This window comes from Pedobacter sp. FW305-3-2-15-E-R2A2 (assembly GCF_038446955.1).
GTDB lineage: Bacteria > Bacteroidota > Bacteroidia > Sphingobacteriales > Sphingobacteriaceae > Pedobacter.
Genome location: NZ_CP151803.1, coordinates 4382260 through 4439930, shown reverse-complemented (window position 1 = coordinate 4439930; position 57671 = coordinate 4382260). Strand labels below are relative to the sequence as shown.

Genomic DNA, 57671 nt, shown 5'->3' with positions numbered 1-57671 from the left:
TTTTTATCTGCGGAGAGTTGTCATGCTAAGCTTTAATTCTACATCTTTGAGATGAATATTTTTAAATTTATCCCTATCATTTTAAATTTCACCACAGATACCCTATTATAAATGGTCTCACTCTTCAGAAAACTGTTTTCCATATTTAAGAATATGCATTTTCAATCTCTATTGGGAAATGCAGTTATGGCAGGCTTTGGTATGATTACGCTTGCTATTTTGTATCGCGGACTTTCGGCTACAGATATTGGTACTTACATTTTCTTTTTGACAGCCATAGGCTTAATTGATACACTTAGAGTAGGCTTTTTAACCACTACTTTTGTGAAATTTTACACAGGTACAGAAAAAGAAAGAGGAGAGGCGGTTGCAGGTGCCTCCTGGGTGATCGCTCTCTTAATTACGGTGTTTCTATTTTTGTTAAATATTCCTGCCTATTTCATCGCGAGTCATGTGAGTAATGAAGGATTGGTTCTGTTTTTAAAATACTTCTCTATCATTTCTGTGATGACCTTGCCCACTTTTATGGCGAATTGTGTGGTTCAGGCCGACAAAAGGTTTGATCGTTTGTTGTGGCTAAGGGTGATGACCCAGGGTTCTTTCACATTAATCGTTTTTATTTTGGCCTTAATGGGGAAACTGTCAATTGATACCGTTGTTGGCGGTTATTGTCTTTCCTATTTTGTGTCGGGGATTTTGGTTTTTATACTGAAATGGACGATGATCCGATCGATCAAAAATGCAGAAAAGCCAACGGTTTTAGAGCTGTTTCATTTTGGTAAATATAGCATGGGAACCAATATTGGCGCCAACCTGTTTGGTGTGACGAACACTTTTGTGATCAATTTCCTGATCGGACCTGCTGCATTGGCGATGTATAATCTTGGCGGCAAACTCACTCAGCTGATTGAAATTCCGCTTTCCAGTTTCGGCGCAACTGGAATGCCGATTCTTTCCTCGTATTATAACCGGGGGGAAAAAGAGGAAATGATGTACACCCTTAAAAAATTCATTGGAATGATAACCATCGCCCTGGTTCCTGTGGTCATTATGGCAGTTGTCTTTGCTGAACCTATTATTCGTCTTATTGCCGGAAAGGGCTATATCGATAACGAGACACCAAACCTTTTCAGGATGTTCATGATCATTGCACTTCTTTATCCTGCAGACCGCTTTTTTGCACTGGCTTTGGATGTCATTCATCAGCCTAAAGTGAATTTTTATAAAATTCTGGTGATGCTGGCCGTGAATATCTCCACTGTCTTCCTGGGGATTTCTCTCTACCATTCTGTTTATACCATTGCTATTGCCTCTATATTCCCAACGCTGATCGCGATTTTAATGACGTACTATCCCTTATATAAATACTCGAAATTTAGCTTTTGGAGCATGTTTATCATTGGCTATAAAGAAATAATTGTATTTTTAAAGCAGATGAGCAAAGCGCTATTAAGTAAGGGATGATAAAAAATGAGGTAACCTGGAAAGTTTATATGTAAAACAAATACAAAATAATGAGTAATAAGATCTCTGTAATATTAGCTTGCGATAATCATTATGCAACATTGCTTTCCGCATTGCCGAAGTCTGTGAAAATGAACCGTCATACAGACATCTTAGAGAAGATTAAAATGTTCTTTAAATAGGACCCGGGTGGGGGGACCGACCGGCATAAAGATTAATTATAATTGAAGTTCAGTGAACCGAAGAACATATTTAAAAAGCGCCTTAATTTTGGGGAGTCTGGGCATGGCCTCACTTTCTGTTTTTAAATGGATAGACATTACCAAACCAGTTGATCCTGCGCTTTTATGGAGCAAAAAGGATATTATAGGAGAACTTGCAGAGCTCATTATTCCCGAGACAGATACTCCGGGGGCAAAGTCTGCAGGTGTACCGGATTATATTATAAATGTGCTGCTGAACTGTATGGACATTAAGAAGCAAAATAAGTTCTGCACTGGGGTTAAAGATTTGGAAGCATATTCCATCAATAATTATGGGAAGAAATTCCTGGATTGCAGTGCAACAGAGCGATTAGAAGTCTTTGATTATTTTGCACAGCATGCTGGGTTTTCCTATCGGATTTTAAATAGAATTAACAATAAGTTTTTTGGCGAGCCTTTCTACTTAACGCTTAGAGATTTAACCATTGAAGGATATTGTATGTCGGAAAAGGGGGCAACCCAAGGGCTGGCCTATGATTACATTCCCGTTAATTACAATGCCTGCATTCCTTTACAACCAAATCAAAAATCCTGGGCGACCAAGTAACTATGTATATAAGCGGGAATATAAAAGAGCTAAACACCTACGACGCGATCGTCATAGGCTCAGGTATCAGCGGTGGCTGGGCAGCGATGGAACTTTGCAAGAAAGGACTTAAAACCCTGCTCCTTGAACGTGGGAGGGATGTGGAACACATTAAAGATTATCCAACGGCGAACCTCAATCCATGGGATTTCAAATACGGTCTTAACAATACCCTGAAAGACAGAGAAATTGATCCGGTACAAAGTAATTCTTATGATCCTTCTACCAAGCATTTTTATGTAAGCGATGCCGATCATCCTTATATTCAGGAGCAACCTTTTAACTGGTTGAGAGGTTATCAGGTAGGTGGACGCTCCCTGGTTTGGGGCCGACAATGTTACCGCATGAGCGACCTTGATTTTTCTGCCAATCTCAAAGAAGATATTGCCGTGGACTGGCCGATCAGGTATCAGGATATTGCACCATGGTATAGCTATGTAGAATCTTATATTGGAGTTAGTGGCCAGAAGGAAAATCTGACGCAGTTACCAGATGGGGAATTTTTGCCCCCTATGGAGTTAAATTGTATCGAGAAACATCTGGCGGACTCTTTGAAAAAAAATGAGTATAACAGACTACTGACGATTGGCAGAGTCGCCAATCTAACCAGGGGCTGGGATCATCGCGGACCTTGCCAAAACAGGAATCTATGTCACAGGGGCTGTCCATTTGGTGGATATTTCAGTAGCAATAGCTCGACCATACCGGCAGCGGTAGCAACTGGAAACCTGACCTTAAGACCTTTTTCTATTGTTACCGAAGTCTTGTTTGATCCGGAAAATCAAAAAGCGAAAGGGGTGAGGGTCATTGATGCATTGAGCAATGAGGTCTATGAATTTTATTCGAAAGTCCTGTTTATAAACGCCTCAACGATTGCTACTGCAGGGCTCTTGTTAAATTCTGTGTCTCCTCGTTTTCCAAACGGCTTTGGGAATGACAGCAACCAGGTTGGACACAATCTGATGGATCATCATTCTTCTGCAGGTGCCTATGGTCTTCATGACCAGTTTAAAGAGCTATATTATAAAGGACGAAGACCTTGCGGTTTTCTAATTCCCAGGTATAGAAACCTGAAGGATGGAGAGGAACTTGATTTTAAACGGGGATATAATATTCAAGGACATGGTGAGCGGCAGGAGTGGCTAGACAGGTCTCATAATCTGAATGGATTTGGAAAGGACTTTAAAGCTCAGCTGACTAGTCCCGGCGACTGGACCATATGGATGGCCGGCTGGGGAGAATGCCTGCCTTATTATGAGAATAGAGTTGCACTGGATGATTTGAAAAAAGATAAATGGGGGCAGCCACTCCTCAAAATTGATTTCTCTTTTAAAGAGAATGAAAACAAGATGATGGTCGATATCCAAAATACTTCTGCTGAAATGTTAGAAAATGCAGGTTTTAAAGGGGTTGAAGTCTTTAATTACAAAAAGCCGGGTGGAACAACAGTTCATGAAATGGGAACTGCCCGTATGGGGCACGATCCGAAAACCTCTGTTTTAAATAAGTTTAATCAGGTGCATGCGGCAAGAAATGTTTTCATTACCGATGGAAGTTGTATGACTTCCTCTAGTTGCCAAAATCCCTCATTAACTTACATGGCACTCACGGCCAGAGCCTGTGATTTTGCGTCCCGTCAGTTGAGAAATGGTGGCTTGTAATTTTGGCTTATAATTTGACTACGTATTTAGGAAATCCATTTAGATAAATGATCAAATCGCCTGCCTCCAATATGTTAAAAAAGAACTTAGTACTGCTTTCCTATGGAAGAATATCAGAGTATCAAAGAGCAATATTTTCAATTTTAAGTTTTTACTCCTGGTCTGATAAAGCGGATCTAAAAATGATCAGGACCATAGTTTATACAGATGATCCGTCATTTTTTAAGCAGTATCTGAGTCATTTAGAGATCGAGTACGTGATGCTGACCGAAGAATTACTGTTGGAAATGTTAGGAGATTCGGATTATATTCACCGTCGGAAAGTAGGTGTTATAGACCTGACTTTTAAAAAATACCCTGTTGAACAGTTGTTGTTTATTGATTCCGATACTTTTTTTATTGGGAATCCCACAAAGATGCTGAATGGATTTTCGGAAGGAATAAGCTTTATGCACAAAAGGGAGTATAACTTTGAAGAAGGATTGCAGCATTTTAGCGCTTTCAATCAGGGAAAGTATCCCAAAGCATTTATTAATTATATCTCAGGTCGGGATTTTGTGATCAACAGCAGAACTGAGCGTTTTAGTAAATATGATTATAGCTGGAATTCAGGAGTTTTAGGATTGAATGCTGCATTCTCTGCCTGTATTCCTGATGTATTTAAGCTTACGGATGAGTTTTATGCGAATTCTCATTGGTTTATTAGTGAGCAACTGGCATTTGCATTAATTTTACAGAAAACGACGACAATTATCCCAACTGAAGAAATTGTACTGCATTATTGGGGTAAAAGGCAAAAGACTTTAATGGATGCATTTATCGTTGATTTGTTCTCTAATCAAATCAGTGAATTAATGGAAAAAAGCTATTTTAGAGCTTTAACTTATAAAGCGAAGAAGAAAGTAGAAGATGACCTGATTCTGGAACAGGCAGTGCTGGCTTTAGCTCAGAAATACTGGATGTATGGTTTGAGGAAAAGTTTGCAGGTCATTTTACGCAATCCTGTGCGCTTAGCTTCTTATAAAGAGCTGTTGTTTGCAGTAAAGACTAAGTCTTGATGCTGATTTAAATTTTTTGAAATTTAAGGATAAAAAAATGTTGTTATAAAAGGTTTGTTTCTAAATAAAACAGGATGTTATTCAATTTAAAAGTTACTTTAATTAGATTTTCATGCGTATAGCTAATATTATAATCGCGCATAAGAATCCTGCACAGCTGGAACGCCTGATCAGGAAAATGCAACATGAGATGTTTGATTTCTATATCCACATTGATAAAAAAATCGATATTGAAAATTTTTTATATTTAAAGCAAATTAAGGGGGTTCATTTTATACACCATAGGGTTGTTTGTAATTGGGGTGGACATAGCACCTTAGAAGCCATGCTGAATTCTTTAAAAGAGGTATTGTCAAATGATCAGCGTTATTCTTTTTATAACTTGTTAAGTGCTCAGGACTATCCTCTGAAAAAGAATGAAGAACTTTATGACTTTCTTGTAAATAACAGCAAGAAGTCATTTGTGTTTTACGAAACAGAGGAGCAGTCTGACTGGTGGAGTAATGCCATTCAACGGTATCAAAAGTATCACCTCACTGACTTCAACTTTTTTGGAAGATATTTGATGGAAAGAGTGATGAATAAGGTGCTTCCCCTTCGGAAGTTTCCATTGTCTCTGAAGCTGTATGGGGGGAGCAAAGCCAGCTGGTGGACGCTTAACCATGAATGTGCTACCTATCTCTCGGAATTTTTTAACCAGAAGAACGGGTTGAACAAATTCCTGAAATTTTGCTGGGGAACAGACGAATTTGTCATCCCGACTATTCTGCTGAATTCACCGTTGAAAGATCAGATTGTAAACGATAATCTGAGATATATCCATTTTCCGGAAGGAAAGGCTAATCCTAAAATACTGGAACTGGAAGATCTGACTTCGATGCTCAACTCAAATATGTTTTTTGCCAGGAAATTTGATGCGCCTGTCAGTGATGGTCTTCTGGATCAAATCGATCAGCATACCCGTTGATCAATTGGTTTTATTTAACTCAAATAAGTAAACACTCACATCAGCGCTCACAAATTTTCTGATTGGCCTGCCCATTTTCCTGAATTCTTCCAAAAGATGATCCGTAGGGGTCTTCCTGTCTTTATAATACCAGAAAGGTTCATCTATGCGATCGCCAATGTCAGTTAAGAACCTCGTGTTATAAATTAACCATACTCTTTTACCGGTAGAAAATTTACTAAAGTCCCTCTTTAATCGCCGGTAATAGTCAACATAGTTTTGTGCAGATTTACGTTGATCTTGTCCTTCAATGGCGGTGTATTTTAAGGGGTACATCAATTTATATAATTTGTAGCCAGGTAAATTATTCCAGTACACATATACTGCGTCGTCTGCACGGTAATTGCGGTTTACAAATAGTAATGCTTCCCTTTGAAAAGATTTTTTATGGACATAAAACTGTTCAGGCCTGATCATGGAAGCTGCAGATTGTATGATCGCCGGCGTCATCACCAGTAAAAAAAACGGAACCGTCAATTTTCCGAACCGGAATTTTGTAGCGATGTGACTAAAACCATTGGCAATCATCAGCATAAATACAGGAGAAATAAATACCCAGAACCGCTCTGTTAACGGATATAATTCCAATCCTGAAGCGATGAACGTCAATAGGACCGGAACAAAAATAACCAGTGCATTGGTTTTACTTCCTCTAATAAAAGCGTAGGCTCCTGCCAATAATAAAGTAATAGGTATAAATGGCAATTTGACTAAGATGCCGAAAACAGAGGAAATGCTGTTGAAATTCCATAACAAGCCCAATGGATAATCCATCATCCGGTAGATGTTGATGAAAAACCATTTTATGTCTGCAAATGAGCTGGGAGGAAAGGGCATAAAATTATGATATGATCTAAACCAGTAGGCGATCCATTCAGACTCAGCATGTTTATGAGTAAACAGTAAATAATTTACGGCAAAGCTAATGAGCCAGATTGTGAATGGAATGGTACTGATCGAAAACTGTTTTATGTTTTTGGTAGCCAGATAAAAAGAGCTTAGCCCTATTGCTATACCGGCCAGAATAAATATTGCCGAGTAAGAAAACCAGAGGATCAATGCGCCGGAGATACTCCAGATAAACATATTTTTGACATCCTTTGTCCGACTGTATTTTATAAAGAGATAAAGAGAAAGAATGGTTGCGAGCAATTCTGTTGAATATTGTTTGATCTCTACACTGTGGTAAATCAGGGCGGGGGAGAGGCACAATATTCCAGTGGCTAGTACAGCTCCTGGTTGTGACAGGAAATACCTGGATACAGGAACAAATAAAAACATCGAGGCAATTCCTGAAACCAAAGGTATTATTCTCAGACATAATTCCATATTTCCAAATGTCTCTACCATAAACCTGACCAGCCATAAAAAGCCCAGAGGTGCTTTTTGCTGATAATAGAGTGGTTTCATTGCGAGGTCAAGGTAATTTGTTTTCAATAAACTGCTGGAAAGATATACTTCATCCATCCATAAAGAGCGATTATAAAAAAAATGATAAAACCTGATCAAAATCCCGGCGACCATACAAATTTTTAGTATAAAAATCCATTTTTTCTTTTCGTCACTGAAGTAGGTGCGGAGTTGCATGTTCATTTGTAGCAGATAACGTTTGCAATATCGATTTTTTTAATAATTTTACTAAAAAATAAAGTGATTGTGGAGAAAATACCTTGGAAAACCTTGGAAATCATCATTTTTGACCTTGATGGAACCCTTTATGATCAGTTGAAGTTAAGAAAGAAAATGTTTTTAGCGCTTATCGGTTATTACCTGCTCAGGCCCTGGAGGTATAAGGATATTCTCATTCTATATCATTTTAGGAAGGAACGCGAAAAACATGCCGGTTCTCAACAGAAGAACATTCAGGAAGCGCAATATCAATGGTGTTTAAATAAGGTAGACTCCTCTTTAGCTGAAGTTAAGCGGGTCATAAACAAATGGATTTTTGATTTTCCAAACCGCTACCTGCGGAAGTGCAGCTACCCTGGTATCCACTCTTTTTTTGAAGAATTGGAAAAGCAGGGGATTTCGACAGCAGTTTATTCAGATTATGAAGCGAAAAATAAGTTGGAGAAAATGGATATTCGAGTGGATTTAGTGGCCAGTTCTACCCAGACTGAAATAAATGCTTTAAAACCTCTTCCAAATGGATTGACCTATATCTTATCAAAAATGGGAATAAAAAACAAGGAGAATTGTTTATTTATTGGAGACCGGGAGGAACTGGATGGTGAATGTTCCAGGGTTGCGGGAATTCCCTTTTTATTAATAGATAAAAAGACCGGTCCCTATTTTTATCGCCAGCTTTTAGAAAAACTTAAAAAATCAGGAATATAAATTTTTAACTTATGACCAATGATCAAGTCCGGGAAAGGGCTACTTTGAGAGATTATATTGCCATTGCCAGACCAGACAACTGGGTGAAAAATCTTTTTATGGCGCCGGGAATGTTTTTTGCCTTATCGATCTTTCATACGCCTTTTAGTACTGACCTTGTTTTTCGCATTATTATTGGCATTGCGAGCATTTGCCTGGTGGCTTCGGCAAATTACGTGATTAATGAATACCTGGATGCTGGCTTTGATAAATACCATCCCTTGAAAAAGAGAAGGTCCTCAGTAGTTAAATCCATTGATCCTGTTATTGTTTATTCAGAGTACGTTATTCTTGCGCTTTTAGGACTTGGACTGGCTTATTGCATCTCGCTCAAATTTCTTTGTACTGCTGCTTTACTATTGATTATGGGGCTGATCTACAATGTCAAGCCTTTCAGAAGTAAAGACCGGGTGTTTCTGGATGTCTTAAGTGAATCGGTTAATAACCCTTTAAGGTTTGCCGCAGGCTGGTTTATTTTTAGCCCCGCATTAGGTACCCCGGATAGCAAATGGGACCTTGAATGGATTAATACGCTTCCGCCGGTGAGCATCATTATTGCGTATTGGATGGGAGGCGCGTTTTTGATGGCGACCAAACGCTTCGCTGAGTACAGACTGATCGCAAATCCGGAAATTGCGGGTCAATACCGGATGTCTTTCCGGTTTTATACAGAAAACAGTTTACTGGTGTCTATGTTTTTTTATGCTATTACCTGTGCCTTTTTTATGGGAATCTTTCTGATTAAAGACAGAATTGAGCTCTTGCTAAGTTTTCCTTTTTTTGCTTTATTGTTCTCCTGGTATCTTCGTATAGGTTTGTTGAACGATTCACCTGTTCAGGGCTCCGAAAAACTGTATACCAGAAAATGGTTTATGCTCTATCTGGTCTTGTTTACCATCATGCTTTGCGTATTGATGTTTGTTGATGTTCCATGGTTGTATTGGTTCCTGAAGAATGCGAATAATTATTAATTGTACTAAAATAAATGAAGCATACGAGTTATGATTTAATCGTAGTAGGGACAGGTTTTGCCTCCAGTTTCTTTCTAAAAAAATACCTTTCAAAAGCAAAAGGAGATCAGAAGGTGCTGGTGTTAGAACGTGGGTACTTCTATCCTCATGCTGAGCGCCTTAAAGTGAAGAAGGGGGAGTTCTCCCCCTATCAGAAATTTGAAGAGCCCTGGGAGCAGGCAATTAAGAATGTAAACCCGGAAAAGAGGTGGCCTTTTACTACTGGTTATGGTGGTTGTTCCAATTGTTGGTGGGGTTGTACACCCAGATTTATGCCCTCTGACTTTAAAATGAAAAGTCTTTTTGGCGTTGGGGAGGACTGGCCGGTTGATTACGATGACCTGGATCCCTATTACTATGAAGCAGAGGATTTGATGTCGGTATCGGGACCTGAAGGAACGCCATTTCCAAGAACAGGCAAATATCCTTTGCCAGCACATTCCTTTAGTTTGGTAGACAAAATATTGCATAAGACCTATGGGAATAAATACATCAGTCAGCCTACCGCAAGAGCGAGCCGTGCAACAACAGGGAGGAACGGATGTATGGCGTCCAGCACCTGCGATACCTGTCCGGTAAATGCCAAATTTACGATAGAGAATGCCAATTTAAACGTATATAACGACCCAAGGGTAACTGTTGTCTATGGAGCTCAGGTGTATAGCCTTGAACTACAGGGTGATATTGCCAGGAAAGCCTATTATATCAGAGATGGTAAGGAAGAGGAAGCTTCAGCTGAAATTATTGTGTTGGGCGCTAATCCTTTTTTTAACACCAATATTCTGTTGAATGCGGGCGACAAGAACCCTTTAACAGGCCGTGGATTTGGAGAACAATTGGGAATGCAGGTCCTGATTTATCTGGACAACATGAAGAATGTTGGTGGAAGTACCTGGGTAAATGCAAATGGATATATGCTTTATGATGGTGATCATAGAAAGGATTTTGCCGCCTGTTTAATGGAGGTTAGTAATGCGCCTTACTACATCAGACTGGAGCGGGGTAAATGGCTGAACATCGCTAGTTTTCGTTTGTTATTTGAAGACCTGCCATTAGACACGAATTACATTACCAACTCTGCTGATAAACTGGTGCCGGAAGTTCATTTTACGGAGAGGTCGTCATACACATTGAAAGCAATTGAGAATATGAAGAAAAAACTGCCGGAAATTTTATCCTGTCTGCCGGTTGAAAAGCTGAAATATTTATCGCCTTTTCCTAATGAAGGACACATTATCGGTGGAACGAGGATGAGCAATGACCCTAAACTTGGGGTGGTCGACAAGCACCTGATTCATCATCAGTATCGGAACCTGTTTGTTTTAGGGGCGGGCGCATTTACTACATTTAGTGCTTCCAATCCGACCTTAACGTTATCCGCATTGTCATTATTTGCAGCAGATAAAACATTTTAATTTATGAAACGCAGGAAATTTTTATTGTTAACAGGACTTGCAGCGGGGAGTGTAGTGGTTCCGGCATCTTTATACCTCCTTTCTCCGGATGTAAAGCAGTATGCCCAATTGCTCATTGAACGGGAGTTGAATTATTTGAAACTGGAACCAGGAAGTGTATCCCGATATGTAGACGATTACTTTAATGCAACGGAAAATAACCTGGTGTCAAGGCTTAAATGGAAAACGATGTATTATTTGAATTTCAATTGGGAAAAATCAGATCAGATTCTTGAACTGATAAAATATTATCTTTTGTCCAGTGATTTTTTTATAAATAAAACAGATGAGCGCAAGACGGTTCATTATCTGGGTTTGTATAGCCCTTATAAAAGTCCTGTACCTAATCCCTTTTCTTTTGCGCTTTACCCTGCGGATCAGGTTGGCGAGCCTTAATACTGTTATTTACCTACGAGAAAGAAAAGGTTTTAAATCCTTAAGCGCCGTTAGCGTTTTTTGCGGAAACAGGATGAAATGAACGGTCAATACGATCCAGGCATAGGGCTGCGTGATTGCTGCGGTAATCAACAGAGAAAGTGGAAGAAATACCTGATAAAAATCTGCCATGAGTATATGGTAAGGTTTTCCTTCCGGAGCAATAATCAGGACCGGGGCATAAAAAAGGCGTTTAGATCGGCTAAAGGCAACCAGCAGATAGAGCAATAAAAACGCTACAGCGAGTACTTGCTGAATCGAAAACAACATGATGACAATTGCCAGCATCTCTATTATAAATATCAGGACCTCTTTTTTCCTAAAATCCTTAGGCTCGACTTTTACCGCATAAGTATTCATCTTTGCCTGGATATCATTTTTCCTGTCATAGAACTGATGCCATAAAATTCCTCTCATCCCATAACATAATGCCCATATCCCTGTACTTATGAACCAAAGCCAGTCCATGGTTTGTTTTGTGACGAAGCTGATGCTGCTAATCATCAGCAGACTGGTGAAAACATGTGACCCGCAGGCATCTGCGAAGACTCCCCATATTCCCCTGTTTTTTAGCCTTACAGGTGGAATAGAATAAAGACTGAAACTAATCCAGGGGATAAGATACAGGACAATAGACAACCGGTCGGGATAGAGATGGTAAGCACAAAGTCCGCCGGCAAGCAGGGGGATGGCTGGAAATATCCACCTGATTGCTGGATTTACACCAGCCATTCTGTTTTTTTTATTGCTTGCAGCATCAACTTTTATATCGGTAATGTCGTTGATGATACTCACATAGATTGCACCAATAATTAAAGAGAACAGTAGAAATAAAAGGTGGGGGATAACAGCGGTTAAGGAGCCATCCGCTTTAAGAGCTGTGGCATAACCAATAGCCAGTAAAGGAGGTAATTTATACTCCCACCATTCTGCAGATCTTATAATTCTTAAAAAATTCAACGGGTTAATTTTTAATGATTTAGTTTGATTTTCTATTGAATATTTTTTTCATTTTGCCTTCCAGTCCTTTCATAAAGATATTGGGAATTGTTCTAAGGGTAAAGGAAACATCAATCTTAAAAGACCGTTTTAGCAAATGGTAAGAATGTGGGATATTGAATTCACGCAGCAGGTTGTGTTTCGATAGTTCTACCAGACTAGCCATATACCTTCGCTGCAATATTTTCAGTTCATCTTTGGTCAGGAGGTGTTTGAACTTATCCATTTTGATTTTTAAATCAGCGATGTATAGGAATTCCAGAATTTCACTCCATTTTCTACCATCATAGATATTGATTTCGTCTATTCGTTTCCTCCAGAGCCTGTCGAGCGTATAGGCTGCATGGCATTTTTTTGATAGGATCATTTCAAGATACATACACCAGTCGTCACCTATATTAATTTGTTCATCCCATCCCGAAACAATAGATGATTTACGAATCACAACTGCGGAGGAAGGAGATGGACAAGACTTAATGAAAAGATCTCTCAACTCTTTGTCGTCCAGATTTGCCCAATGATTTTTAATGTTTTTATGATGTGGCTTTAAGAAAGGATCATTGGACAGAAAATCCCAGCTTTCGCCCACTTTTACGTCCTGGTCCCAATTTGCAAAGACAAAATCCAGTCCTTCTGTTTCTAGTTTTTCAACGCATCGTATTAAAAAATCCGGATACCAGATGTCATCTGAATCCAGTGAGGCGACAACTTCACCTTTGGCCCGTTGTAACCCTGAGTTTCTCGCAGCTGCCTGTCCACCATTTTTTTGCCAGTGATATTCTATTTCAGGGTATTTTTTGACAAGATCCCGGGTGTGGTCCGTTGATCCGTCATCAATCACAATTATCTGGATATTTTTATAGCTTTGGTTTAATGCACTTTGAATGGCGTCAGTCAATTTATCGGCTCTGTTGTAAGTAGGGATAATAATCGAAACTAATGGGTTATAACTCATCTAATATGTTGTTTAGGTGATTCGCGAAATCCGTTTCCGGAGATAAAGGGAAGTGATTAGTTATATATAAAGAAGCTGTTGTTCCAATGTTTTGCCATTGCTTGCGCATTTCCCAGGCACGTTCCATCGCAGATTCAAAATCTTTTTCTGTTGCTTCGGAAATGAATCCGTTTAGCCCATCGGTAACGAAGTCCGCGTTGCCACCTGCATTGCTTACAATCACTGTCCGGCCAACTGACATGGCTTCAATCATAGATAAAGGAAGTCCTTCGCTTCTTGAGGGCAGCAATAACGCGTGGTAATTTTTCCATACATTTTCAATGTCTTCATGAAAGCCAATAAATTCGACGTTGTCCAGCTTAAACAGCGCCGCCATTTCCTTTATTCCTTGTTCATCAAGACCTGTTCCTATGAAAGAGACAGTCATGGGGCGTGCTCTCCATTTTTCCTTATTTAAGATCCGCAGTAAGATATCCTGACCTTTATCGATCACAAATAAACGGGCAACACAGGCCAGTTTATAACCCTGTTCTGTATCGGGAAAAGGAAGTGCATTCACTTTTGTTTTGATGGGATTGTACACGACCATGCTGTTGTTTAACCTTAGTCCAAATTGTTCCTCAGTCAGTTGCAGGTTGTGTTGAGACACAAAGAAACACATCTTAGCATGCTTTAATGTTTCTTTCATATAGTCTCTATCGGTAGGATAGGGCCAGTAAAAGTCAACTGCTTTCTGGGCAATGATGACATATGGGATATTTAGTAGTTTGCATTGCCAGGCGTAAATCAATCCGTCAAAGTTGATTCCCTGAGCGACGATCACCAAGTCAGGATTCGTCGCTTTTATCTCCTCATAAAATTTGGCTATTCCGTAATTTTCACTGTAATCTTTTGTGCCGATTCTTTTTATCATTTGCCTGACCTTTCGACTCAGGCGCTGACGGAAAGATAATTCTGGTTCCAGTTCGATCAATTGAACATGCCGATTGGTCAGTTTGATAAACTCAGGGTGCGAACGGTTGATGCTATTTTTATACAGCGTAATTTCCGTTCCTTCTTTCAACATTGGGATACTTTTTGCCCATAATTCTTCACTGCCGCCCCAATCGTCTATACAACAAGTAATGATTGCAATCTTTTTATAATCTTCGTTCTTCAACTTTTTTAATGATGTTGATCTTTAATATTAAGCACAATTTCAATTTCACAAGGGCAAATACTTTCCAAAATTTCTACAATAGTGTTATTGATATCAGGTCGATAGCCCGGAGAAAACGAAATAATTTCAGTTCTCTGGCAGAAGCCATAAATATCTCATTCTCCTTATCATTTGGCTGACTGAACACATTTAGATGCTTAAACAACCAAATAGTCATTTGAAATATGGAGAAGAAAAAACACTGTTTAGATTTGTTAATGTATGACTAACCCTTTGAATCTAACAAATCTAAAGAAAAAGAACTTAATTGTTTCAAAGTTTGAATATTAACTTGACGCGTAAACTATTTTTCTCTAAAATGAAGCTGAAATACGTATCCCTGTTATTTATAGCGATCTTAAACACAATCCTACCGGCCGGCTAAATTATTGGCCTGGTTTTAGATATTGATGCTATATTAGTAACAAATATAAACTGGTATGAAAAGAACCCATATACTCTTCAGTAGTATAGTATTAATAGCCCTTACCTCTCTGGTTGGTTGTACACAGGATAAGAAAGAATATACCGAGGTTAAAGCCTTGAGAGATAAGAAGGTAAAAATCAAGGACATGTTCGGGATTAATGGTTTTGAGTGGGATTTTTATGATGCGCATTATAATTTTGATACCACCAAATTTAACCGGATTAGAAATTTTAGCGGATTTAGACATTTTCTTGACTGGGAGCGTATAGAGCCTGAAAAAGGAGTGTTCAGGTTCAACCATAAACCTGAAGGAGGATGGAGTTATGATGAGATTTATCAGAACTGTTTCCGCGATAGCATGACGGTTCTTGTGGATTTACAGGTGACGCCAAGCTGGATTGTAAATACCTATCCTGCAAGTAAGAGACAAAGAGACTTGATTCCTATAGCCCATGGCGCCAAAAGAGACCGTCCTGCTTCTTATATAGAGATTGCAAAGGCCGGATTCCAACTTGCTGCGAGGTATGGCAGAAACAGAAAAATCAGCAAAAATTTGATACTAGTTCCTAAAGAGACGAATCCGGTGATTGGACTTGGTTATGTAAAATACATTGAAAGTAGCAACGAGCCGGATAAATGGTGGAGGGGGAAAGATGCGGAACAAAGCCCTGAAGAATATGCCGCCCAGTTATCTGCATTTTATGATGGACATAAAGGTTCACTTGGAAAAGGGGTCGGCGTAAAAACTGCTGATCCAACGATGGTTGTGGTGATGGGAGGAATTGCCAAGCCTAACGTAGAGTTCGTCAAAAGAATGGTAGAATGGTGCAAGATAAATAGAGGTGTTAAAAAGGATGGTAAGGTGGATTTGTGCTTTGATGTGATCAATTACCATATGTATTCAAATGATTATACGGGATGGTTTGCTAAATTCAGAAGTAAAAAGAGGGGTGTTGCACCGGAAACAAATGACATGACCGAGATTGCAAATAGCTTTACCTCCTATAGTGCTGAATTGGGAAATATCCCGGTTTGGTCAACAGAAACAGGGTATGACCTTGGCGAGCGCAGCGCTCAAAGAGCAATTCCTATTGGTTCAAAGTCGAATGAAATTACTCAGGCAGACTGGTTATTGAGGTTAGGATTGTTATATGCGAGACTTGGCATTGATAAAGTGTTTTATTACCAGTTGTATGATAATAATGATCCTGGAACAGATGCAGGAGATGCTTTTGGATTTTCAGGATTGGTAGATCGGGTTAAGCGAAGACCTGCTTCAGATTACATTCGTCAGGTGACGAAGCTGATGGGAGATTATAGTTATTTTAATACGATTAATCAGGATCCTGTAGTAGACATCTATCAGAACGGCAATAAAAGGATGTATATCCTGTTGGTGCCGGATGAGGTGGATAGAAAAGAAAAGTATACGCTTGATTTACAAAATGCGAAGTTCGCATTGATTTATACACTGACACCGGGATCTGATACCATGTCTGTTAAAGAGGTAAAAACTGCTAACGGAGTAATTGAAATGGAAGTGACTGAAACGCCTGTGTTTGTAGAGGCTAAACCTTAATTAAATCATCCTTGGATAAAGGAGAATAATTCCCTGATCTTTATTCCGGATTTAAATCTGAGAATGAGGATCAGGGATTTTTTTTGTGATAAAGAGAGAGTGCTTCCAGACAGAAGCCGGTTGTCATTTCCTCCGAACCATAACACAATTGTTTTTTTGGTCCTCCATAATAAACAGCCCATCTGATCCATCCGCCGGATGACTGTTGCTGGCTGATCAGGTATTGAACAGCTGCCTCCAGAACAGGGGAATAATAACCACAGTTACTCAGGGTAATAATACCCAAAGCAGTGTCCAGCACCCCATCTCCAAATGCGCCATTATTTTGTGCTGTTTTGAGTACCCTTTCTATCATTTTCTCTTTAGCGGGCTCCAGCTGCTGGATGCCGGCTTTGTAATTTCTGGAAATGAAGTAATAAATGATAAATGGGTTGCGATACCAAAGGTCACAATCTCCTTCTTTTTCTCTGTCAATAATATCCAGTAGATAGGGGACTATCGGGGCTGTTTTTTCATTCCAGCCGAGGTAGAACAATACATTTGCATTCACTGCTGCATCAATATCATAACGGCCTGCTTCTGTGTTTCTCCAGAAAAGTAAATAGCTGATCGGGCGCTTTAATGCCCTTAGGTTCAGCAGCCAGAAGTCTTTGATGGGAACAAGGCTCGGCCTGAACGTAAACCAGGTATAAAACAGACCTGATTTGTTTCTGTTGGCCAATAGCATTTTCTCATTTGGTTGAAATCCTTTATTTAGCTCCTGAAGTACTTTTGAGGCACATGCAGTATTGTCTACATCTGGGGGACAAATCGGGAAAAGTGGATTTAATATCGTGAAATTGTTCCATACCCCGGCCCTCATAGACTGATACTGCAGGAAAGCTCCTGCCATTTCCAAAATCTGATTTACTTCAGGGAGGTGTCTTAAATGCATAATAGACTGGGAAATGAGGGAAGTAGGAAAAACATTACTGTGGGTAATGCACATTTTCATTTCGTCTTCATTACCGATATAGCAGCAAAACTCCCCGTTTGGGTATTGGTGATCATAAAGATATTTTACACCCTTCAGAATGCTTTGTTCAGTACCGGATTGCTCTTTCATCAAGGGTGATTTTTTTATACTTTATGTTGTGAAGCATTTTTATTGAACAGCTTATGATAATGTCCAGCCAGGGCAACAAGTTCTTCATGTGTTCCTGACTCTACGATTCTTCCGTCGGAAAGCATATAAATATAATCCGCATGTTTAACTGCAGATTGCCGGTGGCTAATGATTAAAGCCGCACGGTTGCCTATTCTTTCGCGGAAAGAGTCGAATAATATTTTCTCTGCATTGGCGTCCAGTGCACTCGTGGCCTCATCCAGAATAATAAATCGGGAACTGCTATAGAATGCCCGTGCAATTGCCAGTTTCTGCCATTGGCCGATGCTAACTTCATGGCCATCTTCAAAAATCCTGCCCATAACCGTTTGGTATCCTGCAGGAAACGTATCGATGAATAAATCAGCGCCTGAATTTTTTGCTGCCTCAACGATTTCATCAGGATGTCTGTTTCCATAAATGTCTCCAAATTTGATGTTGTCAGCAGCAGTTACGTTGTATTTTCCAAAATCCTGAAAGACTGCACAGATTTGTTTCCGATAGTCAGCACTTTCAAAATTTCTGATGTCCGTACCGTTTAAAGTAATTTGTCCCGATGTAGGATCGTACAGCCTGCACATCAGTTTAATTAACGTTGATTTTCCGGCGCCATTCATACCAACTACAGCAATGATTTTACCAGCGGGCATTTTAATGTTGATGTCAGACAATGTTGGCCGATCGGCATGAGGATAGCTAAAGCTGAGGTCTTTTAATTCCAAGTCTATCTGAGCAGCATCGGGAATTGCCAGTGGGGAAGGGTTTTCCGGTAAGCTGCTCTTCAGATCAAAGAGTTCAAAAATGCTTTTTACAAAAATATTATTCTGATAAAGGGTGGAAATACTGGTAGACAATCCCTGTAAAACATTAAAAGACTGAGGAAAGGCGACGAGAAACAGGGTGATATCTCCAACACTTGTTGTTCCATGGATACTGCCAATTGCGATATAAGCAATACAGGAAAAAAAGCCCATTGCAGCAATGGTGGATGTCATCAACTCTTTATACGTACGGTGTTTGCTGATCCTAAGTTTTCCAGCCAGAAGGTCCAGCCGGATGCTGGTGTATATTTTTCTTAAATGGGCGCCAAGTCCGAAGCTCCTGATTTCTTTTGCGTGGACATCAGAGGTAAGTAAAGTACTCATATAGCCGGATTTTCTCTCCAGCGCAGTTTGTGCAATGCGAAGTATATTTTGACTGTTGGCGAAATTAATACGCACCCATAAGGTAGGAATCACGAAGATCGCGAGGATTGGAAATAACCGCCAGTCAATGGAAACCAGCATGGAGCCAATGACGATCAGACTGATCGTATTCTTGGCGATATCGACAATCGTGAATACAATAAGATTAGGACGGTCGGTGCCCATATCCCTGGCCCGTTTCAGAATGTCGAAATACTCCGGGCTTTCATAAAAAGACAGGTCAAGGCCAATGGCACTTTCATGGATTTTGCTGTCAATATATTCCCCAACTTCTCCGGACTGCTTTTCTGTAATGTATCCTGAAATCGCTTTTGTTCCGGCATATAATGTGGCCGATAGGGCTGCAAGAATCAGGTACTTAATCACCTCCGACTCATTTTGGAGATTATTGATACCATGCTTTGAAATGGTATCAATTAAAACCTTCAGCATGTATAGAGAAGAAAAGAACAAAGCACTTTCTATAATAATAAAAATGATGGATACCGTAGTCCATGTTTTTGATGCTGACCAAATCAGTTTCAGGATCCTCAGGAGGTTCAGATTGGTACTTAACTTGTGGAGTTTATTGGTAAATGATCTAATCATCGTTACAAAAATAACAGATATAATGTTGGATTGATTCTTTATTCTATGATTTCCTAAAAGGAACCTTCATCCCTGAATGGTTTCAGTCGCAGATCGTATTTCTCAGCAATTCATCATGGCACTGTGCAAATCCCTTCTCAAATGAGAATACTTCTTCTCCTGGTATATACCCACCTTTATCTAAAAAGAGATCAAATTTAAGTCTGAATCTTTCTTCAAATGGTTTATTTAAAGTTTTCAGATTTTTATGTGGTAGCATAAGGCTCATAGATATAATCTTTAGGATCAAATGCGGTGGAAGCTAGTACAAGTAAGATCGCGTCTTCAGAGAAATCATGCATAACATGCCAATCTTCAGGCAATAAGAAGATGCATTTTTCAGGACTATCAAGATCGAATATTTCCGTTGTTTTGCCATTATTGTTCGTGATTTTGCAAGAACCTTTAATACAAATCGCAGCCTGATGGGTTTCGTGATGTCTGTGACCCCCGCGGTCCGTATCATCAACTGCGTAGATATAAAATAACCTTTTGATCTCAAATGGAACCACCTGGTCTAATACGGTAAGAATGCCTCTGCTGTCCTTAAATGTTTGAATGTTAATTATGTGTGCCATGTTGTAATAAGTTGTTGTCGATTAAATTTAAAATTTCAGAATGGTTGACCATGTCAAATTTCCTCGCAAACAACATTTCTGTTTTCTTTAAATGTTCAAAATCTGTCTCGTTCAGTACTTTAGGGTTTGCTCCTCCGGCAGACCAGTCGATATACCTGTAGTTGTTATTAATCACCTTGTCTTTATACCTCGAATTGAGTATGATGGTCTGAAAAACAAATTCATCACTAGCCCAGGTAAAAGAAAAGAATTGTCTAAGTTTTTTATCTCCTTCTACTTTGTTTACCACATACAGGGCTACTTCCGGACTGAGCATCCAAAACATTGATTTCCCGTATGGGTGTAATTTATAAGGTAATTCCCTTCTGGGAAGCATTTTGTTGATCACTTTTTCCAGTCTGTGTTTTCCAGGAAAGTGATAGCCCGACAGGAAATAATTCTCCATACGGATTAAGCCTTCTTTCCAGTCATTTTTAATATCGCGATAGCTAAGGTACTCTTTGTCTACCCTATTTTCAAAGAATTCATGAATGGCCGATGCAGGCTTGAGCGGATAATCCTGTCCACTTAAAAAATTAATAAATCCATAGGTGATTCCAGTGGACACAATTTCTTGTATGCACTCAAAAGTAGCAATAACCGTACTAAAGCCGGCCCATTTTACGTCAACTCTGTTATTGATGAAATAGACGTTAGGTAATGTTTTAAAAAAAAGATGAGGATTGATATCGAATTTTTTATCTACATGAATGTAAAAATCAAAATTTTCATGATATAAGTTCCTGATCATTCTTTCGGTTTGTTGGGGATTGGTATAAGTTAAGATCAGATGGGCAATACGCATGTCTACAGCAAATGTTTCGCAATGAAAATATAGTGCCAATATTCTAAATAGTCCTTTTACAGGTGTTTTTTAGAATATTAACAAACTTAGGGTGATGGGACCTGCCTTCTAAATATACAGGCAAAACGAGGGATCTTCAGACTTATCGACATCACCGCGCTGCATGCGATGAAAGTGCGTCCAAATAGGCTTCAGCTGATTTTGCTTCAGCATTTGTGCTATTTTTATTTGTTCAGGAAAGCCAGAAGTTCTATTCCTGCAGAGCTCAGAATATCCTTTTTTACCATTATACTTATATTCCCTATAAGAGGGGCTAACTATATTCTTTTTAGATCTGGTTTTTAAAAGTTGATGAGATGATTTACGCGAGACGTAACAGATGGTGGTTGGGGAATCAGTGCGAACAAGTTTTATGGTATCTCCCGAGTCTTTAACGGAAGCGGCAATAACGGTAGGATCGGTCTCTCCGTTAGTGTTAGTCAGACGTTGGCGTTGTGGAAATGACACACTGATGAGTATTCCAACATATTTTAATAAGGTGGATATTATACTTAACATTGACATTTTTTTATTTCTCTGCACATATGACCAATCCTATCAATATTAGTTATCAAATCAATAGGATTATTCCCCGGAAGTCAAATTATTGATGGTTAAATAAAAGACTGGTACAATTATAGCTTTTTTGATCGTCATATTGAGACAAAAATGATAAATCAAAGTATTACTTTTACAAAACATGAAAATGACCTCCATAATTTCTGTCAACTTTAACCAACCTGAAGTAACCATTGCTTTTTTAAAGTCTGTTAAGGACCATGCCGGAGAGATCCCGCTTGAAGTAATTCTGGTTGATAATGGCAGCAGGATTGATCATGGCCCCGAATTTTTATCGGCTTTTCCCGGGCTTATATACCTGCGGTCAGCAGAAAATCTCGGGTTTGCAGGTGGTAATAACATAGGCATTGAGCGGGCAACAGGGGATTTTCTTCTTTTGCTAAATAACGATACGGAAATTACGCCCAATCTGATTCCAGTGCTCAGTGAGGAATTGGAACGGAATCCTGAAATAGGTCTGATCTCACCTTTACTGCTTTATTATGATCAGCCTGACCTGATTCAGTATGCGGGATTTACAGAGATGAACTACCTGACTTGCCGAAATAAAGGAATAGGTAATATGGAACACAATGTTGGACAATATGATGAGGCCAGCAGGGAAACTGCGTTTTGTCATGGTGCGGCAATGATGTGCCGAAGGGCAGATCTGGAAAGGGTAGGACTTATGGAAGCACATTATTTCCTGTATTATGAAGAACTGGATTGGTGCGAAAAATTTAAAAGAGCAGGTCAGAAAATCTGGTTCAGCGGGCGGACAAAAGTATATCATAAAGAATCTATAAGTGTAGGAAAGGAAAGTAATATCAAAACCTATTTCATGACCCGAAACAGGATGCTTTTTATTCGTCGCAATACGGGTTGGTTCAATACCCTGCTGTTTAGTTTGTTTTACATTTTCATCGCCTGTCCAAAACAAATCCTGTTATACCTGAAAAAAGGACGGAAAGATTTAATTAAGTGGGTGCTGAAAGGCTTGATCTGGAATTTCAGTCATTCGAATCAAAGTGCTGATTTAGGTTTTAAAATATAAATATTGATGATTATAGCTTTTTGGATCAGCATTTTTCTGATTGTATATACCTTTATCGGGTATGGTTTTGTATTATATATCCTGGTGAAGGTTAAAAACTTGTTTTATACTCCTTTTGCCTTCAAAAAAGAGGCAGTTTTACCAGGCATATCGGTATTGATTGCCGCTTATAATGAAGAAGATATTATTGAGGAAAAGATCAGGAATACCCTGGCACTGAATTACCCCAAAGATAAGGTTCAGGTTATTTTTATTACCGATGGTTCTACAGATCACACCGCAAAGAAGGTCAGTGCTTATCCTGAAGTTACCTTGCTCCATAGTGATGCAAGAGCAGGAAAGATGGCGGCCATTAAAAGAGCCATCCCATTCCTGGAAATGGAGATCATCGTTTTTACAGATGCCAATACCTTTCTGAATAAAGATGCACTTCTGGAATTGGTAAAGCACTATCAGAATCCTAAAGTGGGGGCAGTTGCAGGAGAAAAGCGAATTCTGGTAGAGGAAACCGCTGATGCCAGCTCTGCAGGGGAAGGGTTTTACTGGAAGTATGAGTCTCTTTTGAAAAAGTGGGACTATGCCTTGTACTCCGGTGTAGGTGCTGCGGGTGAATTGTTCAGTATCCGTAAGGCATTATATCAGCCTGTAGCATCTGATACGATTATAGATGACCATATGATTGCTATGCGAATTGCAGAAAACGGACACATCATTGCCTATGAACCCGATGCCTATGCCATGGAAACGGCTTCGGCAGATGTAAAGGAAGAGTTAAAACGTAAAATAAGAATTGCCGCAGGTGGGATTCAATCGATATTGCGTTTAAAAAAGGCGGCAAACCCCTTCCATTATCCTATTTTTACGTTTCAGTACATTAGCCATCGGGTTTTGCGCTGGACCATTACTCCCTTTTTACTGATTCTTGCCTTGATCCTGAATGCATGGATCGCATTTGATACCGGATCCTTGTTTTATCAGGTTTTATTTGGTCTTCAGGTTTTTTTCTACCTGCTCAGCCTCATCGGACTTTATTTCGAAAACAGGAATATCCGGATAAAAGCCTTATTTATTCCTTACTATTTCTGTGTAATGAACTATGCGGTCATTGCAGGGATTCTTAGGTATTATCAAAAGAATCAAAGTGCCGCCTGGGAGAAATCTAAAAGAAAATAAGAGGATCTGTTAAATCCCGGTATCTGATCTATTTAGGCGGATCAGATACCGGGATGCTAAGGAGAGAAATTCTTTCTCTACTAAATTTTGTCTAATGTGTCTTGCAGAATCCTTGCAAACTCCGCATCGTTAGGTGAATATAAAAAGGTTTCATGATCTCCGGGAACATCATGAGTTTCTACTCCCTGCTTCGCAAATTTATTCCAACCGAGATAAACCAGGTCATCCAGGTAATAAAGTCTCTTCTTTACCCTGAAAAGACTGATCTTAATATCCGAAGGTTCCATTTTGTAGTGATCATGGGCCTTGTCGTAATGATTATAAATCTCTTTTTCATAAGGGCTGAAATGAATGGTGTAATCTTTTACCTCATTGTTTAAAATCCGATCCAGTCTTAACCTCAGCCTATGGATTTGATATTGGATGGCTTCGCTTGGATTTCTGAAAAATGAGCCAACAAAAAAGGGAATCTTATAGAACTGACGTCTGATCTTCTTCATTAATTTAACTGATGTTTCCGTAGAGCCACCGGCATCCCCGGCATAAGTATCCAGGATCCCCAAAAATTTAACGGCTTTCCCCATATCCTTCAGTTGCTTTGCCATTTCATAAACAATAAAGCCTCCCAGAGAATACCCACACAGACAATAAGGTCCATTTGGATTTACTTTAATGATTTCTGCAACATAGACTGCCGCAATCTCTTCAATACTGGTATAGAGCTGGGTTTCCTGGTTTAATCCCAGGGCCTGCAGACCATAAATGGGTTGTTCTTCGCTTACATAGGTGCTGATTGATTTAAACACCAGAACATTTAAGCCTCCTCCATGAACCATAAATAAAGGGTCCTTTTTGCCGGTTGTCTTAATGGGAACCAGCGATTCCCAGACTTCATGAGCTTCGTCTGCAATAAGTTGTGCAGCCAGCTTTTGAATCGTGGAATTGTTAAACAGCGTTGCTAAAGGAAGTCTCTTTCCTGTCTCTTTTTCTATCGCAATCATCACCTTTACGGCCAGCAGGGAATGCCCGCCAAGCTCAAAGAAATCATCGGTAAGGCTGAGGTGTTCCAATCCCAGCGCAGCTGACCAGATATCTGTGACCAGTTGTTCATTTTTAGTAAGTACCAGACCCACCTGTCTGTTGCTGCCATCATCCGTCCTTTTGGCATAAGGTTTCGGAAAGGCATTTCTATCGATTTTTGCATTGGCGGTTAAAGGAAAGCTTTTGAGCGCGATAAAGTCATCAGGTACCATATAGGCAGGAAGGGCTTTATAGAGCTTGTCTTTCCATGCTCCAATGATCTCTTTGGAGATGACAATTTCATTCTTCGAGAAAGGCAACCTGGCGTAGCTGTGTAGATTTGATTTTAAGGATTCAGCAGCAGAAAAATAGGGAAGTGTTGCTTTCCGGGAAGAAGGAATAAAAACCACATCAAACAGGCCATCTGTTCCATCGCTGGTCCACCTGACATGTGCATTGAAATTTAAACGCGCTCCCAGCTCCCAGAAAAGATCCGGAGCAGAACCCTCGTTTATCCCTGCCACTTCAATTTTGATCTCTTTCAAAAGGCTATTGGGGTCTCTGCTCTGCATGAGCTGTAATAGCCGGTGATCTTTGGCGGTACGTTTGTTTACAATGTTTTTTAATTCCAGGACCTGTGATGGATTGGCGGAGAGCAGGCGCTCAATTTCAAGTAAAGAATCTTCATTCTTCCAGATGACCTGGGTATCAGGAATTACCGTTTCAGAGGGAACCGCAACATATAACCAGATGTCATAATGATATTTTGTGGTTTCATTTAAAGACAGGCCTTTCCGAAGCTGGACATCTACTCCGGTAATTTCAGGGATGATCCCCGGCAAGCTGTAGAAAAAGCCCGGATCTGCAACAAGCTCATCCTCTATGCGGACCCTGTTGAGCACAGCCTCATTAAAGGAAGATAAGGTAGTCGAATCCGCAGCATGTGGGAGGTGATCCATTGCATGGCACATTTTCAGGGAATTCTTACCCTGCATGTCTCCAATGAAAATACAACCACCTGATCTGAGCGATTTAACAGATTCTTTAATCACTTTAATCAGGTAATCTGCATTGACAAAATATTGGGCCACGCTATGAATCAGGACCAGGTCAAATGAAGTATCTACAATGTCTGTAAAGTCATCTGCCTCAGCCGTTTTCGCTTTTACATGGCTCCATTGATCAGGAGCTGCGGCCAACTTCTCATTTAAATTATGAATGGCCGTTTGCGCATAATCTGTCGCCATATAATATTCGGTTTCCGGAGCAAGCTCAAACAGGAGCTGCCCCGCACCACTTCCGATTTCATAGATTTTTTTTGAACCGAGCAGCTTAATCCTTTCTGTGGAGGAATGAAGCCATTCGGCAGCCTGCAAAGCTAAATCAGCACTATTTTCATAATGTTCCAGCAGGCTGTCGTCCAGATTCTGCTCGGAAAGGGCCAGGTCTTGTTTGGACGCTGCCCCCATATCATAGAGGGCATCCCAGCGATCTTTCCAGGAAAGGTTGTCCTGATCAGTTTTATCGTCAAGAAGGACATAAGCAATCAACCGCTTATCTGAAGGTGCATCTTCTCTTGCCAGGACGACGGCTTGCTTAATTCCTTCCTGAGCAGCAATGATGGTTTCAATTTCCCCTAATTCGATCCGGTGTCCACGAATTTTTACCTGCTGATCAATCCTTCCCAGGCAGAGGTATTCGCCGTTTTCTAATAATTTACCAAGATCCCCCGTTTTATATAATATCTGACCAGAATCATCGTCCTGTATAAACTTCTCATTGGTCAGCTCTGGCCTGTTTAAATAGCCGTCTGCTACACCAGCTCCTCCGATATATATTTCTCCAGGCATACCGGAAGGTAAGGGCCTTCCCAATTCATCCATGATATAGAGGTCTGTCTGGTTAATCGGATGGCCGATGGTGAGTAGCTGATCCCCCGGACTAACTTTTTTGATGGTCGACCAAATGGTAGTTTCTGTTGGACCATACATATTCCATAAGGCAGTACATCGTTTGAGCAGTTGATCGGCCAGTTCTTTTTTTAAGGCTTCTCCCCCCGAAAGTATTTTTATCGCATATGCTTTTTGCCAGTCAGAGTCGATCATCATTTGCCATGTTGAAGGCGTGGCTTGCATGATGCTGATTGCTCTTTCCTCGATGATGCCGAGCAACAATCTGCCGTCTTTTGTTTCCTCTGTGTCTGCAATGACCAGCTCAGCAGCAGAAATGAGCGGTAGATAAAGTTCCAGCCCGGCAATGTCAAAAGAAATGGTAGTAATGGCAAGCAAGCGGTCATCGGCTGTAATACCCGGCGCAACCTGCATGCTCAATAAAAAGTTAGAGAGATTTTTATGGGTAATTTTTACTCCCTTGGGCTTTCCTGTGGAGCCTGAAGTATAGAGTATATAAGCGAGATCATTCGGGCCTGTTTGTATTTGAGGTTGATGATCCGGATAATTACCAAGACTCTGCCAGATTTCCTCCATTACAATTTCCTGAGCATTGGTATGAAACCGGCCCTTGTTTTGTCGCGAGGTGAGTAATTTTTTCGCTGCAGAATCCGTTAACATAAATTCTATCCGCTCATGAGGGTACTCCGGATCCAGGGGAATATAAACCGCTCCGGCCTTTAAAATGGCCAGCAGGGAGATCAGCATTTCCATGGACCGTTCTGTTGACAACCCAATGATGTCGCCAGCGCGGACTCCCTTTTCAATTAAGTAAAAAGCCAGTTGATTGGACTTCTCCATCAGTTGCTTATAGCTCATTTGTTCCTTCCTGAAGGAAACAGCAGTCTTATCCGGATAATGACCGGCAACCTCATTGATCAGCTCGATGGTGTTCTTAAAAGCATGCCCAACAGGTTTCATCGCTTCAGATGTTCCTTTTTTAGCTGTTTTAGCGCAGTCACTTAACTGAAGTTCAGGTTGCTGTGCCAGTTTCTCAAGAAGAATTTCGAATTCCTTCGTCATCCGCTCTATGGTCGCTGCTTTGAAAAGCTGGGTATTATAGGTCCATTCCAATATAAAACTATCTTTCGATCCGGTTAAATTCAGAAAGATCTCGAAAGTTTCATAGGCTCTCGGATTTGAAACCAAATGGTGTTGAAGGGTATCGAAAAATACGGCACTATCCATGCCCATATCCATATTAAAAACTACAGGAACCAAGGGGATTCGCGAGGTATCTCTTTTTACATTTAGTTTCTTTACCAGCTGGCCAAAACTAAACTGCTGGTGTTCATAAGCATCGAAAAAAGCTGATTTTCTAAGCTTCAGGTATTGCAGAAAGGAGAGCTCGGGATCAATAATACTTCTTAACGGCAGGAGGTTTACGCAATGTCCAACCAATTCAAAGTTTTCTGTGGCGGATTGTCCGGCTGTAGGCAGGCCGACCACAATATCTCTTTGTCTGGTTTGCTGGTATAGAAAAACTTCAAAGGCAGTCAACATCGTGTTGACAAGGCTGCATCCGGCTTTCGCTCCCATTGCCTTTAGCTGACTAATCAGCGAAACAGAAAGGGGATGGTCGATTCGATGGGCTTTGTAAGTACGTGTTGCTGGCCTTACATAGTCTGTCGGCAGGTCTAACACAGGGATATTGCCTTTATATAGATCCAACCAATAGTTTTCTACTTTCCTAAAATCTTCGCTTTGAAGAAAGTGGTGCTGTTCTAAAGCATAAGTGCTGATTTGAGGACCTTCGTCCAGAATTGCAGGCAAACCCTTTAAATGAGCATTGTAAAGTTTACTCAGGTTTTCCAAGATGATGCCTATAGACCATCCGTCCCCAATAAGATGATGGATGACCAATGTGAAATAATGGTGGTCATCTTCCAGTTTATGAAGGTGTACACGAAATAACGGACCATTCTGTATGTCGAATGTCAGGTTCATCTGATCGGCTACAAATTCCCTGAGCAGCTGCTGCTGTTCGAGGGTATCATTGCTGCTCAGGTCTTCCATTTCGAAATTGAAAGGGAAGTCTTTGTAAATGATGAAATTCTCTCCGTTGGCACTGACTGAAGATCTTAGTGCTTCGTGGCGTTTTACAATAATTTCCAGTGATTTTCTGAATGCACTGAACTGAAAAGGGCCTGTAAAATCTAATGAAACAGATTCATTATAGGCAAGGCTTGCTTCATCACCGCCTATGATACAAGATAACCAGATTTCACGTTGTGATTCATTAATGGCTACAATTTTTTCAATATCCTTCTGATCTTCAAATGGATTGAAGGTGATTTGGTTAAAACTAAGGTCTGATTTCTGATCGATCATAATGATTAGTTAATTTCAATCTGAAGATATTTTCCATCCTGATTAGGATCTTTTACAAACCATGCCGGATTACCGCTTTCATCTTTTCCCAACCTGGCCCCTTTAACGGGAGGCTGATCTCCATTGATGACAATTGCACTTTCTCTAATAGCTTCGTTTTTTTCTATTGTAGCCGGGAAAAAACCAGCCTCAATCATGGCATCCATACTCTCCGTAAAGCATTTAATGACCTGAGCGATATCCGCATCGGAGGTGGCTTCGGTAAGGAAACAAGGAAAACCATCTAAGATGTGAATACCCTTTTCTCTCATCAAGGTGAACATTAATTCGCTGTAGGGAACCTCTTCATTAAATTTCACTTTCCACAGGGAACCATAATTTGCAACAAAAAATGGAAGTTTTCTTCGTGATATCTCTGTGTTCAGGCTTGCGGCAATGTAATTTCCTTTTTCATTTAACTGCTGCTGAAGAGCAGGTCCCTTTTCTTTCATATAGTTCAGGGATGCTTTTGCCGAAGCTAAAGCTAAAGGATGACGTACAAAGGTGCCCGCAAAATAGGTTACACCAACCTCAGGATAAGATTGATCGCCGTATTCCCAGGTTCCGCCATCAAGGGCATCCATGAATTCTTTTTTTCCAGCAATGACTCCGATTGGAATTCCTGCACCTACGACTTTTCCATAAGAAGCAAGGTCAACACGGACATCAAATAACGCCTGCGCACCACCAGGATGCATTCTGAATCCGGTAATTACCTCATCGAAAATCAAGGCCGTTCCCGAAGCTGCGGTAATCTCTCTTACTTTTTTTATAAATTCTATAGGCACGAACTCTGGTCTTCGGCTCTGGATTGGCTCAATCAGTACGGCTGCAATTTCATCGGCACGTTCTTTAATGATAGCCAATGCTTCTTCTGTTCCATAGTCCAGCACCAAGATGTTTTGTACTGCTTCAGGCATGATTCCTGCTGCTGCAGGAAAGGATTTTAATTTTTTCGTTCCACGAACCAGCACTTCATCAATAATGCCATGATAAGAGCCGGTAAATGCGACAATCAAAGAGCGTCCGGTTACTGTACGGGCGATTCTGATACAGCCAAGGACTGCTTCTGAACCTGTGCTACATAGCGCGGCGCGGTCAAAACCGGTAAATTCACAAACCAGTTTACTGACTTCTGCAGCCAGTTCGTGCTGTGGACCCACCTCGTAACCGCTTTCTATCTGATCATGCATTGCTTTCTTGATCACTTCCGGCTGATACCCCAAGAGGTTAGATCCAAAACCATTTAAAACATCAATATATTCATTTCCATCAAGATCCCACATTTTACTACCACTTGATTTATTGATCACTATTGGATAAATCAGCTCTTTAGTTTGCGGCCTAAAACCTGAAACCACACGTGGATCAGCCATAAATGACCTACTTTCGGCAGCATAAGCTTTACTTTTTGATGTTTTAGCGGTATAACTACGGGTTAGCTCCTGAAGGAAATGGAGTTGCCTTGGATTCAGGTCTGAGGAATGGCGCTCTATTTTAGGCGTCGCTCCAAAAGGTTTCTGGATTTCTGCTTTTTCCTGAGGACTTAACTCCTGGTTTTCTGAGGATTCAGAACGGAGAGGAACGGAAGTTGCGTGAGCAAGCGGAACCGGATTCGGGGCCACTAAAGGTTGATTCCCCTGCATTAACATCACTTGTTTCGACAGGATCTCCAATTGCTGGGCAATGAGTCCCAATGCGCTGTCATTAACCGGGCCTGTAGCTGCTACGGGCTGATGATTTGCAGAGAATGAAGGTTGTGCCTGAAACTGTGGTGTACTTGCCGCAGGAGCAACCGAAAGATCTGGAGCGGTATTTTTATCCAGGTAATCAACCAGTGCGTCTATGTTAGGATATTCTTCATTTAATTTTCTAAAAGTAATGGGCAAATTGAACGTTTTCTTTAAGGAAATGGCAACTTGAGTCAGCAATAGAGAGTCCAGTCCGATTTCCAGAAAATTGCTGTCCGTTGGAATGCCATTCATCTCTATTCCGGAGGCATCTTCTAATACTTGTTTGATCTTTGCTGCTAGGTTGTCTTTTCTCATCATAAGAGTATTCATTAATTCTTGCTCATTTATTGCTGGATTTTCTGCTTCGTTAGGGGCTATAGTTTGATGTATTGCCACTGTTGCATCAACCCAGTATTTTTTTCTGTCAAATTGATATGTTGGAAGGCTAAGGAAAGTTCTTTCCTGTCCTTCGAAGTAATTGTTCCAGGCTGGAGTTAAGCCATGAAGCCATAGCTGTCCCAATGTATTTAATATGGAGGAACTTTCCTTCTCTTTATTACTTAAACTAGAGAGGGCTTTAATTTGTTTAGCTTTAAAGCCAGCAATCTGTTTAATCAGGGTACTGGTTACTGTTCCGGGACCAACCTCCAGGAACAGCGGAAATTCATACTCAAGAATGGTCTCAATTGCATTGGTAAACCGCACTGTTTTTCTAAGATGCGCCGCCCAATAATCAGGGTCTGTAGCCTCTGCAGCCGTTAGAATATTTCCCGTAACCGTGGATACTATCGTGATTTCAGGAGCTTTAAGGGTCACATCAGAAACCACCTTTCTGAATTCATCCACGATAGGATCCATCATTGAAGAGTGGAAAGCATGACTGGTAAATAATAATTTATTGGCAATTTCCCTGGTATCCAGTAACCTTGCGAAAGACATCACCTGATCATCCGGGCCTGCAACCACACAGAGCTTTGGACTGTTGATGGCCGCAATGGATAAGTCGCCGGTTAGCAATGCAGAAATGGATTCTGCCTCATGTCTGACGGAGAGCATACTTCCTGAAGGAAGCTCGCTTACCATTGCACCTCTGACGGCGATTAGCTTCAATCCCTCTTCCAATGAAAATACCCCGGAAAGGTGTGCCGCAACATATTCCCCAATGCTATGTCCACAAAATAGTGTAGGAAGGATTCCCCAATGCATCCAGAGCTTTGCTAAAGCATATTCAGTTACAAACAATGCAGGTTGGGTATACCTGGTATCTTTAAGTTTTTCAGATGCGGCGTCAGATAGGTCAGATGGGAAGATGATGTCTCTAATGTCCAGCTGAATATATGGGCTAAGTAATGCTGCACACTGGTCTACTGCGGCTTTATAAACCGGTTCTTCCAGGTAAAGCTCCCTTCCCATATTTAAATACTGTGCACCCTGACCAGGAAATGTAAATACGACTTCTCCTGGTAGCTCCATCAGCTGATGGAGCTCAAAGGCGTTTGGTTTCTCTTCTGAAAGTGCCTGCTGTAGCTGCCTTGAATCATCTGAGACCAGAAACCTTCTGAAACGAAAATCAGTTCTGGACTTTTGCAGGGTATAAGCGATATCGGAAATGTTGACCTCTCCGCGATCTTTCAAATCTGCAGAAAGGGCTTGAGCATACTGCGCTCTGCTAAAAGCTGAGTTGGCAGACCAGGTAATTAACTCGGGAGATCTTCCTGCTGATGAGCGGGAAGGTTTGTTTTCGTAGCCTTCAAGGATCACATGGACATTGGTTCCACCAACGCCAAAGGAGCTAACTCCAGCAATTCTCTTTCCGGCATCCCATTTGGATAAGGAGTGGTTGACGTAAAAAGGGCTATTGGCAAAATCAATATTCCGGTTAGGGCTGACATAACCAAGAGAGGCCGGGATTTTTTTATGATATAAAGCCAGGCAGGTTTTTATCAGACCTGCTACACCGGCAGCCTGCGTTAAATGACCAAAATTACTTTTAATAGAGCCAATTGCGCAGAATTGATGTTGAGATTGCGTTCCGAATGCAGTCTTCAGTCCCTCAAATTCGATAGGGTCACCAATTGGAGTGCCTGTTCCGTGGGTTTCAATGTAACTGATTTCTGAAGCTTCAATTCCAGCATCTTCGATAGCCTGGATGATGGCGTCAGCTTGTCCTTCTGTACTTGGGGCAGTGAAGCTTCCCTTACCGGATCCATCATTATTTATGCCTACGCCCTTGATCAGGCCATAAATCGTATCTCCATCCCTCAAGGCATCCTCCAGTCTTTTCAAGAGAACCACACCTGCACCGTCGCTAAATACAGTTCCGGTAGCTGCATCGTCGAAAGGACGACAATGGCCGTCGGCACTAAGCATGCTTCCTTCCTGATAGAGGTGGCCACTGTTGATGGGAGAGGTGATACTCGCACCACCAGCTAACGCAGCGTCACATTGTCCGCCGCGGAGACTGTTTACCGCTTGAGCAATGGCAAGTAAGGATGTTGAACAGGCAGAATTAACGCTAACTGCAGGGCCTTTTAAGTCCAGATGGTAAGCGGTTCTAGATGCAATATAATCCTTTTCATTAACCGTCAGGACCTGTAATTTTCCTTGATTTTCAATCAGGTCAGGGTGGGGTAATACATTGTATTCATAATAGGTATTGTTGCCACTGCCGGCAAAAACCCCTATTTTTTGATCGTTTTTTGAAGCAGAATGACCGGTTTGTTCCAATACTTCCTGTGCGATTTCAAGGAAAAGGCGTTGTTGAGGATCCATCAGTTGTGCCAGTTTAGGATTAATCCCAAAAAAAACGGGATCAAACTGATCGGCATCTTTTACAATTCCTCTTGCAGGCACATAGGAAGGGTCTTGCCTGATCTGCGCTGGAATACTGGTATCCAGCTCATCCGCATTAAAGAATGTGGTGGTTTCCTTTCCCTCTGCAAGCAGCTCCCATAGTCCATTGATGGTATTGGCTCCTGGAAATCTGCCGGCCATTCCAATTACGGCAATATCGGAAGATTGATTTTTTGTAGTTCCCTTTTTGGATTCCCTATCCGTTGCAGATTTGCTTTTGTCCAGGAATTTTGCCATAGCAGCAATGGTTGGGAATTGATATAATTTGGTGATTGGCAAATAATAATCAAGCTTGTATTTTAATTCCGATACCACCTTTTGGGCTAACAATGAATTTCCGCCGAGTTCAAAGAAATTATCATCTATTCCCACTTTGTCATATTGAAGGATATCCGATAGGAGGTTAGCAATCTCCTTTTCCAGCTTCGTAACTGGTTTTTTATAAAGTACATTCAACTCCGGTCTTTTAGCATCCGGTTTTGGCAGTAATTTTTTATCTATTTTCCCGCTAACGGTTTTTGGAAACTGTTCCAGCCAGATGAAACTTGATGGAATCATATAGTCAGGCAGTAGGTTTATGACCTGTTCACGTAGGATTTTGGCATCGAATGCCTGCTTGTTTCCAACGATATAAGCCACCAGATTTTTTCTTCCCGGCTGGTCTTCCCTTAATATGACTACAGCCTGCTCTACACTTTCGTGCTGCATTAATGCAACCTCAATCTCTCCGAGTTCAACCCGGTTACCGCGTATTTTGATCTGACCATCTTTTCGGCCATGAAATTCTATCTCCCCATTTTCAAGGTATTTTCCGAGGTCTCCGGTTCTGTAAATTTTTATTTTACCAAGTGTAGGATGGGCCCAGTCCATGAATTTTTCACTGGTTAATTCCTCCTGATTTATATATCCGTTTGCCAGACATACACCCGAGATGCATAGTTCTCCTTCATTTCCGTTTTCCAGCAGCTGTAGGCTTTCATTCAGGATAAACACGGAGGAGCCAGCCATCGGACTACCGATCGTAGGAATTGCAGGCCAACCTTCCGGATCTCCCGATAATTTCAGCGTGGTGACACAAACGGTGGCTTCTGTCGGTCCATAAATATTCAGAAAAGTACTACCCGATAATGCCGAGAAGAAAGTCCTTATTGTATCGGTGATTTTTAACAATTCACCTCCTGTTGTTACTTCCTTTAGCTGAATGGGGTACTTGCCTTCAGCAACAGCAGCCTCTGTGAGGTATTGCAATGTTACGTAAGGAAAAAATGCTTTGTTAATCTGATGTTGAATCAGGAATTTCAATAACCTTCCCCCGTCAAGACGATCATCGTCTTCAATCAGGTATAGCGTTCCTCCTGTTGTTAATGGGACGAAGATTTCCTGAAAAGAAGCATCGAAACTTAAATGACAGAATTGCAATGATCTGGTGCCGACCTCAGTAAGGGAGTGTTCTTTTTGCCAGTTTAGAAAGTTCGTTAAGCTTTGATGTCCCAGGCATACACCTTTGGGTTTCCCTGTAGAACCTGAAGTATAAAGCACGCAGCCGTTTAAACCATGTTTTAATGGGGAATAATCTGTTTTTGATAAGTCTTGTACTGTCTTTACCTGCTGTAATCCCAGGCTGGAAAAGAAATCGGATTCATTGTTTAATGCAATGCAGGTTTGAACTCCTGAGTCTGTTATAATTTGATGAAGCCGGTGTTCCGGATAACCGGGATCCAGTGGGAGGTAAGCTTTACCCGCTTTTAAGATGGCCAGTACTGCGATGATCATCTCCAGACTGCGTGTGGTACTTACGCCAATGATTTCGTCGTTAACTGCCTGGTTTAAGATCAGATTTGCAAGTCGGTCAGCGCGGTCGTTCAGTTCCCGATAGGTAAGTGTATGCTCTCCAAAAACCACGGCATTAAGCTCAGGAAATTGCATTGCTGTCCTTTCAAATAGCTGATGGACCTTGATGTCTTGGTTTGGGCTTAAAGTTAACTGTTCTGTTGGCATGGTAGAGAGAATTGAATATCTGGCATATCAAGTTTAAAATTTTGGTTAAACGATGATATTTAAGTCGTTTATAATGAAATAACAGGAAGAATTATTTACGAGTCTCCGCATATGCATGTAGAAACTTTCATAACCTATTTCAAATAGCTCTCCTGATTTGGGACTTTCATTATAATCTAATTATACATTTTTCTAAAATACTAAAATAAAGGGAGCTGAGAACAGAAAAAAACTGTCTAATAATGAAATGATGGATGAGGTTTGCCGGTTAATATGGTTGTTTATAATGATTTATGGTGGTTCGGCTACAGGGATGTAGGTTTTCTTTCAAAACTTTAGGTTGTAAAAGAAGGGGAAGTGAGTAGGTTTTTTTCTGTAAAAGAGTTGTTATAACAGGATGCTAATGACATTCGGCTGAAGAGAAAAATGGACAGGCTGTCCGGTATTGAGGTAATATTTACACAGTTGGGGGGATAAAAAAAAGCCGCTTAAAAAGCAGCTTCTCTTGTTGGATCTATTTCTTTTCCGGTGGAGTAGATACGATCTCTCCAAATTCATTCACATAAGCCATCATGCTTTCCAGGTCACCACCTGTAGAATTTTGCTGGCGTTCCTGCTTGCGTTGTTCTTTATCTTCTTTTTTCTTCTGCCTGTTTTTTTCTAGTTGCTTCTTCATGAAGGTAGCCTGAGATTTAGCCATAAATTCAATGTATTAGTTAAAAAATAACTCTCTCCTCTGGTTTTACCTATTCTATAAGCCTGCTTTCGTTGATTCCATTATAGATCAATTTGGCTAGAATGTAATTTAATTCTCGGGAGGCAACGGATCAGCAACCTGGAGAAATTGAAACCTGATCAAATGGATTGATCAGTAAGTAAGTAGTAAGAGAATAGTTGTAATGATATCCCGTTTCATGCAAATGTAAGCAATTTTATGTTCATTATCAATTCCGGCGTAGTTTTAAATCGGGAAAAGCGGGAGGGAGTGGGTTTAAATGTTTTCCGGCGCGTTAATGTGAATGAATCTAAATTGCAAAGAGCGCTTTTGTCTGAAGATTCAATCTCTATTTTTGTCAAAAAAAATAAACATGTCAAAAACTAAACTAACAATAAATAGCAACGGCTCTGTGAAGATAGATGGCGATTTCGAAATTGTCGATGCACAAGGTAATGAATATGGCTTACAGGGAAGAACAGTGTTGTCTATCTGTCGCTGTGGTTTATCTGCAAATAAGCCTTTTTGTGATGGTGCACACCGTGGGCATTTTGAGCACGATGCGATTGCGTTTGAGCTTCCTCCAAAAAAGGTATAGTTCTACGCTGTTTGTATAAAAAAAGGAAAGCCCTGATGACAATTGTCATCAGGGCTTTCCTTTTTGCTTGTTTGCTTATTTGCGAAGGGTAAGGGTATAGTTGGTCAATACCTTTGCTTTTATCGTGTCTTTCGTCGGAGTTCTCAGTTGGATGCTCAGATTGTATTTCATATTGCCTGCGTTTATGGCAGATTTTAATGTATCCGGAGCAATGAGTGGGGATAAGATCAGTCTGGCCGATATTGCGCCTTCAGGAATGTTGGTGATCTTGGCAAGACTGTCTAATTTACTTCCGCTTTTGAGCAGTGCTTTTACGCTGGAAAAGTTTCTAAAGTTATTTGCAGGATCAACGTAATTGCTGTCTCTCTTCCCATCTTTAGTTTTGCGGAGAATAGAATCCTGGATCAAAACAAAGCTGGATAGTTTGATGCTGACAATATCTTTCATTTCAAACCCTCCGGCCTTTTTTATTTCTTCTGTCAGATTCAATAATGCTGACAGGTCTTGAATGCTGTTGTTGGGACTGCTTGTGTTGTCGCTAGGAAGGAATTCAAAAGCAATGGTATCTGTCTTAGTGATGATGTCACGCTGAATGCTTTCGCTAACTTTATTACATGCTGAAAATGCGAGTAAGATTGCTGCTGTTATAAATAGTAAGTTCGTCTTCATGATTGGTATAACTTATTGCCGGCTGATGAAAAGGCCGATGTAAAAGTACGCATTAACTGGCAGATTTGTCTATAAAGAATCTTGCTGTATTTGTTGTTTTTTACCTTTAAATTCCTAGTTTAGATCAGCGTCTTTTTTCTTCCTTTTTCCGCCTTAAATCACGAAACCTTTATAATATTTGGCGTAAAATAGTGGCCATATAATGTTTTGTTTGTTGTTTTAATTTGCTGTTTATCAGTGTATGTGTTGTTGTTTTGTTGATCTATAACTATAAGTAGGGCTAAATTTCAGGTTTGTTTTTATTGTTTATTACAGAATAATATTCTGTTAAACTGATATTTGATCTGTTTTACAGTTAGTTGTGATGGTTTTTGTCAACTAGTATTGCTGTCTGTTGTAAGCCGCGGAAAAATCAGTTCTCATGGCTTTGAAACGCTCTACTACGGTTGCAATAAATGCCTCATCCAGCATCTGAAATATTTCATTTGCCCCTCCTCCACTCAGGTCCAGTTCAGATAATTTATAACTCTGTTCCAGTGTTCCCTGTTCAAACTTCACAATGTATTTCTGGTTCATATTGAATAGGGTGATCTTGCATTCCGGATGTGGTAGTTCTGCGATTACTCTCATATTTTTTTCTTTAATAAAAAGCCGTCGTTTCCAGAGAAAGACGGCTTTTAGGTCTTGTCTGTTATTATAGTTTAACGCCCATTTCCCTGATCAGGAAATCTGCTTTGTCGATTTTGGAGGCTACCCATAGCACATAACGAATGTCAACGCCTATTGATCTGCTGTAGCTTTCGTTCCAGGCGTAATCGTTAATGGTTGCTCCGTAAGCGCGGTCAAAGTTGACGCCGATCAGTTCACCTTTAGCATTCATAATTGGAGAACCAGAGTTTCCGCCAGTCGTATCCATGTTGTAAAGGAAGGATACCGGAACATCGTTCAGGTCTTTCTTAGCGAAAGGCCCAAAGTCTTTGGCTTCCCATAATGCCTTGATTTGGGCAGGGTAGTCGAATTCCGGGTTGTCGGTTGTTCCTTTTTCCAGGATTCCTTTGATGGTGGTGTACGGTCTCATGTAGGATGCATCTGCAGGCCAGTAGCCTCTTACATAGCCATAAGTAAGGCGTAAGGTACTGTTGGCATCAGGGATGAAGTCCTTTTTCTTGAACTTCTCCTTTACATTTACATAGTCGCCCATTAACTTGTTTAGTAAACCTTCCCTGCGGTCTTTTTCAGGTTTGATTTCCGCAATTTGTCTGGCGAGGTCTCTTTCGAACAACAATAGCCCGTCACTGTAGTCGGCAATGGCTTTAGGTGATTTTAAAAGCGTATTCATCACATACGATTCGTCTTTTAGTTTGCTTAAGCCGAGTGTGTTTTCAATGAACTGGTCGATTACAGCGTTACTGTTTGTTCCTTTACTGGTGACTTTATTTACGGCAGTTACCTTTTGGTTGGGATTAAATGCTGCGGCATCTGTCAACATTCTCTTAAAAATCTTTCTGTCTACCTCTATTTCGTAGGCTTCATATGTATTGCCTAATGATTGTTTTAGGCCAGCGATGTTCTGGTCAAAGAACTGCTGTTTATCTGCGGCAGGTTGTGCGTCCAGCGCTGCTTTGAAGTTGTTGATGTTTTTTGATACAGATAATAAACTGGTGGAATTGTAGATCTGAGCAAACCATAAGTCTCTCTGTGCGTCTCCATTGATGAGTTTATATAAATTATCAATATCATTCATCAGGTTGCCGTATTTTGCTTTTACATCTACGTTGTTATTGATGAATTGCGCCAATGAAGCATCTTCTTCTTTCTTCTGTGAGATGAGGTCGATGCCTTTTAGTCCCTGAAGTTTTCCTCTGTAGTTTTTCAATACGTTGGCATTTCTCTTAATTCTGGTAGCCAGCTTGATTTCTGTAGTTTTGTTTTTCTTACCTGCGCTTTCCATTGTGCTGTTTTGGAAGTCGTACAATTCAGATACGTATGGCAAAACATATTGTTGCTGATACTGGATGAATTCAGCAGGGCGGTGGCGGAAGGTTCTTCCCGGATAGCCTAAGATGAATACAAAATCTTCTTCGTTGGTGCCGCTTGGGTTTACCTTTAAGAACTTCTTCGGTGTATATGGAACGTTGTCTTTTGAATATTTTGCAGGAGAACCGTCTTTTGCAACATAGGCGCGCATGAAAGAGAAGTCTCCGGTATGGCGTGGCCATACCCAGTTGTCGGTTTCGCCACCGTATTCACCAATCTGGCGATTGGGTACGTAAACCAGTCTGACATCCTGAATGGTTTTATAACGGAATAACACATAAGTCTTTCCAATAAACATTTCTGATACTTCAGCTTTAATACTTGGGTCTTTTTTCTCTGCCTCTACCGCGATGTTTTTCATGGCGTCGTTAATGAGTTTTAACCTGGAAGCGGGATCTTCAATCTGAGCTACAGCGCCTAGAACTCTGTCAGATACGTCTTCATAACTATCAGTAATCCGACAAGTTAAGCCTTTTGCTTCAATCTCCTGTTCATGTGACTTGGCCACAAATCCATTGGTCAGGTAATCGTGTTCCGGGGTACTGGCCAGTTGTACTGCGCTGAATGCGCAATGGTGATTGGTGATGATCAGTCCTTCGTTGGATATGAATGATCCTGTGCATCCGCCTACGTTAACGAGGGCGTCTACAAGGCTGGTGCCATTGGGATTGTAGATCTCATTTTGGTCTATCTTCAGGCCTGCTTTCTTTAAGTCTAGTTTGTGGATTTCGCTCAGCGGAAACATTCCTTCATCCCAGGGCTTGTAGCCCGACTGGAGGATTCCGAGTGCTAATAGTGAAGTAAATAATAAGGTTTTCTTATTCATTTCGATGGTGTGTTTATTTATGAACCCCCAAACTTAGATAAAATTTCGGCAACATTTAGGATTGCGCTTTTGTATCTTTGGGCGTTAAATACTAATGAAACGTGATATGGCAGAAGATTTAAAGATTGTTACAGATATCAGTAAAGAAGCGCAATACCGCTCCTTAATTCCTCAAATAGCGGCTTTAATAAAAGGGGAGCCCGATCAGGTTGCAAACCTGGCAAATATCGCTGCGGCGCTGAAAGAGCAGTTCGGATGGTTCTGGGTAGGCTTTTACCTGGTGAAGAATGAGGTCTTGGTTTTAGGGCCATTTCAAGGGCCTGTTGCCTGTACCAGAATTCAAAAGGGAAAAGGGGTTTGTGGTACATCGTGGTTGCAGGGAGAGACGCTGATCGTTCCCGATGTAGAGGAATTTCCCGGTCATATTGCCTGTGCTGCAGCATCCCGTTCGGAGATTGTTCTGCCTTTGTTTCAGGGCGGAGAAGTGATTGGTGTTTTAGATGTAGATAGTGAACATCTTGCTCATTTTGATGAGGTTGATGCAAAATATTTAAAGGAAATAATTAGTTTGCTGGATGCCTAAATTGCCTTTTTCTTTTTATCAGAATGATGATGTGAATGCGCTTGCCTTGCAGTTGCTTGGAAAACGATTGTTTACCCGCATCAACGGAGCCGTTACCGGTGGAATCATCGTGGAGACTGAAGCTTATAAAGGAGTGGAGGATAAAGCATCTCATGCTTACGGCGGGCGTTTTACAGACCGGACCAAGGTGATGTACGAGAGCGGAGGTTTGTCTTATGTATACCTTTGTTATGGAATTCATCACCTGTTTAATGTCGTGACCGGGCCAGAGGCGACACCGCATGCCGTGTTGATTCGCGGACTGGAGCCACTGACGGGTTTGGAGCTGATGATGGAAAGAAGAGGGATGTCTGTTCTGAAGCCCAATATCACGGCCGGGCCTGGCGCTTTAGCGAAGGCCCTGGGAATCGATCGTCTGCTGAATGCTAAAGACCTTACCGGAGAGGAGATCTGGATCGAGGACGCGCTGCCTGAATGGAGCATTAGTGAAGCGGTAGCGGGACCAAGAGTGGGGGTTGATTATGCCGGAGATCATGCTTTATTACCCTGGAGGTATTATGTCAAAGGCAATAAATATGTGAGTAAACCAAGGAGCTGACCAACCTGTAAAAAAAGAGGTTGTGGATAACAAAAAGGCAGGTAAGTTTATTTATCTGCCTTTTTTATTGATATTTGAGACAATGAAATTTGAGAACACTTTAGCTTTTGCGCAAAGCCTGGATCAGGCCGATTTGCTTTCTGATAGGAGAAACGATTTCTTGTTTCCTCAACAAAATGGAAAACCTTTTATCTATTTGTGTGGTAACTCTTTAGGTTTACAACCTAAAGCGGCGCGTGAAGTGCTGGAGTTGCAATTGAGTAACTGGGAAAACCTTGCCGTGGAGGGTTGGTTTGAAGGAAAGAGCCCCTGGATGTTTTACCATAAGGAGCTTAAAAAATTGATGGCGCCCATCGTTGGTGCCTCCCCATTGGAGGTTTGTCCGATGAATACGTTGACAGTAAATCTCCATCTTTTGATGGTCAGTTTTTACAAACCTAAAGGCAGCCGTTTCAAAATTATCATGGAAGCCGGTGCTTTTCCTTCCGATCAGTATGCGATCGAAAGCCAGGTTCGTTTTCATGGCTTTGATCCTAAGGATGCCATTATTGAAGTGAGTCCAAGAGCGGGTGAGTATACCCTCAGAACGGAAGATATTATAGCGGAGATCGCAGCAAATGGAGCGGAGATTGCCTTGGTGTTGTTTGGTGGTGTAAATTATTTCACCGGACAATGGTTTGATATGGAAGCGATCACTCAAGCAGGTCATGCGGCTGGTGCAATCGTTGGATTTGACCTGGCTCATGCCGCTGGAAATGTGCCTTTGAAGCTGCACGACTGGAACATAGATTTTGCCTGCTGGTGTTCTTATAAATACCAAAACTCAGGTCCGGGTGGCATCAGTGGAATCTTTGTGCACGACAAACATTTCGGAGATCAAACGCTCAACCGCTTTGCGGGATGGTGGGGTTATCAGGAGGAGCAACGGTTTAAGATGGAAAAGGGATTTGTTCCTGAAGCAGGTGCGGATGGCTGGCAGATCAGTTGTACACAGGTGATGCCCATGGCACTCTACCATGCCTCACTTTTGAATTTTGAAAAAGCAGGGTTTATTGAGCCTTTAAGAGCTAAAAGTAAAACTTTAACTTCTTATTTGATTTACCTTATAAATGAAGTAAATAACTCGCTTGGAGAAGAACAGTTTAAGGTAATTACGCCTGCGGAAGAAAAAGACCGTGGTGCACAGGTTTCCATCATAGCTAAACAGGATGGGAAGGAAATCTTTCAACAGCTGGTAGCACACAATGTGCTGGGCGACTGGAGGGAACCTAATGTGATCCGTTTAAGTCCCGTTCCGATGTACAACTCTTTCGAAGATGTATTCCTCTGCGCAGAACTGATGCTTAAAATTAGTAAGGAGCTGCGCCGATGATCAACTATAATCCCAAAGACTGGATCACCTTTATCTTTCATTTCGATAAAGCAGATACCTTCAGGAAATTATGGCCATTGATGATTAGCGTGGCAGTTTTCTCAGGAGCGATCGCTTATCTGGAGCTCAATTACCTGAAGCTTTCGGAGAGTTCCTACGTGAAAAATATTGGAATGATGCATAGCCTGCTTGGCTTTGTGATCTCTATGTTACTGGTGTTCCGGACCAATACCTCTTACGACAGGTGGTGGGAAGGCCGCCGCTTACTTGGCGCCCTGACCAATATCAGCCGGAACTTTGCAATAAAGATCAAGGCTTTAAGAATGAGTAAAGAAGACAATGAGTTTTTTGATTATGCCATTCCAAAATATGCTTTCGCGTTAAAAGAACATTTAAGGGAGAAGCAGTACTTTGGTAAGAACAGTCTGCTGATCGAAGTGGATGGCGGAAAACACATTCCAAACCAGGTGGCAACGAGTATTTTCAGCCGGATATTTGATCTCCAGGCGGCAGGAAAGATCAGCCAGGAGCAATTGATTATACTTAATGCAGATGTTCATCAGTTTACAGATATCTGTGGTGGATGTGAGCGCATTAAGAGAACACCAATTCCTTATTCTTACAGTGCTTTTATCAAGAAATTCTTGTTCATCTATGTGATTACGCTTCCTTTTGGATGGGTGTTTAGCCTGGGCTATTTTGTTATTCCTATTGTACCTTTTATCTTGTATGTACTGGCGAGTTTAGAGCTGATCGCAGAAGAGATTGAAGATCCATTTGGTTTGGATGCCAATGATTTGCCCGTGGACGAGATCTGTAACAACATTGAAAAACATGTAGGGGAGATCTTAAATTAAATGGTCAAGATTGCCTGGCATCATTTATTTGCGCATCCTTTACCTGAAGGACACCGCTTTCCAATGATCAAATATGAACTGATCCCGGAACAGTTGTTGTACGAAGGCGTCATCAGTGCTTCCAATTTGTTTGCGCCTGAGCGGGTTTCAGAAGCAGCCATTTTGTTAAGTCATGATCTGGGATACTGGGAACAGCTTCGGGATCTGAGCCTTCCGGCAAGGGAACAGAGGCGCATTGGCTTTCCTTTAACGGCACAGCTGCTGGAAAGGGAAATGAGGATTGCCCAGGGAACTATTGATGGGGCGGTCTATGCTCAAGCAAATGGGATTGCCTTTAATGTGGCCGGAGGAACGCATCATGCTGGGAGCAATTGGGGAGAAGGGTTTTGTTTGCTGAACGATCAGGCGATTGCGGCAAATTACCTGTTGAATACTGGATTGGCATCGAGGATCTTAATCATAGATTTAGATGTTCATCAGGGAAATGGAACGGCAGAAATTTTTTATAATGAAGACCGGGTGTTTACGTTTTCTATGCATGGGGATAAAAATTTCCCTTTTAGAAAGGAAAGGTCAGACCTGGACATTCCTTTGGAGGATGGGATGACTGATGAACAGTTCTTGCAGCGACTGGAAAAAACGCTTCCGTTGCTTTTGGAACATCAGCCGGATTTCGTATTCTACCTGTCGGGCGTAGATGTATTGGAAAGCGATAAGCTGGGCAAGCTGGCTTTATCAAAAGAGGGCTGTAAAGAACGGGACAGGAAAGTATTGCAATTTTGCAAAGACCACAACTTGCCGGTACAGGTAAGCATGGGTGGAGGTTATTCTCCAAACATAAAAGACATTGTGGAGGCACATTGTAATACATTTAAAATTTGTTTAGATATTTTTGAATAATTATGAAGATTGTAATTGCAGAAAAACCCTCTGTAGGGCGTGAGTTGGCGAAAGTCTTCGGTGCTACAACAAGAAAAGATGGATATATTGAAGGAAACGGGTATTCTTTTACCTGGGCCTTTGGGCATTTACTTCAATTGGCTCCACCACAGGAATATGGTTTTATAGGATGGAGAAGGCAACATTTGCCAATGCTGCCCAAGAAATTTAAACTGGCGATCCGCAAAATCAAGACGAAAGACGGCTTGGTAGAAGATCCGGGAGTAAGAAAGCAACTGGACATCATAAAAATGCTTTTTGATGAGGCGACGGAGATTATCGTTGCGACGGATGCCGGGAGGGAAGGCGAGCTGATCTTCCGCTATATCTATTATTTTCTGAAATGTAAAAAGCCTTTTAAGCGGCTCTGGATTTCCTCTCAAACTGATGAGGCTATCAAAGAGGGCTTCCGCAACCTTAAACCGGGTACGGATTACGATACTTTATTCAATTCCGCACATTGCAGGTCTGAGTCTGATTGGCTGGTGGGCATGAATGCTACACAGGCCCTGAGTATATCTGCAGGGAACCGCTCCGTGTTGTCGCTTGGAAGGGTGCAGACCCCTACACTGGCGATGATTTGCTCCCGTTTTCTGGAAATTAAGAACTTTGTTCCGCAGACTTATTACCAACTGGCCATCCAACTGGATAAAGACGGACAGCTCTTTAAGGCCATTTCTGTAAGTAACTTTAACAACAAGGAAGAGGCACAGGGCTTATTTGATCAGATTCAGGATGTGGCAGGTGGTTTCCCTAACGGAGGTAAAATCCTCAGCGTGGAAGCCAAACCAAGAAAAGAGCCGCCTCCGCTGTTGCATGATTTAAGTAGTTTACAGCAGGAAGCAAACAAGCGTAAGGGTTTTACTGCCGATCAGACACTTAGCTTGTTACAGGGCTTGTATGAGAGTAAATTGGTTACTTATCCCCGTACCGGGAGCAGGTATATCGGCGACGATGTTTTTGCAGGCGTACCCAATCTGATTGATAAATTAAAAGAACATAAAGATTTCGGTAAACAGGCAGAGTTCCTGAGTACCGCGAAATTGAGCAAGAGAAGTGTAAATGCCAAAAAAGTAACGGATCACCATGCGATTCTTCCTACCGGAGAGTCGGCTTATCAGCTGAGTGGAGATAAACAGGCAATCTATGACATGGTCGTGGGCCGTATGCTGGAAGCATTTCATCAGGAATGTGTGAAAGAGATCACCAAAATATCTGTGGAATCAGGTTCTGTATTCATTGCCAATGGAACCGTAATCCGTTCTGCTGGCTGGAGGGCGGTGTTCAACGAAAATGATGAAGAGAAAAAAGATGAGGAAAACCCTTCTTTACCTAAGGTAAAAGCAGGAGAGGAATTGCCGGTGGTCAATAAAGCCTTTATGGAAAAACAGACCAAGCCAAAACCGATGTACAATGAAGCTTCGTTACTTAAGGCACTGGAAACCTCAGGCAAGGATATCGAGGATGAGGAACTGCGTTATGCAATGAAAGACAGTGGGCTGGGAACTCCGGCTACCAGGGCTTCCATTATTGAAACGCTGATTAACAGGGAATACATCCTTCGGGAAAAGAGAAATCTGGTGCCGACTCCGAAAGGACTTGCGGTATATGATGTGGTGAAAGACCAGAAAATTGCACAGGCAGAATTGACCGGACAGTGGGAGAAAAGATTGGAAGAAATTCGGTCGGGCGCCTCTGTAGCTGATTTTAAAGCAGAGATTACAGAATATACCAAAGCAATTACTCATGAGATGTTGCTGGCAGGAAATGGCCTGGCTGCGAAATTAAGTCCGCCGAAGGAAGAAAAACCTGCGGAAGCACCTGCTGCAACATAAAATTTAATAAACAGCCTATGTATGTGCTTATCATAATTGTTGCATTGATCGGGTTTAGCTTTTGGGCGCTAAACTTACCGGTCTTTGGAAGTTTGCCAGAGCAGGAACGGCTGACGAAGATTAAAACCCTCGAGAATTACGGGCAGGGAGAATTGACAAACCGTTCTTTAACGCCAACATTGCCGGAGGGGGTCACTTATTGGGACATCATCCTTGGTATGCTGAAGGGAAATAAAAATGGAAGGCCTGCGAAAGCGCTTCCGTTTCTGACGCCTGATTTTTCAACGGTTGAAGGGATAAAGATTACCTGGTTTGGACATTCTTCTTATCTGTTGCAGATAGATGATATTAAGATCCTGGTAGATCCGGTATTCAGTTCAAGAACTTCTCCTTTCTCTTTTATCGGAACAAAGAATTATGAAGGCACGGGTTTTATCAAAGCAGAAGACTTTCCTGATCTGGACCTGATATTGATCAGCCATGACCATTATGATCACCTTGACTACCAAAGTATACTGAAGCTAAAAGACAAGACCAAACATTTCATTACCTCTATAGGGGTAGGTGCACATCTGGAACGCTGGGGAGTTGCTGCAGAGAAAATTACAGAGCTGGCCTGGGGCGAAGAGAAGGAAATTGGCGGACTGAAATTTCTGGCCAGAACGGCCCGTCATTTTTCAGGAAGGAAATTTAAACGAAACCAATCGCTCTGGTCTGCTTTCATCCTTCAGACCCCTCAACATAAATTATACCTGGGTGGCGATTCCGGTTACGACAGCCATTTCAAAGCCGACGGGGAACAGTATGGTCCTTTTGATCTTGCCATCCTGGAATGTGGGCAGTACAATGTGAATTGGCCACTTATTCACATGTTTCCGGAACAAACGGTTCAGGCGGCCATAGATTTGAAAGCAAAAGTTTTGCTTCCGGTACATTGGGGTAAATTTACACTCGCGACGCACGATTGGAATGAGCCCATCATCAGGGCGGTTAAAAAGGCCGAAGAAGAAGGGTTTCAGCTAACTACACCCATGCTGGGAGAGCCTTTAATCTTAGGTCAATCCTATCCATCCAGTAAATGGTATCTTGATTAACCTGTTCTCCTACTGTCTTCCCAGGTATATAACAGTTAACCGGGACCTCCTAAAGATCTCCCGGAAACGTACCAGGAACATCTTTTCGTTTCAAAAGACGTTCCTGGTACGTTCCTGATACGTCCATGGGACGTTCCAGTTAACTGTGATGGTCGAACAAGGACCGAAGGAGAACCGGACAGGAGTTGGACGATCTTCATCTTTCCCTTATTTTCTGTATTTTTACCCATTGCTTCAGGAGACCCTGATTTTATTTTTTCTGTTGCAGCGTGCTAAACAATATCTGGGAAAACCTGTTATTCAAATAAACCTTATGCTCATGAAAACGGATTTTGTAGAAATATTTCAAACAATCAGGGCGACATTACAGCCTTATGCAACTTTAGGATTCAGCAACCGCGTGAATAGCGAAACCGTATACGAGTTGTGGAGTGATAAAAATGTAGTGATCGAAGGCCGTAAAAGAACAGAAGTGTTTTTTGCCAGCGTGGTCATTCAAAAGAACCATGTTGGATTTTATTATATGCCGGTTTATGCCGAGCCGGAGATGAAGACCGTTTTTAATCCGAAGTTGTTAAAATTGTTAAAAGGAAAGTCTTGCTTTCATATCAAAGAGCTGGATGAAGAACTTTTGTCGATGATAGAAAGTGCATTGGCAGAAGGGTATAAGTTATATAAGGAAAAGGATTGGGTAGCATAACAGCAGATTGGCAATTGGATTTCATTGCCGCATTACAGGAAAAAGGCATTGCCTTTAAAGAAGACGGACGGCAAACGCTGGTCTTGCTGGATAAGGGGCAGGTTGCAGTCAACATGGTTTCTTTACAGCGGGACATTGATCCTGAAAAATTGGTCGCTCTTCAAGCGGACTATCAAACGAAAAACATTTACCTCGTTCATTTATGGGAAGACATCTGGAAAACCAGAAGAAATCAGGTATTGGGTAGGATTGGTTCCATTCTCGGATTGAATAAAACACTTCATGGGCGTAAAGCAAAGGTGCTTGTGATCAATCAGGCAGAGGCCGATGCTTTTCTCAAAGAGAACCATTTACAAGCCTCCGCAAAAGCTAAATATAAATTCGCATTGCATATAGAAGGTCAGATGGTCGCTGTGGCTTTATTCAGTGGCGGAAGACCGATGAACAGGATTGCCCCGGATTATCGGTCTTATGAGCTGATCCGTTTTGCGAGCCTCATTGGTTTTACAGTTACCGGCGGTTTCAGTAAATTGCTAAAACACTTTATTAACCTGGTGAAGCCAAACGACCTGATGAGTTATGCCGATAAAGACTGGTCTTTAGGCAATGCCTACGATTTGTCGGGCTTTAAACTTGTGGCAGAATCTCCGGCCGTCGCCATCTGGTTAAACCGAACAGCGCATAAAAGGAGTTTTACGCATCGGCTACCGGTAGCGCTTCAGGCCGGGATGAAGGATCTGAAAAAAGAGGAGCAAGAACTATTCCTTCTGGAAAATGATTATATACCGGTTTTTAACACCGGAAATTTAAAATACATATTATACTTGTAAATGGAGCAGGAATACCCACTATTGGTCGTATTAGGCCCTACGGCTTCCGGAAAAACGAAACTTGCAGTACGGTTGGCTGAGGCGCTTCAGGGAGAACTGATCAGTGCCGATAGCAGGCAGGTGTTTAAAGATATGGACATTGGTACGGGAAAAGACCTGAAGGAATATGAGCGGAATGGCCAACAGATTCCTTATCATCTGATCAATATCCGGGAAGCTGGAGGGAAATACAACGTAAATGAGTTCAAAGAAGATTTTTACCGTGTGTTTGAAGATCTGAACACCAGAAAAGTACTGCCTATCCTTTGTGGTGGAACAGGGATGTATATGCACAGTATCTTTCAGGATCATGAGTATACGGCCATTCCTGTAAACGAAGCACTCAGAGAAGGTTTAAGACTAAAGGATATTGAGGGTTTAAGGATCATACTGAAAAGCTATCCTCCGGCGCTGACTCAACATGCGGACCTGTCTTCCTTCAAGAGACTGATCCGTGCCATAGAGATTGCCGAATATTTAAGTCATCATGACCTGATTACTGTAAAGCGACCTTTGATCAGGCCATTTGTAGTAGGGCTGACTTCCGATGTGACCTTGCGCAGGAAGAAAATCCTTCGCAGAATGGAGGCCAGACTGGAAGAAGGGATGATTGAGGAAGTAAAAGGATTGATTGAAAAAGGGGTAAACCCAGAAGTGCTTACTTTTTACGGACTGGAATATAAGTTTATTGTCGCTTATCTGTCTGGCTACCTGGATAATGAGGAATTAAAACTGCAGCTCGGAACAGCGATATGTCAATTTGCAAAACGTCAAATGACCTTTTTTAGAAAAATGGAAAAGGATGGGGTAGCCATTCACTGGTTTGATACCGATCAGGATTCCGATCGGTTATTTAAGCAGGTGATGGAGGCGTATATCCACTGGAAGGCCAGTTAAATAGCATAAATGAGTCCGTGGCATGCATTTTGTAAAGATCATGGTATGAAAAAGTCTACAACCTTTATGGCTTCAGCAGTAGCTGCAGTAGCCTTATTTTTAAGTACGGATGTTAATGCGCAAAAACTTGGTGTAGGTGTTAATTTAGGTGTTCCAACCAGTGACGGTTATAGTTTCGCAATTGGCGCCGATGCGAGAGTGCAATTTGACGTTTCCAAACAAGTGTCTATTCCTGTAACGACAGGTTATACCCACTTTATTGGCAAAACAATTAACAATATAGATATCCCTGATTACGGATATATTCCATTGAAAGGTGGTGTAAAGGTATTTTTTGACCCTAGCGGATCAGGCCTTTATGGGATGGCTGAGGTTGGTGCAGCTTTTGGGGTGACTAAAAACTCGGGCACATCTTTCCTTTATTCTCCTGCTATTGGCTACGCCTGGAGTAATGGTCTGGACCTAGGTGTAAAGTACGAAGGTTTGCCTAAAGACGGCTTGAACACAGGTCAGGTAGCATTACGTCTGGCCTATGGCTTTAAATTATAGGTCTGGAAAAGACTTAATTACACTAAGCCTCCGATTTTTTCGGGGGCTTTTTTATTTATTTAAATTTAAAATGGTAATTTAACCAAAAAACAGAATATCATAGATCTGTTATTCATAAAAACTAATACACTTATATGAAAAGATACCTCGCTGTAGCAGCAATTATGATTGCTACATCCTGTACAAACACTAATCAAAAAGTGGCTTTAAGTGCAGATAGCACTGCAAAAAGCAAAGAAGCCGAAACGGCGACGGTTAGTGTTCAGCTCAAAGACGCCAGTGTACAGTCCATTTACAATGGCTATATCTCTTTAAAGAATGCGCTGGTCAGCTCAAAATTTGAAGATGCCCAAAAAACAGCATCCGCGCTTAAAACCAGTCTGGCCGGCTATAAAGGATGTGAAAATACTGCCGTTACTGCAGGAAAAATTGCCACCGCCAAAGATCTTGCTGCCCAAAGAAAAGATTTTACTGCCCTTAGTTCCGATTTGATTGCGATGTTTAAACATGCAGACATTGAAAAAGGAGCCATTTACGTTCAGCATTGCCCAATGGCAAATAACGGGGATGGAGGCGATTGGCTGGCTTCAGAAAAGAAAATCCAGAATCCATATTATGGTGATGAGATGATGGAGTGTGGTGCGGTTCTCGAAGAGCTAAAACCTGCCAAATAGAATCTCGGATTCTTACTTGGATTTGACTCACATTTAATAATTATTTAACAGCTTTGTTATAGCTGATTAAAGGCTAATCAAAATGGATTAGTTAGTTTTGTTTATTATAAATTTAAGATATATATATGTCAGATATTGCAGAAATTAAGATTGACGGAAAAGTCTATGAATTTCCCGTTATTACAGGTACCGAAGGGGAGAAGTCTATAGATATTTCAAAGCTTAGAGATTTAACAGGTCACATTACACTAGACCTTGGTTACAAAAATACGGGGTCCACGAAAAGTGCAATTACCTTTTTAGATGGTGAAAAAGGAGTTTTAAAATACCGCGGTTACCCAATCGAAGTACTTGCAGAAAAATCAACTTTTCTGGAAGTTGCTTACCTGCTTATATATGGCGATTTACCTAAACAAGAACAACTGGATGATTTTCAGGCTTCGATCAGTCGTCATACACTGATTCATGAAGACATGAAAAAGTTTTTGGATGGATATCCTTCTAAATCTCATCCAATGGCGCAACTGGCTTCTTTGGTCTGCTCATTGTCTACATTCTATCCGGAATCTTTAAATGCAAATTCTGATCCGGAGACCATGGACCTGACCATGATCAAACTATTGGCGAAATTCCCGACTATTGTATCTTTCATTTATAAAAAATCTTTAGGTCATCCACTGATCTATCCAAAAAATAAATACGACTACGTTAGCAATTTCTTAAACATGATCTTTGGTCAGCGTACCGAAGAAGTGGAAATTGATCCGGTAGTAGTGAAAGCAATGAATACTTTACTGATCCTTCATGCTGATCATGAGCAGAACTGTTCTGCTTCAACGGTAAGAATGGTCGGTTCTTCAGACTGTAATCTTTACGCTTCAGTATCTGCAGGAATCGCTGCACTTTGGGGCCCGCTTCATGGTGGTGCAAACCAGGCAGTAATCGAAATGCTGGAACGCATTAAGGAAGATGGTGGAGATACAGAAAAATGGATCAACAAAGCAAAAGATAAAAACGATCCTTTCCGTATGATGGGCTTTGGTCACCGTGTTTATAAAAACTTTGATCCAAGAGCAAAAATCATCAAGAAAGCTTGTGATGAGATCCTGGAGAAATTAGGCATCAATGATCCTGTTCTGGAAATTGCGAAAAAACTGGAAGAAGCTGCATTAAACGATCCTTACTTCGTAGAACGTAAATTGTATCCTAACGTAGATTTTTACTCAGGAATCATTTACAGAGCTTTAGGTTTCCCTACAGACATGTTCACGGTATTGTTTGCCCTGGGCCGCCTGCCAGGATGGATTGCACAATGGAAAGAAATGCATGAGAACAAAGAACCTATTGGTCGCCCACGTCAGGTGTATGTAGGTCATACCAACAGAGATTTTACGGACATCAGCAAAAGATAATCTATAATTAAGGTTATAAAAAAACCGCTGACCATATGGTCAGCGGTTTTTTTATAACCAATATTTTTATCTTCCTACATCATCACTACAGACAAAGCAATTCCAATAAGAAAAGTGATGGAAACCAAAATGGTATAGCCAAACAAAAGGAAGAAGATCTTAAAAACAGTGATCCATCGGCTACTGTTATAAAAGGTTCTTAAAGAGCGGTAGATGTACCAAACAATGTAAAAGAAACATACTCCCCGCAGAAAACCGGTTACATTATAAACGAAACCTGAGAGCCAGCAAAGAAGTATCGTTACCAATATACTTAGAAATAATGCCGAATGGAGGTGAAAAGAAAAGATCAGATGTTCGTAATAGTATTTCTTTTTACGGATATATACCAGCTTTAAAAGAAATGCAAATAAAGGGAGCAGGAGGAACATCATCTTTGGGAGATTATGAAGAAAATCCTCAAGCATCTTTTTCCCTACATCGCCGGGATAATCTTTAAGATCTATATTTTTTTTAGCGATATAATTTTCAATGAAATTGTCCTGCTCTGATTTCGGCAGGCTCTTTTGGTGCTTATCATAGTCCTCTACTGTGTTAAATTTTCCCCGTAATACACTGTCCAGCTCGAAATATACCGGTTCGGATTTTTGACCCTTCTTACGTTCTTTTGCGTTTTTATTAATGTCACTAATGATGCTGTCTTTCAATGCTCCGGGAACCGGGACGCTGGAAAGCCCTTCTTTAAGTCTCGTAAGGCCATCTTTTTGAAGACTGTCTTTTCTCAGTGTTTCTTCCTTTGTTTCCGGAGCAATCTCCACCTGCTTTTTTGCTTTGTGACCACCGCTAAGGATCGCCAGGAAGAAGACGATACTCACAAAAATATATAGACGGATAGGATGGATGAACTTTACCCTTTTACCATCCACATATTGTTGTGTAAGCCATCCCGGTTTTACCAGAAGGGGTTTTATTGTGCCGAAGAATTTCGACTCAAAATGGAAATAATCAGCTGTGGCATGAACGATCATGTGCAAAGCATCTTCTTCAACGATGATGTTTTCCTGTCCGCAATGCGAACAGAAATGGTCTTCAACAGTATGATTGCAATTTAAACAGTTTTTTTCTTTACGGTATCTACCTGACATATATAGAGAGTTTTAAAAGCGTTTAGTGGTTCATCGCCTCAATGGCTTTTGCTTCTGCCTTGTTATGCTTGTATTTGAAAATAAAAGGGAATACAACGGCTAAAACCAGGGTATAGGCAGCGAAAGTAAGCCAGATGTGATGCCAGTCTTTACTTTGATCTGCATTGGTGAAGAAGTGTTGTATGATATATCCACTTGCAAAACTTCCGAAAAGCGCTCCGAAACCATTTACCATCATCATAAATAAACCCTGGGCGCTACCTCTGATCGTTTCATCTATCTGCGTTTCCACAAACAGGGAACCAGAGATATTGAAGAAATCGAAAGCCATTCCATAGATAATACAAGATAAAATGATCATCCATAAACCACCAGCCGGGTCAGCAAAGGCAAAAAGACCAAAGCGCAATACCCAGGCAATCATACTGAACAGCATCACGTATTTGATCCCAAATTTCCGCAGGAAAAAGGGGATGGCGAGGATAAACAAGGTCTCTGAGATTTGAGAGATGGACATGATGACTGCCGGATATTTTACGGCAAGAAGATCCTGATAGGCAGGTACATTTTTGAAATCATGAAGAAAAGTATCACCATAGGCATTGGTCAGCTGTAATGCTGCACCCAAAAACATGGAAAAAAAGAAAAAAACTGCAAATTTTCTTTGTTTGAAAAGTGTGAATGCCTTTAGACCTAACGCATCAACGAAGGATTTTGTAGCGATCTTACTGGCCAAAGGAGGGCATTTTGGAAGCGTAAATGCATATAAACCTAATGCAAGAGAAACTGCTGATGCAATATAAAACTGATTGGAAGAGGCTTCATTTCCGGTAAGACTTACCACCCATAGCGCGGCAATAAAACCTATTGTTCCCCAGATGCGGATAGGTGGATAGTCTTTCACTACATCTTTATTGCTGCTTTTTAGCGCAGAATAAGCTACCGTGATGGATAAGGAAAGGGTAGGCATGTAGAAAATCATGTTCAGAAGAATCACCCAAAAGAAAACAGATGGATTGGTCACCATAGGTAAGGTGAAAAGTACAATAGCTCCTAAAATATGTAATACGCCATATAATTTTTCGGCATTAACAAAACGATCGGAAATGATTCCTGTAAGTGCAGGCATGAAAATAGAAGAAATTCCCATCGTCGAGAAAATAGCTCCAAATTCAGCACCGGACCAATTTTTGTTTTGAAACCAGTATACTCCGATGGTAATTAGCCATGATCCCCAAATGAAAAACTGTAGGAAATTCATCACAGTTAAGCGAAACTTAACATTCATAATAATAGTTTAGTTTGATTTTGAATAGAAGCTGAATATATCATTATTTTAAAACAATATATAAAACTATTCAGCTTTTTAAGTAAAATAGTATGGAGATATGGTGTTATGCAGAATTTCTTTTGTTTAGCTCATCGCGTATTCTTGCCGCTTTCTCATAAGCTTCTTCGGCAATTGCCTCCTGAAGTTTTTGATTTAACTCCTCAATGCTGAGGGATTTGTAATTAGCACCCGGAATAGAGGCACCAATGTCTTCAGCGCCCTGATCTTTTGGAATGTTGTCCATATTCTCCAGAAACAGGAAATCATTGCCTTCGATGACGATACCTGCAGAAGAAAGGATAAATTCGTAGGTGTAGATGGTGGCATTGAAGCGGACCGCCAATGCGATGGCATCGGATGTTCTCGCGTCAATTTCCTGGATACTTTCACCGTCTGTACAAATCAGCTTTGCAAAGAAAACACCTTCTACCAGATTGTAGATCAGGATTTCCGTGATTTGCACATTGTAGGTCTGGGCGAAGGTTTTAAACAGATCATGAGTTAACGGACGACTAGGGACCATTTTCTCAATTTCTATGGCAATAGCCTGTGCTTCAAACGCACCGATAATAATCGGTAAACGTCTTCTGCCATTTACTTCACCAAGAACCAGGGCATAAGCTCCTGATTGGGTTTGGCTATAGGACAAACCAATAATGTCGAGTTTTACTTTTTTCATATTAAATAATACCCGGCCAAAACAAAAGCTTCAGCCGGGTATTCAATTAACCTTTATGTGCTTTTAAAGCTTCAATTAATTTAGGGACTACCACAAAGGCATCACCAACGATTCCGTAGTCAGCAACCTTAAAGAAAGGAGCCTCAGGATCAATATTGATCACTACAATAACTTTCGAAGAACTTACTCCGGCTAAATGCTGGATCGCTCCTGAAATACCGATTGCAATGTATAAGTTCGGACTGATCGCAATTCCTGTTTGTCCAACGTGCTCCGAATGTGGTCTCCAGTCTGCATCAGATACTGGTTTAGAACAAGCAGTAGCAGCACCCAAAAGGTTAGCCAGCTCTTCGATCATTCCCCAGTTTTCCGGACCTTTTAAACCTCTTCCAGCTGAAACAACCAGTTCTGCATCAGGAAGGGAAACTTTATTCGTTGCCCTTACAATTTCTTTAACGATTGCAGTAAAGTCTGTGGCTTTGATTTCCGGGCTGAATGCCTCAACCGTTGCCTCAACAGCAGATTCCTTTACACCAAAAGCATTTGGATTTAAAGCAATCACTTTAATGGCTGAAGTCAATTCAGTAATGGCAAAAGCTTTACCAGAGAAAGCCGTTTTCTTTACTAAGAACTGACCTCCATCTAATTTAGGCAATTCTACCGCACCGTCTACCAATCCTGCTTCCAGTTTTACCGCAACACGTGGTGCCAGACCTTTTCCGGAGAAAGAGTTAGACAAAACAACTACTGCTGCATTTTCTTTTTTCGCTGCTTCAGCAATTACCGAGGCATAAGCCTGATTAACGAAGTTTTTTAACTGGTCATTCGAAACATTTAAAACTTTAGAAGCTCCGTATTTACCAAGTTCTTTAAGCTCAGCTTCTCCAACATTACCAATAGATATTGCGGTTAAGCTACTTCCTTGTATATCTGCAATGGCTTTTGCATAAGATACTGCTTCGAAAACAGATTTCTTAAACTTACCATCGACTTGTTCTACATATACTAAAACTGACATAAGATCTTTATTAAATAATTTTTTTAAACTGTGAAATAGAAAGCTTAGATAACCTTAGCTTCTGAATGTAAAAGGCCGATTAACTTTTCTGTTTCATCTGCAGGCACTAATTTAACGGCTCCACGCGGAGGAGGAGTGTCAAACTGTTGTACTTTTGATATTTGTGCTATTTCTTTAGCTTCAACAACCTGCAGCGGTTTAGATCTTGCAGACATGATGCCTCTCATATTTGGAATGGTTGCTACAGCGGTTCCTTCTGCACAACTTGCGATAAATTTGCCGCTTACAGAAACGACTTCTTTACCACCTTCAATTTCACGTTCAATAGTCGCTGTTGTTCCATCATAATCTAATTTCTTAATGATTGAAATAGAAGGGATGTCTAAAAATTCGCCAACCATTGCAGCTACCTGTGATCCGTTGTAATCAATGGATTCACGACCGCAAAGGATCATGTCGTAATCAGTGGTTTTCGCATATTCAGCGATCTGATAAGCCGTGAAATAGGCATCTCTTGGTTCTGCATTGATTCTGACAGCATCATCTGCTCCGATGGCAAGTGCTTTTCTTATGGTTGGTTCTGTGACGCTTTCTCCAACATTGATAACGGTAACGGTTCCTTTATCACCGGCACACAGCTCAATTGCTCTTGATAAGGC

General features: G+C 41.1%; 46 protein-coding genes (1 of these 46 running past the window's edge). 26 read left to right on the top strand and 20 right to left on the bottom strand.

From position 1 onward, the window contains the following. Window positions 1-153: 153 nt before the first annotated feature. The 5 genes from AAFF35_RS17825 to AAFF35_RS17805 all read left to right on the top strand — a co-directional run bounded on the left by AAFF35_RS17825 (window position 154) and on the right by AAFF35_RS17805 (window position 5999). On the top strand, window positions 154-1464 hold the full coding sequence (locus AAFF35_RS17825) for an oligosaccharide flippase family protein (RefSeq protein WP_342327879.1): 1311 nt from the start codon (window positions 154-156) through the stop codon (window positions 1462-1464). Window positions 1465-1698: 234 nt separating this feature from the next. Further along, window positions 1699-2274, top strand: a complete 576-nt coding sequence (locus AAFF35_RS17820) for a gluconate 2-dehydrogenase subunit 3 family protein (RefSeq protein WP_342327878.1) — start codon at window positions 1699-1701, stop codon at window positions 2272-2274. A 2-nt stretch (window positions 2275-2276) separates the two neighbouring features. Then, complete coding sequence (locus AAFF35_RS17815; RefSeq protein ID WP_342327877.1) at window positions 2277-3974, top strand: GMC family oxidoreductase; 1698 nt, start codon at window positions 2277-2279, stop codon at window positions 3972-3974. A 182-nt stretch (window positions 3975-4156) separates the two neighbouring features. Continuing rightward, window positions 4157-5032: a hypothetical protein gene (locus AAFF35_RS17810; protein WP_342327876.1), complete on the top strand. Its 876-nt coding sequence runs from the start codon at window positions 4157-4159 to the stop codon at window positions 5030-5032. A 112-nt stretch (window positions 5033-5144) separates the two neighbouring features. Further along, entirely contained in the window at window positions 5145-5999 is an 855-nt protein-coding gene (locus AAFF35_RS17805; protein WP_342327875.1) for a beta-1,6-N-acetylglucosaminyltransferase, read from the top strand. Here the strand turns inward: AAFF35_RS17805 and AAFF35_RS17800 are convergent, their stop codons facing one another. After that, a complete protein-coding gene (locus tag AAFF35_RS17800; protein WP_342327874.1) occupies window positions 6000-7631 on the bottom strand; it encodes a glycosyltransferase family 39 protein in 1632 nt (543 codons plus the stop codon). A 63-nt stretch (window positions 7632-7694) separates the two neighbouring features. On the opposite strand from AAFF35_RS17800, the gene AAFF35_RS17795 reads away from it, so the two are divergent. The 4 genes from AAFF35_RS17795 to AAFF35_RS17780 are packed head-to-tail and all read left to right on the top strand — an operon-like array spanning window position 7695 to window position 11274. After that, window positions 7695-8375: an HAD family hydrolase gene (locus AAFF35_RS17795; protein WP_342327873.1), complete on the top strand. Its 681-nt coding sequence runs from the start codon at window positions 7695-7697 to the stop codon at window positions 8373-8375. 11 nt (window positions 8376-8386) lie between these two features. Next, window positions 8387-9385, top strand: a complete 999-nt coding sequence (locus AAFF35_RS17790) for a UbiA family prenyltransferase (RefSeq protein WP_342327872.1) — start codon at window positions 8387-8389, stop codon at window positions 9383-9385. Window positions 9386-9399: 14 nt separating this feature from the next. Then, window positions 9400-10839 carry a GMC oxidoreductase gene (locus AAFF35_RS17785; protein WP_342327871.1) on the top strand — a complete coding sequence of 480 codons (1440 nt, stop codon included), beginning with the start codon at window positions 9400-9402 and terminating at the stop codon, window positions 10837-10839. 3 nt (window positions 10840-10842) lie between these two features. Then, window positions 10843-11274: a hypothetical protein gene (locus AAFF35_RS17780; protein ID WP_342327870.1), complete on the top strand. Its 432-nt coding sequence runs from the start codon at window positions 10843-10845 to the stop codon at window positions 11272-11274. 9 nt (window positions 11275-11283) lie between these two features. Here AAFF35_RS17780 and AAFF35_RS17775 read toward each other — a convergent pair whose 3' ends face one another. The 3 genes from AAFF35_RS17775 to AAFF35_RS17765 are packed head-to-tail and all read right to left on the bottom strand — an operon-like array spanning window position 11284 to window position 14426. Further along, the gene (locus tag AAFF35_RS17775; protein WP_342327869.1) at window positions 11284-12273 is read right to left on the bottom strand and encodes a UbiA family prenyltransferase; all 990 of its coding nucleotides are present in this window, start codon (window positions 12271-12273) and stop codon (window positions 11284-11286) included. 19 nt (window positions 12274-12292) lie between these two features. Next, window positions 12293-13267: a glycosyltransferase family 2 protein gene (locus tag AAFF35_RS17770; RefSeq protein WP_342327868.1), complete on the bottom strand. Its 975-nt coding sequence runs from the start codon at window positions 13265-13267 to the stop codon at window positions 12293-12295. Then, window positions 13257-14426, bottom strand: coding sequence for a glycosyltransferase family 4 protein (locus AAFF35_RS17765; RefSeq protein WP_342327867.1), 1170 nt, complete (start codon window positions 14424-14426; stop codon window positions 13257-13259). The genes AAFF35_RS17770 and AAFF35_RS17765 overlap by 11 nt, the downstream gene beginning before the upstream one ends. A gap of 479 nt (window positions 14427-14905) precedes the next feature. Between AAFF35_RS17765 and AAFF35_RS17760 the strand changes: the two genes are divergently transcribed. Further along, window positions 14906-16471 carry a hypothetical protein gene (locus AAFF35_RS17760; RefSeq protein ID WP_342327866.1) on the top strand — a complete coding sequence of 522 codons (1566 nt, stop codon included), beginning with the start codon at window positions 14906-14908 and terminating at the stop codon, window positions 16469-16471. A gap of 70 nt (window positions 16472-16541) precedes the next feature. Here AAFF35_RS17760 and AAFF35_RS17755 read toward each other — a convergent pair whose 3' ends face one another. From AAFF35_RS17755 to AAFF35_RS17735, 5 genes are all read right to left on the bottom strand, one after another. Further along, on the bottom strand, window positions 16542-17576 hold the full coding sequence (locus AAFF35_RS17755) for a hypothetical protein (protein ID WP_342327865.1): 1035 nt from the start codon (window positions 17574-17576) through the stop codon (window positions 16542-16544). Window positions 17577-17590: 14 nt separating this feature from the next. After that, window positions 17591-19408: an ABC transporter ATP-binding protein gene (locus AAFF35_RS17750; protein ID WP_342327864.1), complete on the bottom strand. Its 1818-nt coding sequence runs from the start codon at window positions 19406-19408 to the stop codon at window positions 17591-17593. Window positions 19409-19653: 245 nt separating this feature from the next. Further along, on the bottom strand, window positions 19654-20025 hold the full coding sequence (locus AAFF35_RS17745; RefSeq protein ID WP_342327863.1) for an FdtA/QdtA family cupin domain-containing protein: 372 nt from the start codon (window positions 20023-20025) through the stop codon (window positions 19654-19656). Continuing rightward, window positions 20009-20908 carry a beta-1,6-N-acetylglucosaminyltransferase gene (locus AAFF35_RS17740; RefSeq protein WP_342327862.1) on the bottom strand — a complete coding sequence of 300 codons (900 nt, stop codon included), beginning with the start codon at window positions 20906-20908 and terminating at the stop codon, window positions 20009-20011. Before AAFF35_RS17740 ends, AAFF35_RS17745 begins: the two co-directional genes overlap by 17 nt. 69 nt (window positions 20909-20977) lie before the next feature. After that, the gene (locus AAFF35_RS17735) at window positions 20978-21427 is read right to left on the bottom strand and encodes a hypothetical protein (RefSeq protein ID WP_342327861.1); all 450 of its coding nucleotides are present in this window, start codon (window positions 21425-21427) and stop codon (window positions 20978-20980) included. A 187-nt stretch (window positions 21428-21614) separates the two neighbouring features. On the opposite strand from AAFF35_RS17735, the gene AAFF35_RS17730 reads away from it, so the two are divergent. Together AAFF35_RS17730 and AAFF35_RS17725 are read left to right on the top strand one after the other, a co-directional pair. Further along, window positions 21615-22520 carry a glycosyltransferase family 2 protein gene (locus AAFF35_RS17730; protein WP_342327860.1) on the top strand — a complete coding sequence of 302 codons (906 nt, stop codon included), beginning with the start codon at window positions 21615-21617 and terminating at the stop codon, window positions 22518-22520. Between the two features lie 6 nt (window positions 22521-22526). Then, window positions 22527-23693 carry a glycosyltransferase family 2 protein gene (locus AAFF35_RS17725; protein WP_342327859.1) on the top strand — a complete coding sequence of 389 codons (1167 nt, stop codon included), beginning with the start codon at window positions 22527-22529 and terminating at the stop codon, window positions 23691-23693. Window positions 23694-23773: 80 nt separating this feature from the next. On the opposite strand, the gene AAFF35_RS17720 is transcribed toward AAFF35_RS17725, so the two are convergent. The 3 genes from AAFF35_RS17720 to AAFF35_RS17710 form a co-directional block, all read right to left on the bottom strand. Next, window positions 23774-28993, bottom strand: a complete 5220-nt coding sequence (locus AAFF35_RS17720) for an amino acid adenylation domain-containing protein (protein ID WP_342327858.1) — start codon at window positions 28991-28993, stop codon at window positions 23774-23776. A gap of 5 nt (window positions 28994-28998) precedes the next feature. Further along, a complete protein-coding gene (locus tag AAFF35_RS17715) occupies window positions 28999-35616 on the bottom strand; it encodes an amino acid adenylation domain-containing protein (protein ID WP_342327857.1) in 6618 nt (2205 codons plus the stop codon). 514 nt (window positions 35617-36130) lie between these two features. Next, complete coding sequence (locus AAFF35_RS17710; RefSeq protein ID WP_233602992.1) at window positions 36131-36292, bottom strand: hypothetical protein; 162 nt, start codon at window positions 36290-36292, stop codon at window positions 36131-36133. Between the two features lie 412 nt (window positions 36293-36704). Here AAFF35_RS17710 and AAFF35_RS17705 point away from each other — a divergent pair, with 412 nt between their 5' ends. Then, window positions 36705-36929 carry a CDGSH iron-sulfur domain-containing protein gene (locus AAFF35_RS17705; RefSeq protein ID WP_074604627.1) on the top strand — a complete coding sequence of 75 codons (225 nt, stop codon included), beginning with the start codon at window positions 36705-36707 and terminating at the stop codon, window positions 36927-36929. Between the two features lie 75 nt (window positions 36930-37004). On the opposite strand, the gene AAFF35_RS17700 is transcribed toward AAFF35_RS17705, so the two are convergent. The 3 genes from AAFF35_RS17700 to AAFF35_RS17690 form a co-directional block, all read right to left on the bottom strand. Then, the gene (locus AAFF35_RS17700; RefSeq protein ID WP_342327856.1) at window positions 37005-37598 is read right to left on the bottom strand and encodes a hypothetical protein; all 594 of its coding nucleotides are present in this window, start codon (window positions 37596-37598) and stop codon (window positions 37005-37007) included. Between the two features lie 378 nt (window positions 37599-37976). After that, window positions 37977-38228, bottom strand: coding sequence for a hypothetical protein (locus tag AAFF35_RS17695; protein ID WP_342327855.1), 252 nt, complete (start codon window positions 38226-38228; stop codon window positions 37977-37979). Window positions 38229-38292: 64 nt separating this feature from the next. Then, window positions 38293-40461 (bottom strand): S46 family peptidase, encoded by a 2169-nt coding sequence (locus tag AAFF35_RS17690; RefSeq protein ID WP_342327854.1) that lies wholly within the window; start codon window positions 40459-40461, stop codon window positions 38293-38295. A gap of 106 nt (window positions 40462-40567) precedes the next feature. On the opposite strand from AAFF35_RS17690, the gene AAFF35_RS17685 reads away from it, so the two are divergent. The 13 genes from AAFF35_RS17685 (at window position 40568) to AAFF35_RS17625 (ending at window position 52840) form a co-directional block, all read left to right on the top strand. Continuing rightward, window positions 40568-41044 carry a GAF domain-containing protein gene (locus AAFF35_RS17685; RefSeq protein WP_342327853.1) on the top strand — a complete coding sequence of 159 codons (477 nt, stop codon included), beginning with the start codon at window positions 40568-40570 and terminating at the stop codon, window positions 41042-41044. Beyond that, on the top strand, window positions 41037-41642 hold the full coding sequence (locus AAFF35_RS17680; RefSeq protein WP_342327852.1) for a DNA-3-methyladenine glycosylase: 606 nt from the start codon (window positions 41037-41039) through the stop codon (window positions 41640-41642). Before AAFF35_RS17685 ends, AAFF35_RS17680 begins: the two co-directional genes overlap by 8 nt. Window positions 41643-41724: 82 nt before the next feature. Continuing rightward, on the top strand, window positions 41725-43014 hold the full coding sequence (gene kynU, locus AAFF35_RS17675; RefSeq protein ID WP_342327851.1) for a kynureninase: 1290 nt from the start codon (window positions 41725-41727) through the stop codon (window positions 43012-43014). Next, on the top strand, window positions 43011-43871 hold the full coding sequence (locus tag AAFF35_RS17670; protein ID WP_342327850.1) for a bestrophin family ion channel: 861 nt from the start codon (window positions 43011-43013) through the stop codon (window positions 43869-43871). Before kynU ends, AAFF35_RS17670 begins: the two co-directional genes overlap by 4 nt. Continuing rightward, the gene (locus AAFF35_RS17665; protein WP_342327849.1) at window positions 43872-44771 is read left to right on the top strand and encodes a histone deacetylase; all 900 of its coding nucleotides are present in this window, start codon (window positions 43872-43874) and stop codon (window positions 44769-44771) included. 2 nt (window positions 44772-44773) lie between these two features. Continuing rightward, window positions 44774-46645 (top strand): DNA topoisomerase 3, encoded by a 1872-nt coding sequence (locus AAFF35_RS17660; protein WP_342327848.1) that lies wholly within the window; start codon window positions 44774-44776, stop codon window positions 46643-46645. A gap of 17 nt (window positions 46646-46662) precedes the next feature. Beyond that, complete coding sequence (locus tag AAFF35_RS17655) at window positions 46663-47739, top strand: MBL fold metallo-hydrolase (RefSeq protein WP_342327847.1); 1077 nt, start codon at window positions 46663-46665, stop codon at window positions 47737-47739. A gap of 319 nt (window positions 47740-48058) precedes the next feature. Beyond that, window positions 48059-48439: a hypothetical protein gene (locus AAFF35_RS17650; protein WP_342327846.1), complete on the top strand. Its 381-nt coding sequence runs from the start codon at window positions 48059-48061 to the stop codon at window positions 48437-48439. Then, the gene (locus AAFF35_RS17645) at window positions 48427-49269 is read left to right on the top strand and encodes a hypothetical protein (protein ID WP_342327845.1); all 843 of its coding nucleotides are present in this window, start codon (window positions 48427-48429) and stop codon (window positions 49267-49269) included. Before AAFF35_RS17650 ends, AAFF35_RS17645 begins: the two co-directional genes overlap by 13 nt. Beyond that, window positions 49270-50205, top strand: coding sequence for a tRNA (adenosine(37)-N6)-dimethylallyltransferase MiaA (gene miaA / locus AAFF35_RS17640; RefSeq protein WP_342327844.1), 936 nt, complete (start codon window positions 49270-49272; stop codon window positions 50203-50205). Window positions 50206-50250: 45 nt separating this feature from the next. Then, window positions 50251-50754, top strand: a complete 504-nt coding sequence (locus AAFF35_RS17635; RefSeq protein WP_074604641.1) for a hypothetical protein — start codon at window positions 50251-50253, stop codon at window positions 50752-50754. A 134-nt stretch (window positions 50755-50888) separates the two neighbouring features. Beyond that, window positions 50889-51428: a DUF3347 domain-containing protein gene (locus AAFF35_RS17630; protein WP_342327843.1), complete on the top strand. Its 540-nt coding sequence runs from the start codon at window positions 50889-50891 to the stop codon at window positions 51426-51428. A 125-nt stretch (window positions 51429-51553) separates the two neighbouring features. Further along, complete coding sequence (locus AAFF35_RS17625) at window positions 51554-52840, top strand: citrate synthase (RefSeq protein ID WP_342327842.1); 1287 nt, start codon at window positions 51554-51556, stop codon at window positions 52838-52840. Between the two features lie 74 nt (window positions 52841-52914). On the opposite strand, the gene AAFF35_RS17620 is transcribed toward AAFF35_RS17625, so the two are convergent. From AAFF35_RS17620 to AAFF35_RS17600, 5 genes are all read right to left on the bottom strand, one after another. After that, on the bottom strand, window positions 52915-53985 hold the full coding sequence (locus AAFF35_RS17620; RefSeq protein WP_342327841.1) for a DUF3667 domain-containing protein: 1071 nt from the start codon (window positions 53983-53985) through the stop codon (window positions 52915-52917). Window positions 53986-54007: 22 nt separating this feature from the next. Continuing rightward, a complete protein-coding gene (locus tag AAFF35_RS17615; RefSeq protein ID WP_342327840.1) occupies window positions 54008-55273 on the bottom strand; it encodes a nucleoside permease in 1266 nt (421 codons plus the stop codon). A 106-nt stretch (window positions 55274-55379) separates the two neighbouring features. Next, window positions 55380-55994: a bifunctional nuclease family protein gene (locus AAFF35_RS17610; RefSeq protein ID WP_074604646.1), complete on the bottom strand. Its 615-nt coding sequence runs from the start codon at window positions 55992-55994 to the stop codon at window positions 55380-55382. Window positions 55995-56040: 46 nt separating this feature from the next. Next, window positions 56041-57012, bottom strand: a complete 972-nt coding sequence (locus AAFF35_RS17605; protein WP_342327839.1) for an electron transfer flavoprotein subunit alpha/FixB family protein — start codon at window positions 57010-57012, stop codon at window positions 56041-56043. 44 nt (window positions 57013-57056) lie between these two features. Beyond that, window positions 57057-57671 carry the 3' portion of an electron transfer flavoprotein subunit beta/FixA family protein gene (locus AAFF35_RS17600; RefSeq protein ID WP_342327838.1) on the bottom strand. Its footprint extends 123 nt past the window's final position, so the window shows 615 of its 738 coding nt (coding positions 124-738); the start codon falls outside the window, past its right edge; its stop codon occupies window positions 57057-57059.

What these genes read in the sequence shown, in the direction of transcription:
- AAFF35_RS17695 (WP_342327855.1), bottom strand. Translation starts at nt 38,228, where the DNA reads ATGAGAGTAATCGCAGAACTACCACATCCGGAATGCAAGATCACCCTA.
- AAFF35_RS17660 (WP_342327848.1), top strand. Translation starts at nt 44,774, where the DNA reads ATGAAGATTGTAATTGCAGAAAAACCCTCTGTAGGGCGTGAGTTGGCG.
- AAFF35_RS17785 (WP_342327871.1), top strand. Translation starts at nt 9,400, where the DNA reads ATGAAGCATACGAGTTATGATTTAATCGTAGTAGGGACAGGTTTTGCC.
- AAFF35_RS17790 (WP_342327872.1), top strand. Translation starts at nt 8,387, where the DNA reads ATGACCAATGATCAAGTCCGGGAAAGGGCTACTTTGAGAGATTATATT.
- AAFF35_RS17605 (WP_342327839.1), bottom strand. Translation starts at nt 57,012, where the DNA reads ATGTCAGTTTTAGTATATGTAGAACAAGTCGATGGTAAGTTTAAGAAA.
- AAFF35_RS17750 (WP_342327864.1), bottom strand. Translation starts at nt 19,408, where the DNA reads ATGATTAGATCATTTACCAATAAACTCCACAAGTTAAGTACCAATCTG.
- AAFF35_RS17650 (WP_342327846.1), top strand. Translation starts at nt 48,059, where the DNA reads ATGAAAACGGATTTTGTAGAAATATTTCAAACAATCAGGGCGACATTA.
- AAFF35_RS17705 (WP_074604627.1), top strand. Translation starts at nt 36,705, where the DNA reads ATGTCAAAAACTAAACTAACAATAAATAGCAACGGCTCTGTGAAGATA.
- AAFF35_RS17825 (WP_342327879.1), top strand. Translation starts at nt 154, where the DNA reads ATGCATTTTCAATCTCTATTGGGAAATGCAGTTATGGCAGGCTTTGGT.
- AAFF35_RS17755 (WP_342327865.1), bottom strand. Translation starts at nt 17,576, where the DNA reads ATGAAAGAGCAATCCGGTACTGAACAAAGCATTCTGAAGGGTGTAAAA.
- AAFF35_RS17685 (WP_342327853.1), top strand. Translation starts at nt 40,568, where the DNA reads ATGGCAGAAGATTTAAAGATTGTTACAGATATCAGTAAAGAAGCGCAA.
- AAFF35_RS17805 (WP_342327875.1), top strand. Translation starts at nt 5,145, where the DNA reads ATGCGTATAGCTAATATTATAATCGCGCATAAGAATCCTGCACAGCTG.
- AAFF35_RS17620 (WP_342327841.1), bottom strand. Translation starts at nt 53,985, where the DNA reads ATGTCAGGTAGATACCGTAAAGAAAAAAACTGTTTAAATTGCAATCAT.
- AAFF35_RS17735 (WP_342327861.1), bottom strand. Translation starts at nt 21,427, where the DNA reads ATGTTAAGTATAATATCCACCTTATTAAAATATGTTGGAATACTCATC.
- AAFF35_RS17630 (WP_342327843.1), top strand. Translation starts at nt 50,889, where the DNA reads ATGAAAAGATACCTCGCTGTAGCAGCAATTATGATTGCTACATCCTGT.
- AAFF35_RS17710 (WP_233602992.1), bottom strand. Translation starts at nt 36,292, where the DNA reads ATGAAGAAGCAACTAGAAAAAAACAGGCAGAAGAAAAAAGAAGATAAA.
- AAFF35_RS17610 (WP_074604646.1), bottom strand. Translation starts at nt 55,994, where the DNA reads ATGAAAAAAGTAAAACTCGACATTATTGGTTTGTCCTATAGCCAAACC.
- AAFF35_RS17715 (WP_342327857.1), bottom strand. Translation starts at nt 35,616, where the DNA reads ATGCCAACAGAACAGTTAACTTTAAGCCCAAACCAAGACATCAAGGTC.
- AAFF35_RS17635 (WP_074604641.1), top strand. Translation starts at nt 50,251, where the DNA reads ATGAAAAAGTCTACAACCTTTATGGCTTCAGCAGTAGCTGCAGTAGCC.
- AAFF35_RS17770 (WP_342327868.1), bottom strand. Translation starts at nt 13,267, where the DNA reads ATGAGTTATAACCCATTAGTTTCGATTATTATCCCTACTTACAACAGA.
- AAFF35_RS17680 (WP_342327852.1), top strand. Translation starts at nt 41,037, where the DNA reads ATGCCTAAATTGCCTTTTTCTTTTTATCAGAATGATGATGTGAATGCG.
- AAFF35_RS17810 (WP_342327876.1), top strand. Translation starts at nt 4,157, where the DNA reads ATGATCAGGACCATAGTTTATACAGATGATCCGTCATTTTTTAAGCAG.
- AAFF35_RS17690 (WP_342327854.1), bottom strand. Translation starts at nt 40,461, where the DNA reads ATGAATAAGAAAACCTTATTATTTACTTCACTATTAGCACTCGGAATC.
- AAFF35_RS17725 (WP_342327859.1), top strand. Translation starts at nt 22,527, where the DNA reads ATGATTATAGCTTTTTGGATCAGCATTTTTCTGATTGTATATACCTTT.
- AAFF35_RS17780 (WP_342327870.1), top strand. Translation starts at nt 10,843, where the DNA reads ATGAAACGCAGGAAATTTTTATTGTTAACAGGACTTGCAGCGGGGAGT.
- AAFF35_RS17730 (WP_342327860.1), top strand. Translation starts at nt 21,615, where the DNA reads ATGACCTCCATAATTTCTGTCAACTTTAACCAACCTGAAGTAACCATT.
- AAFF35_RS17800 (WP_342327874.1), bottom strand. Translation starts at nt 7,631, where the DNA reads ATGAACATGCAACTCCGCACCTACTTCAGTGACGAAAAGAAAAAATGG.
- AAFF35_RS17760 (WP_342327866.1), top strand. Translation starts at nt 14,906, where the DNA reads ATGAAAAGAACCCATATACTCTTCAGTAGTATAGTATTAATAGCCCTT.
- AAFF35_RS17615 (WP_342327840.1), bottom strand. Translation starts at nt 55,273, where the DNA reads ATGAATGTTAAGTTTCGCTTAACTGTGATGAATTTCCTACAGTTTTTC.
- AAFF35_RS17720 (WP_342327858.1), bottom strand. Translation starts at nt 28,993, where the DNA reads ATGATCGATCAGAAATCAGACCTTAGTTTTAACCAAATCACCTTCAAT.
- AAFF35_RS17745 (WP_342327863.1), bottom strand. Translation starts at nt 20,025, where the DNA reads ATGGCACACATAATTAACATTCAAACATTTAAGGACAGCAGAGGCATT.
- miaA (WP_342327844.1), top strand. Translation starts at nt 49,270, where the DNA reads ATGGAGCAGGAATACCCACTATTGGTCGTATTAGGCCCTACGGCTTCC.
- AAFF35_RS17625 (WP_342327842.1), top strand. Translation starts at nt 51,554, where the DNA reads ATGTCAGATATTGCAGAAATTAAGATTGACGGAAAAGTCTATGAATTT.
- kynU (WP_342327851.1), top strand. Translation starts at nt 41,725, where the DNA reads ATGAAATTTGAGAACACTTTAGCTTTTGCGCAAAGCCTGGATCAGGCC.
- AAFF35_RS17665 (WP_342327849.1), top strand. Translation starts at nt 43,872, where the DNA reads ATGGTCAAGATTGCCTGGCATCATTTATTTGCGCATCCTTTACCTGAA.
- AAFF35_RS17700 (WP_342327856.1), bottom strand. Translation starts at nt 37,598, where the DNA reads ATGAAGACGAACTTACTATTTATAACAGCAGCAATCTTACTCGCATTT.
- AAFF35_RS17670 (WP_342327850.1), top strand. Translation starts at nt 43,011, where the DNA reads ATGATCAACTATAATCCCAAAGACTGGATCACCTTTATCTTTCATTTC.
- AAFF35_RS17655 (WP_342327847.1), top strand. Translation starts at nt 46,663, where the DNA reads ATGTATGTGCTTATCATAATTGTTGCATTGATCGGGTTTAGCTTTTGG.
- AAFF35_RS17815 (WP_342327877.1), top strand. Translation starts at nt 2,277, where the DNA reads ATGTATATAAGCGGGAATATAAAAGAGCTAAACACCTACGACGCGATC.